The organism is Pseudomonas sp. PS02288, from assembly GCF_029959715.1.
GTDB classification, from domain to species: domain Bacteria; phylum Pseudomonadota; class Gammaproteobacteria; order Pseudomonadales; family Pseudomonadaceae; genus Pseudomonas_O; species Pseudomonas_O kuykendallii.
In genome coordinates, this window is sequence record NZ_JASCPA010000041.1 from 1 (window position 1) to 46,000 (window position 46,000).

General features: G+C 65.9%; 43 protein-coding genes and 5 pseudogenes. 25 read left to right on the forward strand and 23 right to left on the reverse strand.

Annotated features, from left to right (window positions below; all coding sequences use genetic code 11):
* Nucleotides 1-150: 150 nt before the first annotated feature.
* From nifT to nifH, 4 genes are all read right to left on the reverse strand, one after another.
* Nucleotides 151-378, reverse strand: a complete 228-nt coding sequence (nifT, locus tag QMX85_RS15845; protein ID WP_282342434.1) for a putative nitrogen fixation protein NifT — start codon at nucleotides 376-378, stop codon at nucleotides 151-153.
* 140 nt (nucleotides 379-518) lie between these two features.
* Entirely contained in the window at nucleotides 519-2,090 is a 1,572-nt protein-coding gene (gene nifK, locus QMX85_RS15850; protein ID WP_282342436.1) for a nitrogenase molybdenum-iron protein subunit beta, read from the reverse strand.
* A gap of 127 nt (nucleotides 2,091-2,217) precedes the next feature.
* Nucleotides 2,218-3,687, reverse strand: a complete 1,470-nt coding sequence (nifD, locus tag QMX85_RS15855; RefSeq protein ID WP_090231402.1) for a nitrogenase molybdenum-iron protein alpha chain — start codon at nucleotides 3,685-3,687, stop codon at nucleotides 2,218-2,220.
* A gap of 108 nt (nucleotides 3,688-3,795) precedes the next feature.
* The gene (gene nifH / locus QMX85_RS15860; RefSeq protein WP_090231401.1) at nucleotides 3,796-4,680 is read right to left on the reverse strand and encodes a nitrogenase iron protein; all 885 of its coding nucleotides are present in this window, start codon (nucleotides 4,678-4,680) and stop codon (nucleotides 3,796-3,798) included.
* Between the two features lie 273 nt (nucleotides 4,681-4,953).
* Between nifH and QMX85_RS15865 the strand changes: the two genes are divergently transcribed.
* The 5 genes from QMX85_RS15865 (at nucleotide 4,954) to QMX85_RS15885 (ending at nucleotide 8,210) form a co-directional block, all read left to right on the forward strand.
* A complete protein-coding gene (locus QMX85_RS15865; RefSeq protein WP_090231400.1) occupies nucleotides 4,954-5,331 on the forward strand; it encodes a hypothetical protein in 378 nt (125 codons plus the stop codon).
* Nucleotides 5,332-5,334: 3 nt separating this feature from the next.
* The gene (modD, locus tag QMX85_RS15870; RefSeq protein WP_282342439.1) at nucleotides 5,335-6,174 is read left to right on the forward strand and encodes a ModD protein; all 840 of its coding nucleotides are present in this window, start codon (nucleotides 5,335-5,337) and stop codon (nucleotides 6,172-6,174) included.
* Between the two features lie 143 nt (nucleotides 6,175-6,317).
* Complete coding sequence (locus QMX85_RS15875) at nucleotides 6,318-7,196, forward strand: SIR2 family protein (protein ID WP_282342440.1); 879 nt, start codon at nucleotides 6,318-6,320, stop codon at nucleotides 7,194-7,196.
* Complete coding sequence (locus tag QMX85_RS15880) at nucleotides 7,193-7,615, forward strand: hemerythrin family protein (protein WP_282342441.1); 423 nt, start codon at nucleotides 7,193-7,195, stop codon at nucleotides 7,613-7,615. The genes QMX85_RS15875 and QMX85_RS15880 overlap by 4 nt, the downstream gene beginning before the upstream one ends.
* Nucleotides 7,616-7,652: 37 nt before the next feature.
* Nucleotides 7,653-8,210, forward strand: a complete 558-nt coding sequence (locus QMX85_RS15885; RefSeq protein WP_282342443.1) for a nitrogen fixation protein NifQ — start codon at nucleotides 7,653-7,655, stop codon at nucleotides 8,208-8,210.
* Between the two features lie 203 nt (nucleotides 8,211-8,413).
* Here the strand turns inward: QMX85_RS15885 and QMX85_RS15890 are convergent, their stop codons facing one another.
* Genes QMX85_RS15890 through nifB form a run of 3 tightly spaced genes read right to left on the reverse strand, consistent with a single transcriptional unit; the run spans nucleotide 8,414 to nucleotide 10,643 of the window.
* The gene (locus QMX85_RS15890) at nucleotides 8,414-8,818 is read right to left on the reverse strand and encodes an ArsC/Spx/MgsR family protein (protein ID WP_282342445.1); all 405 of its coding nucleotides are present in this window, start codon (nucleotides 8,816-8,818) and stop codon (nucleotides 8,414-8,416) included.
* Nucleotides 8,815-9,096, reverse strand: coding sequence for a 4Fe-4S binding protein (locus tag QMX85_RS15895; RefSeq protein ID WP_090231395.1), 282 nt, complete (start codon nucleotides 9,094-9,096; stop codon nucleotides 8,815-8,817). Before QMX85_RS15895 ends, QMX85_RS15890 begins: the two co-directional genes overlap by 4 nt.
* Nucleotides 9,097-9,155: 59 nt before the next feature.
* Nucleotides 9,156-10,643, reverse strand: a complete 1,488-nt coding sequence (nifB, locus tag QMX85_RS15900) for a nitrogenase cofactor biosynthesis protein NifB (protein WP_282342448.1) — start codon at nucleotides 10,641-10,643, stop codon at nucleotides 9,156-9,158.
* A gap of 343 nt (nucleotides 10,644-10,986) precedes the next feature.
* On the opposite strand from nifB, the gene QMX85_RS15905 reads away from it, so the two are divergent.
* A complete protein-coding gene (locus tag QMX85_RS15905) occupies nucleotides 10,987-11,691 on the forward strand; it encodes a Crp/Fnr family transcriptional regulator (RefSeq protein ID WP_282342450.1) in 705 nt (234 codons plus the stop codon).
* An 82-nt stretch (nucleotides 11,692-11,773) separates the two neighbouring features.
* Nucleotides 11,774-12,079, forward strand: a complete 306-nt coding sequence (gene cowN / locus QMX85_RS15910; protein WP_090231392.1) for a N(2)-fixation sustaining protein CowN — start codon at nucleotides 11,774-11,776, stop codon at nucleotides 12,077-12,079.
* A gap of 69 nt (nucleotides 12,080-12,148) precedes the next feature.
* Here cowN and nifA read toward each other — a convergent pair whose 3' ends face one another.
* Both nifA and nifL read right to left on the reverse strand, forming a co-directional pair.
* Nucleotides 12,149-13,696, reverse strand: a complete 1,548-nt coding sequence (gene nifA, locus QMX85_RS15915) for a nif-specific transcriptional activator NifA (protein ID WP_090231391.1) — start codon at nucleotides 13,694-13,696, stop codon at nucleotides 12,149-12,151.
* A complete protein-coding gene (gene nifL, locus QMX85_RS15920) occupies nucleotides 13,689-15,233 on the reverse strand; it encodes a nitrogen fixation negative regulator NifL (RefSeq protein WP_282342454.1) in 1,545 nt (514 codons plus the stop codon). Before nifL ends, nifA begins: the two co-directional genes overlap by 8 nt.
* A gap of 285 nt (nucleotides 15,234-15,518) precedes the next feature.
* Between nifL and rsxA the strand changes: the two genes are divergently transcribed.
* The 7 genes and pseudogenes from rsxA (at nucleotide 15,519) to QMX85_RS15955 (ending at nucleotide 20,784) form a co-directional block, all read left to right on the forward strand.
* Nucleotides 15,519-16,100 carry an electron transport complex subunit RsxA gene (rsxA, locus tag QMX85_RS15925; RefSeq protein ID WP_273233644.1) on the forward strand — a complete coding sequence of 194 codons (582 nt, stop codon included), beginning with the start codon at nucleotides 15,519-15,521 and terminating at the stop codon, nucleotides 16,098-16,100.
* 11 nt (nucleotides 16,101-16,111) lie between these two features.
* A complete protein-coding gene (locus tag QMX85_RS15930; RefSeq protein ID WP_273233645.1) occupies nucleotides 16,112-16,648 on the forward strand; it encodes an RnfABCDGE type electron transport complex subunit B in 537 nt (178 codons plus the stop codon).
* Between the two features lie 2 nt (nucleotides 16,649-16,650).
* Nucleotides 16,651-18,090: an electron transport complex subunit RsxC gene (gene rsxC / locus QMX85_RS15935; RefSeq protein ID WP_282342457.1), complete on the forward strand. Its 1,440-nt coding sequence runs from the start codon at nucleotides 16,651-16,653 to the stop codon at nucleotides 18,088-18,090.
* Entirely contained in the window at nucleotides 18,087-19,163 is a 1,077-nt protein-coding gene (locus tag QMX85_RS15940; protein ID WP_282342459.1) for an RnfABCDGE type electron transport complex subunit D, read from the forward strand. Before rsxC ends, QMX85_RS15940 begins: the two co-directional genes overlap by 4 nt.
* A 41-nt stretch (nucleotides 19,164-19,204) precedes the next feature.
* Nucleotides 19,205-19,726: pseudogene (locus tag QMX85_RS15945) on the forward strand (RnfABCDGE type electron transport complex subunit G); the annotation flags it as partial.
* A 16-nt stretch (nucleotides 19,727-19,742) separates the two neighbouring features.
* Nucleotides 19,743-20,481, forward strand: a pseudogene (locus QMX85_RS15950) (electron transport complex subunit E).
* Nucleotides 20,482-20,499: 18 nt separating this feature from the next.
* A complete protein-coding gene (locus QMX85_RS15955) occupies nucleotides 20,500-20,784 on the forward strand; it encodes an RnfH family protein (RefSeq protein WP_090231383.1) in 285 nt (94 codons plus the stop codon).
* 123 nt (nucleotides 20,785-20,907) lie between these two features.
* Here QMX85_RS15955 and glyS read toward each other — a convergent pair whose 3' ends face one another.
* A complete protein-coding gene (gene glyS, locus QMX85_RS15960) occupies nucleotides 20,908-22,962 on the reverse strand; it encodes a glycine--tRNA ligase subunit beta (protein ID WP_282342462.1) in 2,055 nt (684 codons plus the stop codon).
* Nucleotides 22,962-23,909 (reverse strand): glycine--tRNA ligase subunit alpha, encoded by a 948-nt coding sequence (glyQ, locus tag QMX85_RS15965; RefSeq protein ID WP_282342464.1) that lies wholly within the window; start codon nucleotides 23,907-23,909, stop codon nucleotides 22,962-22,964. The genes glyS and glyQ overlap by 1 nt, the downstream gene beginning before the upstream one ends.
* A gap of 177 nt (nucleotides 23,910-24,086) precedes the next feature.
* On the opposite strand from glyQ, the gene QMX85_RS15970 reads away from it, so the two are divergent.
* The 4 genes from QMX85_RS15970 to QMX85_RS15985 all read left to right on the forward strand — a co-directional run bounded on the left by QMX85_RS15970 (nucleotide 24,087) and on the right by QMX85_RS15985 (nucleotide 26,712).
* The gene (locus QMX85_RS15970; protein ID WP_273233651.1) at nucleotides 24,087-24,641 is read left to right on the forward strand and encodes a DNA-3-methyladenine glycosylase I; all 555 of its coding nucleotides are present in this window, start codon (nucleotides 24,087-24,089) and stop codon (nucleotides 24,639-24,641) included.
* 70 nt (nucleotides 24,642-24,711) lie between these two features.
* Nucleotides 24,712-25,599, forward strand: a complete 888-nt coding sequence (locus QMX85_RS15975) for a lysophospholipid acyltransferase (protein WP_282342466.1) — start codon at nucleotides 24,712-24,714, stop codon at nucleotides 25,597-25,599.
* Nucleotides 25,600-25,669: 70 nt separating this feature from the next.
* Nucleotides 25,670-25,945, forward strand: a complete 276-nt coding sequence (locus tag QMX85_RS15980; protein WP_282342468.1) for a PilZ domain-containing protein — start codon at nucleotides 25,670-25,672, stop codon at nucleotides 25,943-25,945.
* Nucleotides 25,946-26,058: 113 nt separating this feature from the next.
* The gene (locus QMX85_RS15985) at nucleotides 26,059-26,712 is read left to right on the forward strand and encodes a 7-cyano-7-deazaguanine/7-aminomethyl-7-deazaguanine transporter (RefSeq protein ID WP_282342470.1); all 654 of its coding nucleotides are present in this window, start codon (nucleotides 26,059-26,061) and stop codon (nucleotides 26,710-26,712) included.
* 12 nt (nucleotides 26,713-26,724) lie between these two features.
* On the opposite strand, the gene QMX85_RS15990 is transcribed toward QMX85_RS15985, so the two are convergent.
* Genes QMX85_RS15990 through def form a run of 5 tightly spaced genes read right to left on the reverse strand, consistent with a single transcriptional unit; the run spans nucleotide 26,725 to nucleotide 31,234 of the window.
* Nucleotides 26,725-27,036 carry a tetratricopeptide repeat protein gene (locus tag QMX85_RS15990; RefSeq protein ID WP_282342472.1) on the reverse strand — a complete coding sequence of 104 codons (312 nt, stop codon included), beginning with the start codon at nucleotides 27,034-27,036 and terminating at the stop codon, nucleotides 26,725-26,727.
* Between the two features lie 15 nt (nucleotides 27,037-27,051).
* The gene (gene trkA / locus QMX85_RS15995) at nucleotides 27,052-28,425 is read right to left on the reverse strand and encodes a Trk system potassium transporter TrkA (RefSeq protein WP_282342474.1); all 1,374 of its coding nucleotides are present in this window, start codon (nucleotides 28,423-28,425) and stop codon (nucleotides 27,052-27,054) included.
* Nucleotides 28,422-29,744, reverse strand: coding sequence for a 16S rRNA (cytosine(967)-C(5))-methyltransferase RsmB (rsmB, locus tag QMX85_RS16000; RefSeq protein ID WP_282342476.1), 1,323 nt, complete (start codon nucleotides 29,742-29,744; stop codon nucleotides 28,422-28,424). The genes trkA and rsmB overlap by 4 nt, the downstream gene beginning before the upstream one ends.
* Entirely contained in the window at nucleotides 29,741-30,673 is a 933-nt protein-coding gene (gene fmt, locus QMX85_RS16005) for a methionyl-tRNA formyltransferase (protein WP_282342478.1), read from the reverse strand. The genes rsmB and fmt overlap by 4 nt, the downstream gene beginning before the upstream one ends.
* Nucleotides 30,674-30,727: 54 nt before the next feature.
* The gene (gene def / locus QMX85_RS16010; RefSeq protein WP_090231372.1) at nucleotides 30,728-31,234 is read right to left on the reverse strand and encodes a peptide deformylase; all 507 of its coding nucleotides are present in this window, start codon (nucleotides 31,232-31,234) and stop codon (nucleotides 30,728-30,730) included.
* 140 nt (nucleotides 31,235-31,374) lie between these two features.
* Here def and QMX85_RS16015 point away from each other — a divergent pair, with 140 nt between their 5' ends.
* The 3 genes from QMX85_RS16015 (at nucleotide 31,375) to QMX85_RS16025 (ending at nucleotide 34,194) form a co-directional block, all read left to right on the forward strand.
* Nucleotides 31,375-32,403: a LysM peptidoglycan-binding domain-containing protein gene (locus tag QMX85_RS16015; RefSeq protein WP_282342481.1), complete on the forward strand. Its 1,029-nt coding sequence runs from the start codon at nucleotides 31,375-31,377 to the stop codon at nucleotides 32,401-32,403.
* A gap of 81 nt (nucleotides 32,404-32,484) precedes the next feature.
* Complete coding sequence (dprA, locus tag QMX85_RS16020) at nucleotides 32,485-33,576, forward strand: DNA-processing protein DprA (protein WP_282342483.1); 1,092 nt, start codon at nucleotides 32,485-32,487, stop codon at nucleotides 33,574-33,576.
* Nucleotides 33,577-33,636: 60 nt separating this feature from the next.
* Entirely contained in the window at nucleotides 33,637-34,194 is a 558-nt protein-coding gene (locus tag QMX85_RS16025; RefSeq protein ID WP_282342484.1) for a Sua5/YciO/YrdC/YwlC family protein, read from the forward strand.
* Between the two features lie 9 nt (nucleotides 34,195-34,203).
* Here the strand turns inward: QMX85_RS16025 and QMX85_RS16030 are convergent, their stop codons facing one another.
* On the reverse strand, nucleotides 34,204-35,184 hold the full coding sequence (locus QMX85_RS16030; protein ID WP_282342485.1) for an NADPH:quinone reductase: 981 nt from the start codon (nucleotides 35,182-35,184) through the stop codon (nucleotides 34,204-34,206).
* 184 nt (nucleotides 35,185-35,368) lie between these two features.
* Here QMX85_RS16030 and hemF point away from each other — a divergent pair, with 184 nt between their 5' ends.
* Together hemF and aroE are read left to right on the forward strand one after the other, a co-directional pair.
* Nucleotides 35,369-36,286 carry an oxygen-dependent coproporphyrinogen oxidase gene (gene hemF / locus QMX85_RS16035; protein WP_282342487.1) on the forward strand — a complete coding sequence of 306 codons (918 nt, stop codon included), beginning with the start codon at nucleotides 35,369-35,371 and terminating at the stop codon, nucleotides 36,284-36,286.
* A 43-nt stretch (nucleotides 36,287-36,329) separates the two neighbouring features.
* Complete coding sequence (aroE, locus tag QMX85_RS16040; protein ID WP_282342488.1) at nucleotides 36,330-37,154, forward strand: shikimate dehydrogenase; 825 nt, start codon at nucleotides 36,330-36,332, stop codon at nucleotides 37,152-37,154.
* On the opposite strand, the gene QMX85_RS16045 is transcribed toward aroE, so the two are convergent.
* Nucleotides 37,151-37,552 (reverse strand): GFA family protein, encoded by a 402-nt coding sequence (locus QMX85_RS16045; protein ID WP_282342489.1) that lies wholly within the window; start codon nucleotides 37,550-37,552, stop codon nucleotides 37,151-37,153. The genes aroE and QMX85_RS16045 overlap by 4 nt on opposite strands.
* Nucleotides 37,553-37,597: 45 nt before the next feature.
* Here QMX85_RS16045 and QMX85_RS16050 point away from each other — a divergent pair.
* A pseudogene (locus tag QMX85_RS16050) lies at nucleotides 37,598-38,541 on the forward strand (AEC family transporter).
* Between the two features lie 57 nt (nucleotides 38,542-38,598).
* Here the strand turns inward: QMX85_RS16050 and QMX85_RS16055 are convergent.
* The gene (locus tag QMX85_RS16055; protein WP_282342490.1) at nucleotides 38,599-39,606 is read right to left on the reverse strand and encodes an AraC family transcriptional regulator; all 1,008 of its coding nucleotides are present in this window, start codon (nucleotides 39,604-39,606) and stop codon (nucleotides 38,599-38,601) included.
* Between the two features lie 110 nt (nucleotides 39,607-39,716).
* Between QMX85_RS16055 and QMX85_RS16060 the strand changes: the two are divergent.
* Nucleotides 39,717-40,765 (forward strand): annotated as a pseudogene (locus tag QMX85_RS16060) (fatty acid desaturase).
* 70 nt (nucleotides 40,766-40,835) lie between these two features.
* On the opposite strand, the gene pncB reads toward QMX85_RS16060, so the two are convergent.
* The 4 genes and pseudogenes from pncB to QMX85_RS16080 all read right to left on the reverse strand — a co-directional run.
* Nucleotides 40,836-42,041 carry a nicotinate phosphoribosyltransferase gene (gene pncB, locus QMX85_RS16065; RefSeq protein ID WP_282342491.1) on the reverse strand — a complete coding sequence of 402 codons (1,206 nt, stop codon included), beginning with the start codon at nucleotides 42,039-42,041 and terminating at the stop codon, nucleotides 40,836-40,838.
* 90 nt (nucleotides 42,042-42,131) lie between these two features.
* Entirely contained in the window at nucleotides 42,132-42,650 is a 519-nt protein-coding gene (locus QMX85_RS16070) for a hypothetical protein (protein WP_282342493.1), read from the reverse strand.
* Nucleotide 42,651: 1 nt separating this feature from the next.
* Nucleotides 42,652-45,390 carry a hypothetical protein gene (locus QMX85_RS16075; RefSeq protein ID WP_282342495.1) on the reverse strand — a complete coding sequence of 913 codons (2,739 nt, stop codon included), beginning with the start codon at nucleotides 45,388-45,390 and terminating at the stop codon, nucleotides 42,652-42,654.
* 32 nt (nucleotides 45,391-45,422) lie between these two features.
* Nucleotides 45,423-46,000 (reverse strand): annotated as a pseudogene (locus tag QMX85_RS16080) (type VI secretion system tip protein VgrG); the annotation flags it as partial.

Below are 46,000 nucleotides of genomic sequence, written 5' to 3' on the forward strand. Positions count from 1 at the left end.
CGACGCCAGGGCGATGCGCAGAGCGGCGGCCTTGCTGATGCTGGACATGGCGAACTCTCCTTCGGGCGTGCGGCGCAGAATAGGGTGCGCCGCAACCCCGGCATGCCGACCCGAATCAATCTTTGTCGCGTCGGCGCGTCGGTTTACGGTTCAGTCTTCCGCGCCGCCAAGCCGGCGGGCGCGGAACGACATGGGCAATTTCGGCGTCCGCTCGAGCGGATCGATGAAGTAGCTCTGGCCGTTGGCCAGGTGCAGCTCGCCGCCCCATTTTTTCGGGCCGGTGAATTCCAGCGAGACGATCCTTTCTTCCAGGTCCTTCTTCGGCAGGTAGAAGAGCAGGCTGCCGCCGTTGTCCTGGCTGATCATGATGTTGGCCATCTGCGTTTCCTTGCTGAATGAAAATCGCCGGCGCCTTTCCGACATCGCCTCGCGACGGCCCGAACAGGCAACCGCCAGCGATGACGGGCACAAAAAAAGCGACGCGGTAAGGGGACCCACGTCGCATAAGGAGCTCGGTATCAGCGCACCAAGTCGAAGTTGAAGTCGGTGACGCCCATTTGCATGGTGTCGGCATCGAGCTTCTCGAGGACCGCGTTGACCAGGGTGGTCAGCATGGTCATCGCGCCTTCGTAACCCAGGGTGGTGGCACGGTGCAGGTGGTGGCGGTCGAAGATCGGGAAGCCGATGCGGATCAGCGGAACTTCGGCGTCCTTGCCCTTCTGCAGGGTGTCGCGCTGGATGAACTTGCCGTAGGAGTTGCCGATCATGAAATCGGGCTTCTCGGTGAACACCAGCGAGCGCAGGTGCCAGAGGTCATGGCTGTGGAACAGCTGGGTGGAGTGGTTCACCGGCGCCGAGGCTTCGAGCATCTTGTTCATTGCCTTGAGCCAGCGCTTGCCACCGTTGTTGCACAGTACGTGAACCGGCTCCGCGCCCAGTTCCAGAAGGAACTTGGTCATGCCCATGGTGAAGTCCGGGTCGCCCCACAGCGAGAAGCGCTTGCCGTGCAGCCAGGTGTGCGAGTCGGTCATCATGTCGACCAGGCGGCCGCGCTCGGTGGTCAGCGATTCGGAGATCGGCTTGCCGCTGATCTTCGATACCGCCATCAGGAACTCGTCGGTCCACTCCAGGCCCATCGGAATGTTGAGCTTGGGTATTTCGTGCTTCCAGGTGTCCGTGACCAGCTTGCGGGTTTTTTCCATCTGCAGCGGTTGCAGGAAGATGGTGGTCAGGGCGTTCGGCGCGTCCTTCACTTCATCCTGGGTGGTGCCGCCGGCGTACATGCGGAATTCCCCGTCGGCCGGGGTATCCAGCACTTCGGACGGATCGGAGAGCAGGCTGTAGTCGACGCCCATCTCGCTCATCATGCGTTTCATCACGCGGAAGTTGCCCAGGTAGGTCTCGAAGCCCGGCACCAGGTTGATCTTGCCGTTGCTGCCGACGACCTTGCCTTCCATGTGGTTGAGGGTGAAGTAGCGGGCGATGCCTTCGAACATGTTGTCCCAGCCGGTCACGTGGGAGCCGACGAAGGACGGGGTGTGCGCGTAGGGTGTGGCGAAGTCCTGGTCGATGTAGCCTTCCTTCTTGGCGTTGTTGATGAACGCGTTGAGGTCGTCACCGATGACTTCGGCCATGCAGGTGGTGGAGACGGCGATCATGTCCGGCTTGTACAGCGCCTTGCAGTTCTCCAGGCCGTCGTACATGTTCTTCTGCCCGCCGAACACCGCCGCGTCTTCGGTCATGGAGTCGGACACGCAGGACAGCGGCTCCTTGAAGTGGCGGTTGAAGTAGGTGCGGAAGTAGGCGACGCAGCCTTGCGAGCCGTGCACGTAGGGCATGGTCTTCTCGAAGCCGATCGAGCAGAGCACCGCGCCCAGCGGCTGGCAGGCCTTGGCCGGGTTGATGGTCAGGGCTTCGCGCTGGAAGTTGAGTTCCTTGTATTCGACGCTGGTGGTCCAGAGGAAGGTCTCGTCGACCTTGGCCTGGCCGTGGCTGTTCTCGAAGTTGGCCTTCTTGTCACCCAGCGACTGCTTGTATTCGTCCTTGCGGAACAGCGGGTAGCTGGGCTTGATGTCGTCTGCGTTTTGCATGCTGCTCTCCTCGCCGCATCGCCAATCTGCGAATCACGGCTAGAAATAATGCGGTGGGGAACGGCCGGCGGCCGCCCCGCTGAAACCCGACGCCGCACCCGCGGCGTCGGGCAGACGCGTATCGCGGTCAGGCGATGGCGCGCTGCTCTTCCTCGACGGGCTTGAGCCACGGCGGGGTGAGGTTCTTCCAGCAGGGGTTGTTCAGGGTCATGTCCATGTCGCGGGCGAAGATGGCGAAGCCGTCATAGCCGTGGTACGGACCGGAGTAGTCCCAGGAGTGCATCTGGCGGAAAGGCACGCCCATCTTCTGGAAGATGTACTTCTCCTTGACGCCCGAACCGATCATGTCCGGCTTCACGCGTTTGACGAATTCCTCGAATTCGAAACCGGTGACATCGTCATAGAGCAGCGTCGCGTTGCCCATTTCCGGAACGGTACGGTCGTAGTCGTCGTTGTGACCGAACTCGTAACCGGTGCCGACCACGTCCATGCCCAGGTCCTCGTAGGAACCGATCACGTGGCGCGGGCGCAGGCCGCCGACGTAGAGCATCACGCGCTTGCCTTCCAGGCGCGGGCGGTACTTGGCGATCACCGCGTCGACCAGCGGCTGGTACTTGGCGATGACGCGCTCGGCGCCTTCCTTGATGTGGTCGTCGAAGAACGCGGCGATGGCCCGCAGGCTCTCGGCGATCTTGGTCGGGCCGAAGAAGTTGTACTCGACCCATGGGATCCCGTACTTCTCTTCCATGTGCCGCGAGATGTAGTTCATCGAACGGTAGCAGTGCAGTAGGTTGAGCTTGGCTTTCGGGGTGTTTTCCATTTCCGCCAGGGTGCCGTCGCCAGACCACTGGGCGATCACCCGCAGACCCATCTCTTCAAGCAGGATGCGCGAGGACCAGGCGTCGCCGCCGATGTTGTAGTCACCGATGATGGTGACGTCATAGGGGCTCGACTCGAAGGCGGTACCGCCGCCCTCGCGCTCGAACACCCAGTCGCGGATCGCGTCGTTGGCGATGTGGTGACCGAGGGATTGCGAAACCCCGCGGAAGCCTTCGCAACGCACCGGGACGATCGGTTTGGAAAGCTCCGCCGCGCCCTTCTTCGACACCGCTTCGATGTCGTCGCCGATCAGGCCGATCGGGCATTCCGACTGCACGCTGATGCCACGTGCCAGCGGGAACAGGCCGTCGATCTCGTTGATCAGCTTGGCCAGCTTCTTGTCACCGCCGAAGACGATGTCCTTCTCCTGGAAATCCGAGGTGAAGTTCATGTCGCCGAAGGTGTCCACGCCGGTGTGGCCGACGTAGTAGTTGCGGCGACCGGCGCGCGAATACTGGCCGCAGCCGACCGGGCCGTGGGAAATGTGGATCATGTCCTTGATCGGACCCCAGACCACGCCCTTGGAGCCGGCGTAGGCGCAACCACGGATGGTCATCACCCCGGGCAGCGACTTGCGGTTGGACGTGACGCATTTGGTGGTCTTTTCCTGGTCGTTGACGGCCAGGTGCTTGGCGCGGTCTTTCTGCGCCTTCTCCGGATAAACCTCCAGCACCTCTTGGATGAGGGCGGCGGCTTCTTCCTTGCTGAGCGTTGCCATGTTGATCTCCTGCGCCGGCCCACTAATCCGTGGAACCAGCCATAGGTAATGACGGCTTGTTGCCTACGAACGTCCCGCGGGCCTCGCGACCGCGCGGGGGTTCACGCATCAGGCGCTGGCGGCTTCTTCGTGTGCGGCCTTGCCGATGATGCTTTCGTCTTCCTCGTCGAGGATGCCGAACTCCATCAGCAGGGATTCCAGCTCGTCCATGGTGATGGGCGTCGGAATCACGAAGTTGCGGTTGTTGACGATCTTGTTCGCCAGCTGGCGGTACTCGTCGGCCTGCTTGGCCGTCGGGTCGTACTCGACTACGGTCATGCGGCGGATCTCGGCGCGCTGTACGACGTTGTCGCGCGGCACGAAGTGGATCATCTGGGTGCCCAGCTGACGGGCCAGTTCCATGATCAGTTCGTCTTCGCGGGCGGTGTTGCGGCTGTTGCAGATCAGGCCTGCCAGACGCACGCTGCCGGAGTTGGCGTACTTCACGATGCCCTTGGCGATGTTGTTGGCCGCGTACATGGCCATCATTTCGCCGGAGCAGACGATGTAGATCTCCTGCGCCTTGTTCTCGCGGATCGGCATGGCGAAGCCACCGCAGACCACGTCGCCGAGTACGTCGTAGAACACGAAGTCGAGGTCTTCCTCGTAGGCGCCTTCCTCTTCGAGGAAGTTGATCGCGGTGATCACACCGCGGCCAGCGCAGCCAACGCCCGGCTCAGGGCCGCCCGACTCGACGCACTTGATGTCGCGATAGCCGACCTTGAGCACGTCTTCGAGCTCGAGGTCTTCCACGCTGCCGGCTTCGGCGGCCATTTCCATGATCGAGTTCTGGGCCTTGGCGTGCAGGATCAGACGGGTGGAGTCCGCCTTCGGATCGCAGCCGACGATCATCACCTTCTGACCGGCTTCGGCCAGGGCGGAGACGAGGTTCTGGGTGGTGGTGGACTTGCCGATACCACCCTTGCCGTAAATGGCGCATTGACGCAGAGCCATGCTGGTTTCTCCTTGTTGCGTGGAATTGACGAAGCGAAATTCGCCCTCGCAATTCCCTAGCGCAAGGCCTGTGCCAGCTTTTGCCTGGTAGTTAACTCATTGAAATAAATCAAGATAATAAAAAGTTGCAGATCGTTGTAGCGGTGTCGGAGGCGACAACGACAAAGCCATTGTCGGAGTGGCGACAAGCCTGAACGACCTTGTATCGGTGTCGCTATACCCACTTTTCAAGTAAGGGTATAAGGAGGCGATTCGCTCACAGGAGGAGCCGTCATGAAGATCGCCTTCGCTACCCAGGATTACGCTCGGATCGCCAAGCACGCCGGCCAGGCACGCCATTGGCTGGTGTTCGACACCGAGTTCGCCGAGCGCCCGGCGCAACGCATCGAGCTGCAGCGCGAGCAGACCTTCCACCACCTGGCCGACGGCGCCGCCCATCCCCTCGACGGGGTCGAGCTGATCGTCGCCGCCAGCGCCGGCGACGGTTTCGTCCGCCATCTGCGCAAACGTCGGCAGGAGGTACTGCTCACCGAACAGGGCGACCCGCACCTGGCCTTCCAGCGGCTGCTGCGCGGCGAAACGCTGCCCGCGCCCGGCTTCGACCCGGCGCGCGTGTTGTGCAAGATCCACGACCTGTTCTCGAGGCATTGAGCGATGAGCGTATCCGTACTCGATGACGGGCAGCTTCACCAACTGCTTCGCGACGACGTGCCCTCCGGCGACCTGACCACCAATAGCCTCGGCATCGGCGGCCTCGCCGCGCGCCTCGACTGCTCGGCACGCCAGGCCATGACGCTGTGCGGCGTCGAGGAGGCCGCGCGGCTGTTCCAGTTGCTCGGCGCGCGGGTGGACATGCATGCATCCAGCGGCCAGGCGCTGGCCGCCGGCACGCCGATCCTCTCCGTCGAAGGCCGCGCCGGCGCGCTGCACCAGGGCTGGAAGACCGCGCAGGTGCTGATGGAGTGGGCCAGCGGCGTGGCCACTGCCAGCGCCGCCCTGGTGGCCGCCGCCGCGTCGTTGCCGGTGGCCTGCACGCGCAAGAGCGCGCCGGGCACCAAGGCGCTGGCCATCAAGGCGGTTCGCGCGGGCGGCGCGACGCTGCACCGGCTCGGCCTGTCGGAAACCCTCCTGCTGTTCGCCGAGCACCGGCTGTTCCTCGACCAGGCGCCGGGCGACACCCTGGCCAGGCTGCGTCGTCGCGAACCGGAAAAGAAGATCGTGGTGGAGGTCGGCGATCTCGGCGAGGCCTTGCGCTGGGCCGAGGCGGATGTCCTGCAGCTGGAGAAATTCACCCCGGCGGCGCTGGCGGCGGTGCGCCGGGCGCTGGAGGACTGGCCGTCGCGGCCGCTGCTCGCGGCGGCTGGAGGCATCCATGCCGGCAACGCGGCGGAGTACGTCGCTGCCGGGGCCGATCTGCTGGTCACCTCATCGCCGTTCTCGGCGCCGCCCAAGGACGTACAGGTACGTTTCGGCCGGCCGCTCGCCACTGTGTAGCAAGTGCGACATCAGGGCCGCACTGTGCGTCGCAGACCGTACCAAAGGACCCTGGTGTTCACAGGAAATCTTTATGATTCAATGGGTTGAAGAGTTGGCGCCGGGTTTGCAATGGATCGTTAAAACCCGGTGAGGAACCCGCCATGCCCCCCGAGCTCCCCGTAGAACTGATCGCCGCGCGCCGTGCCGGCACCCTGGTGCCGATGCTTGGTCCGGCCGCGCTGGATGGCGTGGTCGACGCCCAGGGCCAGGCCATTCCGGCCGACAGCGAGAGCCTGATCCTGGCGCTTAATAACGGCCAGCCGATGGCCAAGAAGCTGATGTACGAGTTTCCCCGCGCCGCAATGAACGTCGAGCTCAAGCGCGGCCGCAGCGCGCTGGTGCGCTTCTTCGACGCCACCTACCGCGACCATGCCTGGAGCGCCTCGGCGCTGCACGGGCGGATCGCCGAGCTCGAACCGCCCTACGTGGTCGATTTCAACCGCGACACCCAGCTACAGGATTTCTGGGCCACCCGGCCGCACCTGCTGGTGGTCGGCATCGCCCGGCTGAGCGGCGAATTCGCCCGCTACCGGCTGTTCCAGCACGATGGCGAGGGTTACCGCGCGGTCGCCGAGGACACCCTCGATAGCAACCTGCCGGTGTTGTTCAAACCGGTCGGGGCGGCGCGCCCGGAATCCCTCTACGTCGCCTCGGACGCCGACTACGTCGACTACCTCACCGAACTGATGGGCGGCTTCGGCATGCCGGCGTTTCTCAAGCAGCGCCGCCTGGGCATGCAGTACCTGCTGATCGGCCTGCGCCTGAACCGCGACACTGAACGCATGCTGCTCTCCGACATCGTCTGGGGCGCTGGCGAACCCGCCGGCTGGGCCTGCATGCCGGAGTGTTCGGCCAAGGAGCGGCGTTTTCTCGAACGCGCCGGCTTCGTCGTTCTCGACCTTGCCCCAGAGCAAGTCCTGAACGGTTTGAGTCCGCATCATGAACCCCTCGTCCGCCATCCCGCCGGAGCACATCCATGAGCCACGCTTCCTACCCGCTGCACCTGCACTACATGGGCCTTCCGGCTCTGGACAATTCGCGCCAGGCCTTCTTCGGCCTGCTCGGCGCCCTGCCCTTCGCCGAACGCGAAAACACCGCGCCGCAGGTGATCGAGCGGATCATCGAGCGGGCCCGTGAACACTTCGCCCTGGAAGAACGCTTCATGCAGGCGACCGCCTACGGCGAGCAACGCGAGCACTGCGAAGAGCACCAGGAAACCCTGGACATGCTGCAACGCATGCAGGCGAGTTTCGGCCAGGCCAACGGCCGGCGCAGCCGCGAAGCGCTCTACCAGCGCGTGCTGCGCAACCTCGACGAACACATCCAGAGTCTGGACGCCTGCCTGGCGCTGCACCTGCAGCGTCCGCAAAGCTGGGAAGCGCAACAGCAGGTCGCCTGAAGGCAGTCCATTCCGTCGCGTTCCCCGGAGGTCGCCCATGAGCGCACTGCACCTGAGCCGCCCCTTGCTGAATGCCGAGCAGGTCTGGCTGGCGAGTAGCCACGGCCTACCCAACGACCGCTGGCTGGCGCGCATGCTAGCCAGCCAGCGATTCGGACACAGCGCCCTGCCGGACGGTCTGGGCCTCGCGCCCCCGGACTTCGAGGTTCTGTTGCAGCGGCATTTCCCCGGCCTGGGGCAGGCCCCGGGCGCTGCGCTGCCGGCAGCCAGTCACCGGCGCGACGATTGCCAGGCGCTGGAGCAATTGCTGTTGAGCCACCGTGCCGGCAACGATCCCAGCGAAACCTGGATGGCCAGCATCCTCGCCCACGGCTGCCTGGGGGGCGATCACCTCTGGTACGACCTCGGGCTCTGGTCGCGCGACGACCTCAGCGCGCTGCTGGCGAGCAACTTCCCTGCCCTGGCCGAGCAGAACCGCTTCAACATGAAGTGGAAGAAATTCCTCTACCGCCTGCTCTGCGCCGGACGTTACTGCCGCTCGCCGAGCTGCCAGGGCTGCATCGAGTTCAGCGAGTGCTTCGGCCCGGAAAGCTGAGCGGTCCATCGACCAGGTCATGGCCCGCTTGCGGGCCATAGGGTGGGCCGGGTGCAACCCGCGATCATCGTGCGGCAACGCGGATTCATCGGCGCTACGCGATGTGCCGATCGGGTCCGGTTCCTGATCATTTCAGAGCAATGACGGCCGCGTAGGGTGGGCTTCAGCCCACCGTTTGCCCGGCCCGCCGCACGGCTGGCATCTCAGCCGTGCTTGCCGCAGGCGCAGCCTTCCAGGCCGCTGCCGATGCTTCCCGCCGGCAGCTCCAGCAAGCTGTCCACTTGTGCGGCTTCGAAACCCACCAGGAAGCGTTCGCCGCGTTGCAGCAGCGGCCTGCGGGCCAGCAGTGGTTCGCTGAGCAGCAGCTCCAGGGCTTCTTCGGCGCCGAGTTCCTGCGGGCGGATCTCGCCGGAGGCGACCCTCGGGGCGGTCGGGTTGAACCATTCGGCCACCGGCAGCGGACCGAGGAATCGCAGCAGGCGTTCGGCCGTCCAGGCCTCGGCGCGCAGGTCGTGGACCTCGACCGGTACGTGCAGCGCGGCGAGTTGCTCCAGCTGACGCTGATTGCCTTTGCAGCCGGGCTTGCCATAGAAATGCAGGGTGGTCATCGGATGTCCTGGGGGATTGAGGAAGGAAGCTCGCCGGCCGACAGCAGGATGCCGGTCAGTGAGCCGGGTGGATTCAGCGCATCGCCCAGCTCGTCGAGGATCGCGCCCTCGATCGGACAGATGCTCGCGCACTGGGCTTCGTCGTGGTCGCCGACGCATTCGGTGCACTTGTCCGCATCGATGAGGAAGTGTGGCTGGGCCTGGTAGATCGCATCGTTCGGACAGACCGGAACGCAGGCCCAGCAGTTGACGCAGCTATCGATTATTTCCAGGGCCATCGGGGTTCTCCTCGGTGAACGGCGGCCCCTGTTCCGGGGCCTCTTGGATCGGTGGCGGGTCAGGCGCTCTGCCGCTGCTGGGCGACGTCATCGGTCAGCTTGCCGGCCTCCAGCAGCTCCTGGTAAAGCGCCAGCACGGCTTCCTCGATGGGCTCCAGGGCGTGTTCGCCGTTGGGCTGGATGCCGGCGTTCTCCAGCGCGCTCCAGGGCTCGTAGCCGACCTTGGCGCAGAGCACCGCGCGGCAGCCTTCCAGTGCGTCGATGATCTTCGCCAGCGCGCTTTCACCTTGGCCGCAGCTGCTGTCGCCTTCGCAGTAGGGCGTTTCCACCCGGCGGTGGCCGATGAAACGCACGCCGGCGGGGGACGCTTCGTAGATCAGGAACTCGCGGGCGTGGCCGAAGTGTTCGTTGACCAGGCCGCCGCCCTTGGTGGCCACCGCCATCAGCGCGGTCGGCCCGGACGCTTGCAGGATGGGCACCGGCGCGGGTCCGTGCTGGCGGCGTTGGGCGAGCTCCTCGGCGATATCGGCGTGAACCCGGGCGCGGGTTTCCATCGCCGCGGCGTAGTCGATTTCCATGGCGTCGATCTTTTCCAGGGTGAACTCCGCGCCACGGTCTTCGCCGAGCAGGCCGACCGCATCGGCACGGCACTGGCGGCAGTGGCGCATCATGTTCATGTCGCCGGCGCAGGCATCCTGCAGCGCCTGCAATTCGGCGTGGCTCGGTTCGCGCTGTCCGGTGAGGCCGTAGAAGGTGCCGTGCTCGGCTTCGGCGATCAGCGGCATCACGTTGTGCAGGAAGGCGCCCTTCTCCTTGACGATGCGCGAGACCTCCTTGAGGTGCTCGTCGTTGACGCCGGGGATCAGCACCGAATTGACCTTCACCAGGATGCCGCGCTCCACCAGCATCTCCAGCCCGCGCTGCTGCTGCTCGATGAGGATGCGCGCGGCTTCGATGCCGCGGATGCGGCGGTTCTGCCAGAAGATCCATGGATAGATCTTCGCGCCCACCTCGGGGTCGACGCAGTTGATGGTGATGGTGACGTGGTCGATGTTGTGCTTGCTCAGCTCCTCGACGCTCTCCGGCAGGCTCAGGCCATTGGTCGAGACGCAGAGTTTGATGTCCGGGGTTTGCTCGCTGAGCATGCGGAAGGTGTCGAAGGTGCGCTGCGGGTTGGCCAGCGGGTCACCCGGCCCGGCGATGCCGAGCACGCTCATCTGCGGAATCGCCGCGGCGACCGCCTTGACCTTCTTCACCGCCTGTTCCGGGCTGAGCACCTCCGACACCACGCCGGGGCGCGATTCGTTGGCGCAGTCGTACTTGCGGTTGCAGTAGTGGCACTGGATGTTGCAGGCCGGCGCCACCGCGACGTGCATGCGCGCGAAGTAGTGGTGGGCGTCCTCCGAGTAGCACGGGTGGTTGAACACCTTGTCGCGTATCGCCTCCGGCAGATGACCGAGCTGGTCATCGCTGGAACCGCACGAGTTGGCCGCGCAGCCGCCCGAAGGAGACGCCGGTGGGTCGTTGAACAGAACGGGCAGGTCCATGGACGCTTCCTCCGGGTGAGATGAAGCTCGGAGTGCAAGCGCTGTGCCGTTGCCTCTGTCGAACGACAACCCATTGTTTTCAAACGAATCTCGAAAAACGCGCTGGCGCTTTCGGCGATCTGTGTGAACAACGCCCCACGTGCGATGGGAGGAATGTGAGGTTTGCGACAGGCCTGCGCCTTCGCGGCGTCGGGCCTGTCGCCGGGCCCGCGGGCAGAGGCCGCCCAGGCGCCGGCTGGCGGGCCCGCTGCGGCGGTTGGTCGCGAAGGCTGGCGACGGCAAGCTCCTTGCTGGGGATGCTGGGTGGTCGCCTCGCGCGACACTGCCGAACCGGAGCCCGCCGATGAACGATCACCAGTCCCAACGCCTGCTCGATGCCCTCTCCGAACCCTCGCGCGCCGCGCTGCTGGAAGGCTTCCGCGTGCGCCGCCTGGTGCAGGGCGAGATTCTTGGCGGCCCGCAGGAGATCCGCGACAGCGTGTTCATCCTGCGCAGCGGGCGGATTCGCGTGTTCCTCACGTTCGAGGACAAGGAGCAGACGCTGACCTTCCTCGAGCCCGGCGACATCTACAGCACCCACAGCCGCGCCTACCTGCAGGCGATCAGCGAGTGCGACGTGCTGGTGACCGAGACGCGGACCATGCTCGGCAAGCTGGCGGCGCTGCCCGAAGCCGCGCCGGTGGTGATCCGTGTGCTGGCGCAGTCGCTGGGCAACGCCATGCAGATCATCGAGGACCTGGCCTTTCGCGATGTCGAGGGGCGCCTGGCGCGCTTTCTCGACGGCATGCTGCTGCGCAAGGGCGAACTGGTCGACGCGCGCAGCTGGCGCCTGCCGCTGGCGCTGAACACCGAGGACATCGCCCAGTTGCTCGGCACCACCCGGCAGACGCTGTCGTCGCTGATCGCCCGGCTGACCCGCGAGGGCATCCTCGAGCGCGACGGCGGCGGCACCTTCCTCATCCACCGCGCCGACCTGCTGCGCGAACGCAGCGGCTGGCGCTACAGCAGCTGGCGCGCGCAGGACAAGAACGCACTGTCGGCTGGCTGACAGACCGCGCCGCGTCGGCTTCCTAGGATGGCCTTCCAGCGACCGCTCTCCCGCGAGGGAGGGCCCCATTTCCGGAGGCAGCATGAACACCAGCGGCACCACGACCACCTACCGCAGCATCGCCGGTGAGGGCGACCTGCCCTACATCGATTGCGACCACTGCATCCGCCTGATCTACGCGCGCATCCAGCACCACATCGCCGAAGACGACGGCAACTGCGTGCTGTGCCGCTATTTCCGCGAAAAGCTCGGCGACCGCGACGGCTCCGAGGACGATGCCCGGCTGCTGCTGCACGCGCAGGTGAACATCATCCACGAGCTGTTCGAGCGGCGTCAGGACGACGAGGCGCAGACCCTGCTGTACCGGGTCGAGGACGATTGCTGCTGAGAAGTGCGAGCCTGCCGGCGATCCGCACACGGCGATCGCCAGCAGGCGCTGCGCCGCCCGCCAGGCGGGTTACAGCTGCTTCACGCGGATGTTCAGCGTTTGGATGCGGTAGGCGATCTGTCGCGGCGTCATGCCCAGCAGGCGCGCGGCCTTGGCCTGCACCCAGCCGGCCTGTTCGAGGGCGGCGATCACCTTCTCACGTTCGTCGAGGCTGTCGTCGTCCAGCGCCACGGGCTCGCTGCGGCCGACGTTGATCTGCTCGTTGATCCCGGTGAGCAGCACCTGGTCGCGGTCGATCAGGCCGTCGCTGGACATCACCGCGGCGCGCTCCAGGCTGTTCTCCAGTTCGCGCACGTTGCCCGGCCAGTCGTGGTGCATCAGCACCCGGCGGGCGGCGTCGGTGAGTTCCAGCTCGCGGCCCTGCAGGCGGGAGATTTTCTGGATGAGGAACTGGGCGATGTCCGGGATATCCTCCATGCGCTCGCGCAGCGGCGGCATGACGATCGGCATCACGTTCAGCCGGTAGTACAAATCCTCGCGGAACTTGCCCTTCGCCACGTCGCTTTCCAGGTCGCGGTGGGTCGCGGCGATCACCCGCACGTCGACCTTCAGCGTGCGGGTGCCGCCGACGCGTTCCAGTTCGCCTTCCTGCAACACGCGCAGCAGCTTGGCCTGGAACGCCGCGGACACTTCGCCGATCTCGTCGAGGAACAGGGTGCCGCCGTTGGCCTGCTCGAAGCGGCCCTGGCGCTGGGTCATGGCGCCGGTGAAGGCGCCCTTCTCATGGCCGAACAGCTCGGACTCCAGCAGGTTCTCCGGCAGCGCCGCGCAGTTCAGCTTGATCATCGGCCCGCGTGCGCGCGGCGAGTTGTAGTGGATGGCGTTGGCGATCAGCTCCTTGCCGGTGCCGGTCTCGCCGCGGATCAGCACCGTGGTGTTCCATTTGGATACCTGGCGCACTTGGTCGAACACGTGCCGCATGGCGAAGGAGTGGCCGATGATGTTGTCGAAGCCGTACTGCGCGCGCACCGTTCGGCGCAGCTGGTCGCGCTCGTCCTTGAGCGCCTGCTTCTCGGTTTCCACTTCCCAGGCCAGGCGCACGCTCTGGCCGATCAGGTTGGCGACCATCTCGAGGAAGCGCCCGCGTTCCTCAAGCAACTGCAGGTGCACGGTGTTCGGTTGCGCGGCGAACACGCCGATGATTTCCCGGCTGCTGCGGATCGGCATGCCGATGAACGCGCGTTGCGGATCGTAGATGCCCAGCCGCGAGAGAAAGCGCGGGTCGTCGCCCAGGCGCGGCAAGACCAGTCCGGCGCCCTCGACGAAGACGCTGCCGACGATGCCCTCGCCGGTCTGGTAGCGCACCCCGCCGACGGTCAGCTCCGGCATGCCCTGCACGGCGTACACCAGCAGGCCGTCCTCGCCGGGCGGGGCGAGGCAGACCATGCCGCGCTCCAGGCCGCCGCGTTCGTGCAGCACCTGCAGCACCGAGCTGAGGGTTTCCTTCAGGTTGAGCGAATGAGAGAGCACGCGGCTGACCAGAAACAGGGTTTCCAGCTCGCCGGCGAGGATCGCCTGTAGGGTGCCTTGGTCGAGACGTTCGTTGAACTCAGACATAGGGGATCTGCACCCTTACCTGGCAGCCCTGGCCGGTCGCGGAGTCGATCTCGATCAGGCCCTCGTGGCGCATCACCACGTCCTGGGCCATGGTCAGGCCCATGCCGATGTGCGGCTGGCCGCGCGTCTTGGTGGTGAAGAACGGCTCGAACACGCGGCTCTGCAGCTCGGCGGCGATGCCCGCGCCGCTGTCTTCGATCAGCACTTCGACATGGTCCTCGCGGGCCAGCGTCGTCACGCTGATCTCGCGGGTGCCCTGGCGCCTGGCGTCGATGCCCTCGATGGCGTTGTCCAGCAACTGCTTGAAGAGCATGGTCAGCGAGGTCGGCAGGCCGTTGACGTTGGGCAGCAGCGACTCCGGGCGCCACTCCACGACGATGCCCAGGCCGAGCAGACGCGGGGTGAGGATCCACAGCACGTTCTGCAGGATGGCGTTGAGGTTGACCGGCTGCAGCGGCTCCTGGGCCAGCGCCGGAATGCTCGCGTTCAGGTTGTCCAGGGTCATGCCGCCGACGCGCAGCACGTCATCGAACATCTTCTTCAGCGCCTGCTGGTCGAGCTGCGGCTGGCGTTCCAGCAGCTTGGCCGCGGCGGCGATCATGTTCAGCGGCCCGCCGAGCTGGTAGATCGCCCCGGACAGCGTCTCACGCACGCTGCGCACGCGTTCCTGCTCGGTGAGCAGGGCCCGCAGGCCGCTGGCGCGGATGTGGTCCTGCTGGCGCTTGAGCTCGCTGATGTCCTGCACCACCAGCAGCATGTAGCGGTAGCCGCGGTTCTCGTAGAAGGCTTCGGCGCTGGTGTCCTGCTCGTCGATGAGCGAGCCGGCGCAGCTGAACCACAGCGGCTCGCGGTCCTGCCGGTCGATGCGCACTTCCAGCGGGGCGAAGCCGCTGGCCAGCGCGTTGACCCGGTCGAACGCCGGTACCTCGCGCTCGAGCGCGGAAAGCAGCAGTTGCGCCGGGTCCGGCGCGAGGTCGCCGATCAGCTTCTTGTAGGTCTGGTTGCTGAGCAGCACGCGCTCGCGCGAGTCGAGCAGTACCATCGCCACCTGCGCGGCGTCCACCACCGATTCGATCAGGGTCTTCTGGTTGCGCACCTGGCGTTCCAGGCGGTGCATCTCGGTGACGTCGCGGTGCATGCCCAGGTAATGGGTGATGTTCTGCTCCTCGTCGAGCACCGGGGTTATGGTCAGGTCGGCGAGGTAGCGCGAGCCGTCCTTGCGCCGGTTCACCAGCAGGCCGTTCCACGGCTTCTGCCGCAGCAGCTGCGCCCACATGCTCTCGTAGACGATCGGCGGGGTGACGCGGTAGGAGAGGATCGACTCGTTGCGGCCGATCACCTCCGGCAGGGTGTAGCCGGTGACGCGCTGGAACGCCGGGTTCGCATAAACGATGTGGGCATGGGCGTCGGTGATGGAGATCGCCAGCGCCGACTGTTCGACCGCCTGGCGGAACACCTGGGGCGGAAGCTGATCGTAATCGCCCGGTTCGCTCGGGACGGAGGACGAGTCGGAGTTCAGAGAGGTCGATCTGGACATGCGGGCGTGCTCGCTCACAGAGAGGACCCCGGATAAGGAGCAATAACCGTTCCATTGATAGGGATATGCGCCAGTCCCCAATGCCGCAGCGGCGTGGCGCGCGGCCGGGTCCACATACAGACGCCCGGGGCTGTGTGCCATACCCGACAAAGCCCCACCCTTCGGGCCAAGCCTGACAGCTCCGCGATGCCCTCCGATTGGGCGCAGGCCCCGAATGACGTGGGCTTGCCGCACTTTTTTCGACTGGCACGGCGCTTGCGCTGGGACAGCCAAGGAGGTGCCCCCATGTCTGACTATCTGCTACTGCTGCTCTCGACCGCCCTGGTCAACAACGTGATCCTGGTGAAGTTTCTCGGCCTCTGCCCGTTCATGGGGGTGTCGAGCAAGATCGACAGCGCCCTCGGCATGGGTATGGCGACCACCTTCGTGCTCACCCTCGCCGCCGCCTGCTGCTGGCTGGTCGAGAACCTCATGCTGGCGCCGCTGGGGCTGCAGTTCCTGCGCATTCTCGCGTTCATCCTGATCATCGCCACGCTCGTGCAGTTCACCGAGATGCTGGTGCGCAAGGTCAGCCCCGGCCTGTACCAGGTGCTCGGCATCTACCTGCCGCTGATCACAACCAACTGCGCGGTGCTCGGTATTCCGCTGGTCAGCGCATCGAGCAAGGCCGGCTTCGCCGTCTCACTGCTCGACGGCTTCGGCTCCTCGCTCGGCTTCACCCTGGTAATGGTGCTGTTCGCCGGCCTGCGCGAGCGTCTGGCGCTGGCCGACACCCCCGCGCTGTTCCGCGGCTCGCCGATCGCCTTCGTCTGCGCCGGCCTGCTGGCCGTGGCGTTCATGGGCTTCGCCGGCCTCGGCGGACTTTAAGGAGCACCTCCATGCTGATGACCGTAATGCCGCTGACCGCCCTCGGCCTGGCCCTGGGCTTCCTGCTCGGCGGTGCCGACCGCCTGCTGCGCGTGCCGCGCGATGAACTCGAGGAAGAGCTGCTGAAGATGCTTCCCGGCAGCCAGTGCGGCCAGTGCGGCTACATCGGCTGTGCCGGCGCCGCACAGGCGTTGGCCAAGGGCGAGGCTCCGCTGACCCTGTGCCCGCCCGGTGGTCGCGCGGTGGCCCAGGCGCTGGCCGAGCGCCTCGGCGTGGAGATGAACCTCGCCGACATGCCCGATGACGTGCCGCGCGTGGCGCAGGTGCTCGAGCACCTGTGCATCGGCTGCACCCGCTGCTTCAAGGTCTGCCCGACCGATGCGGTGATGGGCGCCGCCAAGCAACTGCACCAGGTGTTCGGCGACGCTTGCACCGCCTGCGGCAAATGCCAGGCGATCTGCCCCACCGAGGCGATACAGCTGACCCCGGTGGCCCCGAGCCTGCTGACCTGGGGCTGGGAACGGCCCCTGGCGACCCGAGAGGTATGAGGATGAAATGGAATCGTTGGCGCGGCGGGGTCCATCCGGCCGGTCGCAAGGAAGAGTCCAGCGCGCAGCCGATCCGTCGACTTCCGCTGCCCGAACTGTTGTTCATCCCGCTGCAGCAGCACGTCGGCGAGATGGCCATGCCGGTGGTTGGCGTCGGCCAGCGCGTGCTCAAGGGTCAACTGCTGGCCGCCGGCCAGGGCAACATCTCCGCGCCGCTGCATGCGCCGACGTCCGGGCTGGTGCGCGCGCTCGGCGAATACCCGGCGCCGCACCCGTCCGGGTTGCCGCTGCCGACGCTGGTGCTGGAAGTCGACGGCGACGACCGCTGGGTCGACCTGGAGGTCGCCGCCGATCCCTTCGCCCTGGCGCCGGAAGACGTCTGCCGGCGGGTGGGCGAGGCCGGTATCGTCGGCCTCGGCGGAGCGACCTTTCCTTCCGCGGTGAAGCTGGAGCTGAGCCTGCGCCGCGGCATCGATACGCTGGTGATCAACGGCGGCGAGTGCGAGCCCTACCTGACCAGCGACGACCTGCTGATGCGCGAGCGCGCCGCCGAGGTGATCACCGGCGCGCGGCTGATCCGTCATGCCGTGCAGGCGCGCCAGGTGCTGCTGGGTGTTGAGGACAACAAGCCCGAAGCCCTCGCCGCGCTGCGCCTGGCCGCGCTCGGTACTGAAGTCGAGGTGCAGTCGGTGCCCAGCCGCTACCCGATGGGTTCGGACAAGCAACTGGTGAAATGGCTGACCGGCCGCGAAATCCCCGCTGGCGGCCGCGCCGCCGACGCCGGCGTGCTGGTGCACAACGTCGCCACCGCCTACAGCGTCGCGCGCGCCCTGGTCCACGGGCAACCGCTGGTGTCGCGCATCGTCACCCTGGCCGGCGGCGCGATGGCCCACCCGGGCAACTGGGAAGTGCCCTTCGGCACCCTCATCAGCCGCCTGATCGAAGGCGCCGGTGGCTATCTGCAAACCCCGGCACGCCTGGTCATGGGCGGGCCGATGATGGGCATGCAACTGCCGCGTGCCGACGTGCCGGTGGTCAAGGGCTGCAGCGGCGTGCTGGCACTTTCCGCGGCGGAAGTCGCCGAGCGGGCGCCGGAGCCCTGCGTGCGCTGCGCTAACTGCGTACGCGGCTGCCCGCAGGGGCTGATGCCGCTGGAGATGGCCGCCTACATCCGCAACGGCGACCTCAAGGGCGCGCAGGCCCTGGGCCTGAAGGACTGCATCGGTTGTGGCGCCTGCTCGTACATCTGCCCGTCGAACATCCCCCTGACCCACTACTTCAACTACGCGCGCAACGAGCTGGCCACGATGGCCCGCCAGCAACGCAAGCTGGACGCCACGCGCCGGCTCGCCGAGCAGCGCGAGGCCCGCTTCGCCCGCGAACAGGCGCGGCTGGCGGCGCGTCGCGCGGCGGCCATGGCGCAGACGGAGAAAAGCCAATGAGCGAGACCAGCGTGGTCCACGGGCCACACGCCCACGCCGGGCCCAGCCTGCGGCGGATGATGCTCGAGGTGATCCTCGCGTTGCTCCCCGCGACCCTCTACGGCTTTAGCCAGTACGGCTGGCCGGCACTCTTCCTGTTCCTCACCTGCATCCTCTGCGGGCTGCTCATCGAGGCGCTCTGCCTGCGCCTGCAGAAACGCCCGCTGCGCGCCCTCGGCGACGGTTCGGCGCTGCTCAGCTGCTGGCTGCTGGCACTTTCGTTGCCGCCGTGGGCGCCCTGGTGGGTGGCGCTGGTCGGTGCGCTGCTGGCGATCGGGCTGGTCAAGCAGCTGTTCGGCGGGCTGGGGCAGAACCTGTTCAACCCGGCGATGGCGGCACGCGTGATCCTGCTGATTGCCTTCCCCGTGGAGATGACCCGCTGGGTGCAGCCGCTCGCGCTGGGCAGCCTGCCGGCGCCGGGTATCATCGAGTCTCTGCAGATCACCTTCGGTGGGGCGCAGACCGATGCCTACGCTTCGGCCACCCTGCTCGGCCACGTGAAGACCGAGCTGAGCCGCGGTAGCGCATTGAGCGCGGCGCTGGCGGACATCTACCGACCGCTGCAGGCGCTGCTCGGCGAGCGCGCCGGCAGCATGGGCGAGGGTTCCGCCCTACTGCTGGCGCTCGGCGGCTGCTTCCTGCTGGCGCGCCGGGTGATCACCTGGCAGGCGCCCGTGGGGCTGACCCTCGGCCTCGCCCTGCCGGCGCTGGCGATGTACCTGATCGATCCGCTGCGCTATGCCAGCCCGCTCTATCACCTGCTCTCCGGCGGCTTCATGCTGACCCTCTGGTTCATCGTCACAGACCCGGTGACCTGCCCGGCGTCTGCCGCCGGGCGGCTGCTCTTCGGCCTGCTGTGCGGCGTGCTGATCTACCTGATCCGCACCTACGGCAGCTATCCCGAGGCGGTGGCCTTCGCCCTGCTGCTGATGAACGCGGCGACCCCGCTGATCGACCGTTACCTGCGTCCGCGCATCTATGGCCGCACTCGCCAGGGTGCCGCCCTGCAACCATTCAACCGGAGGGCGCCATGAACTGGCAGCGTCTGCACGGCTACCTCAGCTACCAGAGCCTGATGCTCGGCGCCGTGGTCCTGGTCACCTGCGCCGCCCTCGGCTGGGCGGCGCAGCGCACGCACGACCCGATCCTCGCCGCCGAGGCCCAGGACCTGCGCAACAACCTGTCCCGCGTGCTGCCGCACGGCAGCTACGACAACGACCTGCTGCAGACCCGCGCGCAGGTCGACGGCCCGGAAGGGCCGCTCGACGTCTACCGCGCCACGCTGCAGGGCAAGCCGGTGGCGGCGATCTTCGCCGTGCACGGGCGTGGCTATGCCGGTGACATCGAGGTGCTGCTGGCCATTTCGCCGGAAGGCGCGCTGCTCGGCGCACGGGTGCTCAAGCATAAGGAAACCCCGGGGCTGGGCGACAAGATCGACGTCGAGAAGAACCCCTGGATCACCCGCTTCCAGGGTCTCTCGCTGGGCAATCCGCCCGTGGAGCGCTGGGCGGTGAAGAAGGACGGCGGCGACTTCGACCAGTTCGCCGGCGCCACCATCACCCCGCGCGCGGTGGTCAAGGAAATCCGTGAGGGCCTGGAGTTCTTCGCCAGCCATCGCCAGCAACTGTTAGGCGAAACCCTCGCCGCCGGAGAATCGCAATGAGCAACTACCTGCGCATCGCCCAGGACGGACTGTGGAGCAACAACATCGTGTTCGCCCAGGTGCTCGGCATGTGTCCGACCATGGCGGTCACCGGCTCGGCGACCAACGGCCTGGGCATGGGCCTGTGCACGACGCTCGTGCTGGTCTGCGCCAACCTGCTGGTTTCGATGATTCGCCAGGCGGTGACCGAGGCCATCCGCATCCCGGTGTTCATCGTCATCATCGCCACCCTGGTGACGCTGCTGGACATGATGATGAACGCCTGGGCCCACGCGCTGTACCAGGTGCTTGGTCTGTACATCGCGCTGATCGTCGCCAACTGCGCGGTGCTTGGACGCTCGGAGGCCTTCGCCTCGAAGAACGGCGTGGTCGTCTCGACCCTCGACGGCCTGTTCATGGGGCTGGGCTTCACTTTCGCGCTGACCCTGATCGGCGCGATCCGCGAGCTGATCGGCAACGGCACGCTGTTCGCCGACGCGCACCTGCTGCTCGGCTCGTCGTTCGCCTTCCTCGAGACCCAGGTGATCCCCGACTACAAGGGCTTCCTGCTGATGATCCTGCCGCCGGGCGCGTTCTTCGCGCTGGGCTTCCTGCTCGCGCTCAAACGCTGGATCGACCAGCGCCAGCAGGCACGCCAGGGCATCCAGGCCGTACCCGCCGCCGCGCTCGGCGGCGGTGGCTGCCACTGACTTTCAGGGAGCAATAACATGCAGATCGTCGTTGCTTATGCCGAGGCCAACAACCAGGCCTGGCTGGAACTGGACGTGCCGGAGGACTGCTGCGTGCGCGACGCCATCGAGCGTTCGGGGGTGCTCAAGCGCTTCCCGGCGCTGGACCTGGCGAAGAGCAAGGTCGGCATCTACGGCAAGCTGGTGAAGCTGGAGGCCCCGCTGCAGCCGGGCGACCGCGTGGAGATCTACCGCGCCATCCTGGTCGATCCCAAGCTGGTGCCGCGGCGCAAGATGGATGATGACGACGACGATGACGATTGAGGCCGGCGGGACGGGTGTAGCCCTCCCCTGAACCGCGTTCGGCACCGCGTGCCGTAGCAGCCGGCGTTTCCGCCGGCTTCGGCGCGCAGCAGGGGTCAGCCGCGTGGCGGCATCCCCCATTCCTCACCCCAGCAGCGAAATGTCCGCCACGCCGAGGAACAGCCCGCGCAACTGCGCCAGCAGCGCGTAGCGGTTGGCGCGTACCGAGGCGTCTTCGGCGTTCACCAGCACCGCTTCGAAGAACGCATCCACCGGCTGGCGCAGCGCGGCCAGGCGCGCCAGCGCCTCGCTGTACTGCCGCGCCGCCGCCATCGGCCGGACCGCCTGGTCGGCCTGCTGCATCGCGGCATACAGGGAGAACTCGGCGGGGTTGTCGAAGTAGTGCGCCTGGACGCCGGCCGGCAGCGTGCCGTCGAACTTGCCCAGCAGGTTCGACACGCGCTTGTTGGCGGCGGCCAGGGCAGCGGCTTCCGGCAGGCGGCGGAACAGCTGCACCGCTTGCACGCGCTGGTCGAAGTCCAGCGGCGAGCCCGGCTGCAGCGCGCGTACCGCCTGGTAGGCGGCGACGTCCACGCCTTCGTCTTCGTAGCGCGCACGCAGGCGGTCGAAGACGAAATCCAGCACTTGGGTGGCCAGGCCGTTGGCTTTCACCTGGCCGCCGAACTGGCGGATGGCGAAGGCCACGGTCTCGTTCAGGTCCAGGTCCAGGCCCTTCTCGATGAGAATGCGCAACACGCCGAGGGCGGCGCGACGCAGGGCGTAGGGGTCCTTGCTGCCGGTGGGCAGCATGCCGATGCCGAAGATGCCGACCAGGGTGTCGAGCTTGTCGGCCACCGCTACGGCGGCGCCGGTCAGGGTGGTCGGCAGCTCGGCGCCGGCGCCGCGCGGCATGTACTGCTCGTTCAGCGCGAGCGCCACGTCTTCCGGCTCGCCGCCGTTGAGCGCGTAGTAGTAGCCGGCGATGCCCTGCATCTCGGGGAACTCGCCGACCATCTCGGTGGCCAGGTCGCACTTGCTCAGCAGGCCGGCACGCGCGGCGTTGCGCGCATCGCCGCCGACCCGTTCGGCGATGAACGCCGCCAGTTTCGAGACGCGAACGGCCTTGTCGTAGACGGTGCCGAGCTGGGCCTGGAAGACCACCTTCTTCAGCCGCTCGTTGAAGCTTTCCAGCGGCTGCTTCTTGTCCTGCTTGAAGAAGAACTCGGCATCGGTGAGGCGCGGACGCACCACCTTCTCGTTGCCGGAGACGATCTGCGCCGCGTCCAGGCTGTCGATGTTGGCCACCGTGATGAAGCGCGGCAGCAGCTTGCCGTGGGCGTCCAGCAGGCAGAAGTACTTCTGGTTGTCCTGCATGGTGGAGATCAGCGCTTCCTGGGGCACGGCGAGGAAGCGTTCCTCGAACGAGCAGACCAGCGGCACCGGCCATTCGACCAGCGAGGCGACCTCGTCGAGCAGCGCCGGCGGAACGATCGCGCTGCCCTGCTCGGCCGCGGCCAGTTCGCTGACGCGGGCGGCGATCAGCGCGCGGCGCTCGGCGAAGTCGGCGATCACGTGGGCGCCGCGCAGGGTTTCGGCGTAGGCGGCCGGGCTGGCAATGCTCACCGCGTCGGGGTGGTGGAAGCGGTGCCCGCGGCTCTCGCGGCCGGCGGTCTGGGCGAGGATCTCGCAGTCGATCACGTCATCGCCGAAGAGCATCACCAGCCATTGCGTCGGGCGTACGAACTCTTCCTTGCGCGCCGCCCAGCGCATGCGCTTGGGAATCGGCAGGTCGTTCAGCGAGGTCTCGACGATGCCCGGCAGCAGGCCGATGGCGGGCTGGCCGGGGATGCTGCGGCTGAACTTCAGCTTGGCGCCGCTGCGGTCGACCTCGGCGAGGTCGACGCCGCATTTCTTGGCGAAGCCCAGCGCCGCGGCGGTGGGGTTGCCTTCGGCGTCGAAGGCAGCCTGGATCGGCGGGCCGTCGAGGTTGACGCTGCGGTCCGGCTGCTGGCTGTCCAACTGCTCGACCAGCACCGCGAGACGCCGTGGCGCGGCGTAGACGCGCGCGGAAGCGTAGCCGAGGCCGGCGGCCTTGAGGCCTTTTTCGATGCCGGCGAGAAAGGCATCGCCGAGGCTTTTCAGCGCTTTCGGCGGCAGCTCTTCGGTGCCCAGTTCAACCAGGAAATCCTTGGTGGTCATTATTCGGCCTCCTTCAGCTTGGCCAGTACTTCGTCACGCAATTCAGGAGTGGCCATCGGGAAGCCGAGGCGCGCGCGGGCCTGCAGGTAGCTCTGCGCCACGGCGCGGGCGAGTGCGCGAACACGCAGGATGTACTGCTGGCGCGCGGTCACCGAGATGGCGCGGCGGGCGTCGAGCAGGTTGAAGGTGTGCGAGGCCTTGAGGACCATCTCGTAGGTCGGCAGCGGCAGCTCCAGCTCGATCAGGCGGTTGGCCTCGGACTCGTAGAAATCGAACAGCTCGAACAGCTTGTCGACGTTGGCGTGCTCGAAGTTGTAGGTGGACTGCTCCACCTCGTTCTGGTGGAACACGTCGCCGTAGGTCACGGTGCCGAACGGGCCGTCGGTCCAGATCAGGTCGTAGACCGAGTCGACGCCCTGCAGGTACATGGCCAGGCGCTCCAGGCCGTAGGTGATCTCGCCGGTCACCGGGTAGCACTCGATGCCGCCGACCTGTTGGAAGTAGGTGAACTGGGTGACTTCCATGCCGTTCAGCCAGATTTCCCAGCCGAGACCCCAGGCGCCGAGGGTCGGCGATTCCCAGTTGTCCTCGACGAAACGGATGTCGTGCACCAGCGGATCGAGGCCGATGCGCTTCAGCGAGCCGAGGTAAAGCTCCTGAAAGTTTTCCGGATTGGGTTTGAGCACCACCTGGAACTGGTAGTAGTGCTGCAAGCGGTTGGGGTTCTCGCCATAGCGGCCGTCAGCCGGACGCCGGGAGGGCTGCACGTAGGCGGCGTTCCAGGTTTCCGGGCCGATGGCGCGCAGGAACGTGGCGGTGTGGAAGGTGCCGGCGCCCACTTCCATGTCGTAGGGCTGCATCACCACGCAGCCCTGCTCGGCCCAGTACTGCTGGAGGACGAGAATCAGATCCTGGAAGGTGCGCACGGAGGGCTTGGTCTGGCTCAAGAAAGATCACCCGTTGAGGCTGCGACGAAAAACCGGGGAGTATACCGAAGCCGCGGCCATCCCGCAGGGCGCGCAGCCCGACGTCGGTCCTCGAAGCGCGAATCGCTGCTCGATACCTGTTTTTTTAACCAGTGTCTTGGCTATAGTGTCCAGCCCTTCCCCCTGAGGTCCACGCCCATGCCGCGCTGCTTCTGGTGCACCGACGATCCCCTCTACATCGCCTACCACGACGAGGAATGGGGTGTGCCGCAGCGCGATCCGCAGCGGCTGTTCGAGATGCTGCTGCTCGAAGGTTTCCAGGCGGGACTGTCGTGGATAACCGTGCTGAAGAAGCGCGAGCGCTACCGTGAGGTGCTGTTCGGTTTCGATGCCGAGCGCCTGGCGCGGATGACCGACGAGGAGATCGAGGAGCGCATGCAGGACCCCGGCATCATCCGCAACCGGCTCAAACTGCAGGCCGCGCGCCGGAATGCGCAGGCCTGGCTGAAGCTTGAGGACCCGGTGACGCTGCTCTGGTCGTTCGTTGGCGGCCAACCGAGGATCAACCGCTTCGACGGGCGCGGCGACGTGCCGGCGGTGACCGCGCAAGCCGAAGCGATGAGCAAGGCGCTCAGGAAACTCGGCTTCACCTTCGTCGGTCCGACCATCTGCTATGCGTACATGCAGGCCACCGGAATGGTGATGGACCACACCCTCGAATGCGATCGTCATAGCGCTCTGTCAATGAACTGATACCTCCGTAGCGCTGAAAGGCGTGGGCGAGACGGGTACAATGCGGGCCTTTTGAACATCGGAGTCCCCCGTGGAGAAGCTCAAAGGCGCCCTGGTCGTCGGCTTCCTGCGCCTGTTCGCGCTGCTGCCCTGGCGCGTGGTGCAGGGGCTCGGTGCGTTCATCGGCTGGCTGATGTGGCGGCTGCCCACCGATACGCGCGAAGTGGCGCGGATCAACCTGAGCAAGTGCTTCCCGGAACTGGATGCCGATGCGCTGGAAAAACTCCTGCGCCGAAGCCTGATCGACATCGGCAAGACCCTCACCGAAAGCGCCTGCGCGTGGATCTGGCCGGCGGGCAAGTCGCTGGCGCTGGTGCGTGAAGTCCAGGGGCTCGAGGTGTTGCAGCAGGCACTCGCCTCGGGCAAGGGCGTGGTCGGCATCACCAGCCACCTGGGCAACTGGGAAGTGCTCAACCATTTCTACTGCGCACAGTGCAAACCGATCATCTTCTACCGCCCGCCGAAGCTCAAGGCGGTCGACGATCTGCTGCAACGCCAGCGCGTGCAGATGGGCAACCGCGTTGCGCCATCGACCCGCGAAGGCATCCTCAGCGTGATCAAGGAAGTCCGCCGCGGCGGCGCCGTAGGGATTCCCGCCGACCCCGAGCCGTCGCTTTCCGCCGGCTTCTTCGTGCCCTTCCTCGGCACGCGGGCGCTGACCAGCAAGTTCGTCCCCGGCATGCTCGACCACAAGAAATCCCTGGGCGTGTTCCTCCACGCGCTGCGCCTGGAAGACGGCTCCGGTTATCGGGTAATCATCGAAGCGGCGCCGGAGGCCATGTACGGCGAGGACGTCGAGGCGGCAGTGGCGTCAATGAGCGAGACCATCGGCAACTATGTGCGCACCTACCCCAGCCAGTACATGTGGACGATGAAGCGTTTCAAGAAGCGCCCCGAAGGGGAGGCCCGCTGGTACTGAAGTGCCCTGCGGGCTGGGCGTGAGGGGCGAACTACGGTATTAAGTGGCCACCATGCCGAGGAAGCTGCTCATGTCTAATCAGCGTCGCCATCCGCGCATCCCGATGAAGTGCAGAATCAAGGTCAGCCATGAAAGCTTCGGTGAACTCATCGCGCAGACCCGCGACCTCTCCGATGGCGGCGTCTTCATCCTTCACCCGCAACTGGTTGGTCTCGCCACCGGCACGCTGATCAGCGGCCAGGTGCAGGACCTGCCGATCGAGGCGCCGGTGCTGAGGATGCAGGTGATGCGCGCGGACGGCGAAGGCGTCGGGGTGCGCTTCATCGTCGACGAAGAGGCCGGCTAGGCCACCGCTCGCCGGCCTGCCGACGAAAACGCTTACCAGCACGCGACACTGCGGCTAGAATGCCGGCCGCTGAAATGGGTTCCCTCACCCCATCACTCCAAAAAGGACGCAAGATGCCGACGTTTTCCTCATCGGCCCGCCGCGCGACGCTGGCCGGTCTGATCGCTTTCCACATCCTCATCATCATCGCCAGCAACTACCTGGTGCAGCTGCCGATCTCGCTGTTCGGCTGGCATACCACCTGGGGCGCGTTCAGCTTCCCGTTCATCTTCCTGGCCACCGACCTCACCGTGCGTCTGCTCGGCAAGGAACCGGCGCGGCGGGTGATCGCCAAGGTGATGCTGCCGGCGCTGATCGCCTCCTACATCGTCTCGGTGCTGTTCCACGATGGCGCCTTCGGCGGCTTCGCCGCGCTGGGCGAGTTCAACCTGTTCGTCTTCCGCATCGCCCTGGCCAGCTTCCTCGCCTACGCCTTCGGCCAGTTGCTCGACATCCAGGTGTTCGACCGCCTGCGGCGCATGCGCCAGTGGTGGATCGCGCCGACCGCCTCGACCATCCTCGGCAACCTGCTGGACACCTTCGTGTTCTTCTCCATCGCCTTCTGGCACAGCAGCGACCCGTTCATGGCGGCGAACTGGGTGGAGATCGCCAGCGTCGACTACGCGATCAAGCTGACGGTCAGCCTGATCCTCTTCGTGCCGCTCTACGGGATTCTGCTGAACTGGATCGTGCGCCAGCTGCCGCGCAGCCCGGCGCTGTCGTCCTGATCCACTAGCGCCTCAGCGCTGCTTGTCCAGCTTGCGCAGGAACACCGTCATCTCCTTCTCCGCCTGCTTGTCGCCGCGCGCCTGCGCGGCTTGCAGGCCCTGGCCCCAGGCCTCGCGTGCGGCCGCCGGATTGCCGGCCTGCAACAGCGCCTTGCCGAGCAGCTTCCAGGCCGCGGAATAGGTGGCATCAAGCTCGACACAGCGGCGCAGGTGCCCGGCGGCGCGCGGGAAGTCGCCGGCGTCCAGGTAGCCCTTGCCGAGGCCGAAGCGCAGCAGCGAATTGTCGACGCCCCTGGCAAGCATCCTTTCCAGCGACTCGAGCATGCGCGCCTCCGCGGATCAGAAGAACGTCAGGCCGGCCTGGAACAGGCGCTCGACGTCACGGATGTGCTTCTTGTCGACGAGGAACAGGATCACGTGGTCGCCGGACTCGATCAGCGTGTCGTCGTGGGCGATCAGTACCTGTTCGTCACGCACCACGGCGCCGATGGTGGTCCCCGACGGCAGGGCGATTTCCTCGACCATCCGCCCGACCACCTTGCTCGACCGCGAGTCGCCGTGGGCGACGATCTCGATCGCTTCGGCGGCGCCGCGCCGCAGCGAGTGGGCACTGACGATGTCGCCGCGCCGCACGTGGGACAGCAGCGAACCGATGGTCGCCAGCTGCGGGCTGATCGCCACGTCGATTTCGCCCCCTTGGATCAGGTCGACGTAGGCCGGGTTGTTGATGATGCTCATCACCTTGCGCGCACCCAGGCGCTTGGCCAGCAGCGAGGACATGATGTTGGCTTCGTCATCGTTGGTCAGGGCGAGGAAGATGTCGGCGTCGGCGATGTTCTCCTCCAGCAGCAGGTCGCGGTCCGAGGCGCTGCCCTGCAGCACGATGGTGCTGTCCAGGGAGTCCGACAGGTGCCGGCAGCGCGCCGGGTTCATCTCGATCACCTTCACCTGGTAGCGGCTCTCGATGGCTTCGGCCAGGCGTTCGCCGATCTGCCCGCCACCGGCGATCACCACGCGCTTGTAGTCACTTTCCAGCCGGCGCATCTCGCTCATCACCGCGCGGATGTGCCCGGTCGCGGCGATGAAGAACACCTCGTCGTCCGCCTCGATCACCGTGTCGCCCTGTGGCGTGATCGGCCGGTTGCGGCGGAAGATCGCCGCCACGCGGGTGTCGACGTTGGGCATGTGCTCGCGCAGCTGGCGCAGCTGCTGGCCGACCAGCGGCCCGCCGTAGTAGGCGCGCACCGCCACCAGCTGCGCCTTGCCGTCGGCGAAGTCGATCACCTGCAGCGCGCCGGGGTACTCGATAAGGCGCTTGATGTAGTTGGTCACCACCTGCTCGGGGCTGATCAGCACATCCACCGGGATGGCGTCGTTGTCGAACAGTCCGGAGCGTGTCAGGTAGGCCGATTCGCGCACCCGGGCGATCTTGGTCGGGGTGTGGAACAGGGTGAAGGCGACCTGGCAGGCGACCATGTTGGTCTCGTCGCTGTTGGTTACCGCCACCAGCATGTCGGCGTCGTCGGCGCCGGCCTGGCGCAACACGGTGGGGAACGAGCCGCGGCCCTGGACGGTGCGGATGTCGAGGCGGTCGCCGAGGGCGCGCAGGCGCTCGCCGTCGGTGTCGACCACGGTGATGTCGTTGGCTTCGCTGGCGAGGTGCTCGGCAAGGGTGCCGCCGACCTGGCCAGCGCCGAGGATGATGATTTTCAACCGTTCTCCTTGCTCGCCGGCGTCGCGGCGATCTTCACCAGCTTGGCATAGTAGAAACCGTCATGGCCGTCTTCCTGCGGCAGCAACTGGCGGCCGTGCGGCTGTTCGATGCCGAAGCTCCCGGCGATTGCCAGTTCGCGCGCGCCGGGCTGGCGGGCGAGGAAGGCGCCGATCACCTCGCTGTTCTCCGTCGGCAGCACCGAGCAGGTGGCGTAGAGCAGCACGCCGCCGACGTCGAGGGTCGGCCACAGCGCGTCCAGCAGCTCGCCCTGCAGCGCGGCCAGCGCCGGGATGTCCGCCGGCTGGCGGGTCAGCTTGATGTCCGGGTGGCGGCGGATGACGCCGGTGGCCGAGCACGGCGCGTCGAGCAGGATGCGCTGGAACGGCCGGCCGTCCCACCAGTCGCCGGTGGCGCGGCCGTCGGCGGCGATCAGGCGTGCATTCAGGCCCAGGCGGGCGAGGTTTTCGCGCACCCGCACCAGGCGTTTTTCTTCCAGGTCGACGCCGAGCACGTCGAGCGTCGGCTCGGCTTCCAGCAGGTGGCAGGTCTTGCCGCCCGGCGCGCAGCAGGCGTCGAACACGTGCTGGCCGGGCGCCAGGTCGAGCAGGCCGGCGGCCAGCTGCGCGGCTTCGTCCTGCACGCTGACGCGGCCCTCGGCGAAGCCTGGCAGGGTCTTCACGTCGCGCGCTTCGAGCAGGCGCACGCCGTCGCGGCTGAACTCACAGGGCGCGGCGGCGATGCCGGCGGCCTGCAGTTCGGCGAAGTAGGCATCGCGCGCGCCGTGCTGGCGGTTGACCCGCAGGATCAACGGCGGATGGGCGTTGTTCGCCGCGCAGATGGCCTGCCAGTGCTCGGGCCAGAACCCCTTCAGGGCCTTCTGCAACCAGCGTGGATGTGCGCTGTGCAGCACCGGATCGCGCTCCAGGCTGGCGATCAGCGCATCGCCGTCGCGCTGGGCGTTGCGCAGCACGGCGTTGAGCAGGCCCTTGAGCGACGACTTCTTCAGGCCGTCGGCGCAGGCGACGGTCTCGCCGATCGCGGCGTGCGGCGGGATGCGCGTATGGAACAGCTGGTAGAGGCCGATCAGCAGCAGCGCCTCGACATCGCGGTCGGCGGCCTTGAACGGTTTCTGCAGCAGCTTCTCGGCGAGCAGCGCCAGTCGCGGTTGCCAGCGCGCGGTGCCGAAGGCAAGGTCCTGGGCCAGGCCGCGGTCGCGGGCGTCCACCCGCTCCAGCAGCGGTGGCAGGCTGCTGCCCAGCGAGGCCTTGCCGGAAAGCACCGCCGCCAGGGCCCGCGCGGCGGCCAGGCGCGGGTTCATTGGCCGAGCACCGTGCCGGGCAGGAAGCGTTCGCGGCGGCTGTTGTAATGGTCGGCGAAGTCCAGCGGTTTTCCGCCAGGCAGTTGCAGGCGGGTGAGCAGCAGCGCGCCCTCCCCGCAGGCGACGCTCAGGCCGTCACGGCTGGCCGTGAGAATCTCGCCGGGCCGACCCTGGCCTTCCCCAAGCCGCGCCGCGAGCACCTTCAAGGGTTCGCCGGCGAGGGTCGAATGGCACACCGGCCAGGGATTGAAGGCGCGCACCTGGCGCTCCAGCTCGACGGCCGGACGCGTCCAGTCGAGGCGCGCCTCGTCCTTGTCCAGCTTGCGCGCGTAGGTGGCCAGCGCGTCGTCCTGGATCTCGTCGACCAGGCTTCCCGCGGCGAGCCCGTCGACCGCCTGCAGCAGCGCCTGTGCGCCCAGCTCCGCGAGGCGGTCGTGCAGGCTGCCACCGGTGTCTTCGGCGGCGATCGGCGTGCGCACCTTGAGCAACATCGGCCCGGTATCCAGGCCGGCCTCCATGCGCATCACGGTCACGCCGCTTTCACTGTCGCCGGCTTCCACCGCGCGCTGGATCGGTGCCGCGCCGCGCCAGCGCGGCAGCAGCGAGGCGTGGCTGTTGACGCAGCCCAGGCGCGGGATGTCGAGCACGACCTGCGGCAGGATCAGCCCGTAGGCGACCACCAGCAGCAGGTCCGGCTGCAGCGCCGCCAGTTCGGCCTGGGCAGCGGGGTCGCGCAAGGTCGCCGGTTGCAGCACCGGGATCCCGTGCTGCGTGGCGAGCTGCTTCACCGGGCTGGGCATCAGCTTCTGCCCGCGTCCGGCCGGGCGGTCCGGCTGGGTGTAGACGGCGACGATCGGCTGCCCGGCGTCGAGCAGAACCTGCAGGTGGCGGGCGGCGAATTCCGGCGTACCGGCGAAAACGATGCGCAAAAGAGGAGCTCCAGAATGCAAAAAGGCTTGCCGGAGCAAGCCTTGGAAACCTGATCAAGCCTGCTGGCGGTGCTGTTTTTCCAGCTTCTTCTTGATCCGGTCGCGCTTGAGGTTGGACAGGTAGTCGACGAACAGCTTGCCGTTGAGGTGATCGCATTCGTGCTGGATGCAGATCGCCAGCAGGCCTTCGGCGAGCAGTTCGAAGGGCTGGCCGTCGCGGTCCAGCGCCTTGATCCGGACCTGCTGCGGGCGGTCGACGTTCTCGTAGAAACCGGGCACCGACAGGCAACCCTCCTGGTACTGACCCATTTCGTCGGTCAGCACTTCGAACTCCGGGTTGATGAATACCCGTGGCTCGGTTTTGTCTTCGGACAGGTCCATCACCACGATGCGCTGGTGCACGTTGACCTGGGTGGCGGCCAGTCCTATCCCGGGTGCGTCGTACATGGTCTCGAACATGTCGTCGATCAGCTGGCGCGTGGAATCGTCGACGCTGACCACCGGTTTGGCGATGGTGCGCAGGCGCGGATCGGGAAATTCGAGGATATTCAGTATCGCCATATGCGTTTGTGATGCACTTGTGGAATAAATTCAAATAGCGCTGCTAAGATGATGAGCAGCTTTGAAAAACGCCTGAAAAGCCCGCACGGGGCGGCTTCCAAGCGTTTCACGTGAATGGACATGATAAAGGGATTCACCGCATGAGGAAATCACTGTTCGCCCTGGTGCTACTCGCCTTCGGCGGTCTGGCTCAGGCAGCCGTGCAGCTCAAGGAAGGTCATCCGGATCGCTATACGGTGGTCAGCGGCGACACCCTCTGGGATATTTCCGGCAAGTTTCTACGTGAACCCTGGAAGTGGCCGGAAATCTGGCACGCCAACCCGCAAATCGAAAACCCCCACCTGATCTACCCCGGCGATGTCCTCACCCTCTTCTATGTCGACGGCCAGCCGCGCCTGCAACTTGAGCGCGGCGCCTCGCGCGGAACCATCAAGCTGTCGCCGCAGGTACGCAGCACGCCGATGGCCGAAGCCATCCCGACCATCCCGCTGAACGCCATCAACAGCTTCCTCCTGAGCAACCGCATCGTCGATACGCCCGAGGAGTTCCTCCGCGCGCCCTACATCGTCGCCGGCAATGCCGAACGCGTCGTCAGTGGCAGCGGTGACCGCGTCTATGCCCGCGGCACCTTCGAGGACGACCAGCCGGCCTACGGCATCTTCCGCCAGGGCCGCACCTACAAGGATCCGAAAACCGGGGAGTTCCTCGGCATCAACGCCGACGACATCGGCACCGCCGAAATGGTCGCCCAGGAAGGCGACGTTGCGACCGTGATGCTGACCCGCTCGACACAGGAAGTGCGCCTCGGTGATCGCCTGTTCCCCACCGAGGAACGCGCGATCAACTCCTCCTTCATGCCCGGTGAGCCGGCCCGGACGATCGAGGATGGCGTGATTCTCGACGTGCCGCGCGGCGTCAACCAGATCGGTCAGTTCGACGTGGTGACCATCAACAAGGGCCGCCGCGATGGCCTGGCCGAAGGCAACGTGCTCGCGGTGTACAAGACCGGCGAAACCGTGCGCGACCGCGTCACCGGCGAATCGGTGAAGATTCCCGACGAGCGCGCCGGCCTGATGATGGTCTTTCGCACCTACGAGAAGCTCAGTTACGGGCTGGTGCTGGCCGCCAGCCGGCAGTTGTCGGTGCTGGACAAGGTCAAGAACCCCTGACCACCCCGAAGCCCCGCACTGCGGGGCTTCTGCTATCTGGCGCCGGCCGCTGGCCGGCGCGTCGATCAAGGATGATCGCCGATGAGCCTTTCCCCCGCGGAACTCGAAGCCCGTCTTCGCCTGCACTGCCTGCCCGAACTGGGGCCACGGCGCTTCGCCCGACTGATGCAGGCCTTCGCTGGCGCTTCCGCTGCCCTCAGCGCGCCAGCCGCCGCCTGGCGCGCGCTCGGGCTGCCGGCCGGTTGTGCGGAGCCGCGACGCAGCCAGGACATTCGTGAACGCGCCGCGGCGGCGCTGGCCTGGCTGGAACAGCCGAACCACCATCTGCTGATGTGGGATGACCCGCGCTATCCGGCGTTGCTCGCCGAGCTGCCGGACGCCCCGCCGCTGCTGTTCGTCGCCGGCGACGTAAACCTGCTGGAGCGTCCGCAGCTGGCCATCGTCGGCAGCCGGCGCGCCTCCAGGCCCGGTCTGGATACCGCGCAAAGCTTCGCGCGCAGCCTGGCACGTGGCGGCTTCGTGATCACCAGCGGGCTGGCCCTGGGTATCGACGGCGCCGCGCACCTGGGCGCTCTGGAGGCGGGCGGCGCCACCGTGGCGGTGCTGGGCACCGGCCTGCAGTGCATCTACCCGCAGCGGCACAAGGCGCTGGCCGAACGCATCGCCCGCGAGGGCGGCGCGCTGGTGTCCGAGCTGCCGCTGGACAGCCCGCCGCAGGCGAGCAACTTTCCGCGGCGCAACCGGATCATCAGCGGACTGTCCGTCGGTGTGCTGGTGGTCGAGGCGAGCCCCTCCAGCGGTTCGCTGATCACCGCGCGGCTGGCCGCCGAGCAGGGCCGCGAGGTCTATGCGATCCCTGGCTCGATCCATCATCCCGGCGCGCGCGGTTGCCACCAGCTGATCCGCGACGGCGCGCTGCTGGTGGAGAGCGTCGAGCACATCCTCGAAGCCCTGCGCGGCTGGCAGGTCGTTTCGCCCACCGCGTCCGTCGCCGAGCCCCCAGCGCCGACGCATCCACTGCTGGAGCTCCTGTTCGCCGCGCCTTACAGCAGCGAGGCATTGGCCGAGGCCAGTGGCTGGCCGTTGCCGAAGGTGCTCGCCGCACTCACCGATCTCGAACTGGACGGCCGCGTCGCCAGCGAAGCCGGTCGCTGGCTCGGCGTGCGGCGCTAGCGCTTCCAGCGCCGCCTCGCTTGGGTACACTGCGCAGGTTTTTGCGACGGGAGACGAGCGATGGTCAGCAGCTGGAAAGTGCAACAGGCGGCACGGGTGGTCCGCAATGGCGGGGTGATCGCCTATCCGACCGAGGCGGTCTGGGGACTGGGCTGCGATCCCTGGTGCAGCGAGGCGGTGTACCGGCTGTTGGCGCTCAAGGAGCGCCCCGTGGAGAAGGGGTTGATCCTGGTCGCCGACACCATTCGCCAGTTCGACTTCCTTCTCGACGACCTGCCCGAGGCGTGGCTGGCGCGGCTGGCGAGCACCTGGCCCGGCCCGAATACCTGGCTGGTGCCGCACCAGAACCGCCTGCCGGAATGGATCACCGGCGAACACGACAGCGTTGCGCTGCGCGTCAGCGACCATTCGCTGGTCGGCGAACTCTGCGCCCTCACCGGCCCGCTGGTGTCCACGTCGGCGAACCCTTCCGGGCGTCCCGCCGCGCGCAGTCGCCTGCGTGTCGAGCAGTACTTTCCGAAGCAGCTGGACCACGTCCTCGGCGGCTATCTGGGCGGACGCAAGAACCCCAGCCTGATCCGCGACCTGCGCACCGGCAAGGTGGTGCGCGAGGCCTGACGGCGGCGGTCAGTCCGGCAGCAGTACCGTAGAGCCGGTGGTGCGGCCGGCGGCCAGTTCGGTCTGCGCGCGGGCCGCGTCGCTCAACGCCATGCGCTGGGCGACGTCCACCGTGATCGCGCCGGTGGCGATCATCTCGAACAGCTCGTCGGCCATTGTCTGCAGGTTCTCGGCGCTGTTCGCATAGCTCCCCAGCGTCGGCCGGGTGACGTACAGCGAACCCTTCTGCGCGAGGATGCCGAGGTTCACGCCGCTGACCGCGCCGGAGGAATTGCCGAAGCTGACCATCAGACCGCGTGGCGCCACGCAGTCGAGGGAAATCCCCCAGGTGTCCTTGCCCACCGAGTCGTAGACCACCGGGCATTTCACCCCGTCGGTCAGTTCCAGCACGCGCTGGCGGATGTCATCCCGGGTCCGGTCGATGGTCGCCCAGGCGCCCAGGGCCTTGGCCTGCTCGGCCTTCTGCGCCGAGCCGACCACGCCGATCAGCTTCGCTCCCAGCGACCTGGCCCACTGGCAGGCGATGGAGCCGACCCCGCCGGCCGCCGCGTGGAACAGCACGATGTCGCCGCGTTTGACCGGATAGGTCTGGCGCAGCAGGTATTGCACGGTGAGGCCTTTGAGGATCACCGCCGCAGCCTGCTCGAAACTGATGCTCTCCGGCAGCCGGACCACGTTGGCGGCGGGCAATACGTGCAGTTCGCTGTAGGCGCCCAGCGGTCCGGTGGCGTAGGCGACGCGCTCGCCGACCTTGAGGTGGGTCACCCCGGCGCCTACCGCCTCGATCTCGCCGGCGCCTTCGGTGCCGAGGCTGGAGGGCAGCGCAGGCGGTGCATACAGGCCGTCGCGGTAGTAGTTGTCGATGAAATTGAGGCCGATCGCGCGGTTGCGCACGCGGACTTCGTTCGGGCCGGGTTGGGCGGGTTCGTAGTCGACGTATTCGAGCACTTCGGGACCGCCGTGGCGGCTGAACTGGATGCGCTTGGCCATGTGTGCAACTCCTCGGTGATGGGGCGCCGACGCCTGTTGGCGTCGCGGCGAAAGGCCTTTATCCAACCGCCTCGGGCCGACAGCGTCAACTGCGGTAGGCCTCGGGCGAATGCTATGCTGGCGCCCTTTTCCGCCCGCCGGCCGCCGCCGCGCGGGCCTTGGCCGCTGTGTGCAGGGTGATTTCGTGAACGACAAGACCGGGGCCGTGAAGGCCTATCTGCTCGACCTTCAGGACCGTATCTGCGCCGCGCTGGAGGCCGAGGACGGTCGCGCGCGCTTCGCCGAGGATGCCTGGGAGCGTCCGGCGGGCGGCGGTGGCCGCACGCGGGTCATCGGCGACGGCGCGCTGATCGAGAAAGGCGGGGTCAACTTTTCCCACGTGTTCGGCAACGGCCTGCCGCCGTCGGCCAGCGCGCACCGGCCGGAGCTCGCCGGGCGCGGCTTCCAGGCGCTCGGCGTGTCGCTGGTGATCCATCCGGAGAACCCGCACGTACCGACTTCCCACGCCAACGTGCGGTTCTTCAGCGCCGAGAAGGAAGGCGAGGAATCGGTCTGGTGGTTCGGTGGCGGCTTCGACCTGACACCCTTCTACGCCGTCGAGGAAGACTGCGTGCATTGGCACGAAGTGGCCCGCGCCGCCTGCGCGCCGTTCGGCGCCGATGTCTATCCGCGCTACAAGAAGTGGTGCGACAGCTACTTCCACCTCAAGCACCGTGGCGAGCCGCGCGGCATCGGCGGGCTGTTCTTCGACGACCTCAATGCCTGGGATTTCGATACCAGCTTCGCTTTCATGCGCGCGGTGGGCGACGCCTACCTCGAGGCTTACCTGCCGATCATCCAGCGCCGCAAGGCGACCCCGTTCAGCGAGCAGCAGCGCGAGTTCCAGGCCTTCCGCCGCGGGCGCTACGTCGAATTCAACCTGGTCTACGACCGCGGCACGCTGTTCGGCCTGCAATCCGGCGGGCGCACCGAGTCGATACTCATGTCGCTGCCGCCGCAGGTGCGCTGGGGCTACGACTGGAAGCCCGAGCCGGGCAGCGAAGAGGCCCGGCTGACCGAATATTTCCTCACCGACCGCGACTGGCTGGGCCTGCTGCCCTGAGCCCGCCGCGCCGCAGACCCACACCCTTCGAGGAGCCGCTTCCATGGACCGTTACTGCGTCTTCGGCAACCCCATCGGCCACAGTAAGTCGCCGTTGATCCACCGCCTATTCGCCGAACAGACCGGCCAGGCCCTCAGCTACGAGGCACTGCTGGCGCCGCTGGACGACTTCGCCGGGTTCGCCCGCCGTTTCTTCGCCGAGGGCCTGGGCGGCAACGTCACGGTGCCGTTCAAGGAGCAGGCCTTCCAGCTCGCCGACCAGCTCAGCGCGAGGGCGCAACGCGCCGGGGCGGTGAACACGCTGAAGAAGCTCGCCGACGGTCGCTTGCTGGGCGACAACACCGATGGCGCCGGGCTGCTGCGCGACCTCGCGGTGAACGCAGGCTTCTCGCTGAGCGGAAAGCGCATCCTCCTGCTGGGCGCGGGCGGTGCGGTGCGCGGCGTGCTGGAGCCCTTCCTCGGCGAACGGCCGAAGGCACTGGTGGTGGCCAACCGCAGCGTGGCGAAGGCCGAGGCGCTGGCCGCGGCGTTCGCCGACCTCGGGCCAATCATGGCCAGCGGCTTCGACTGGCTGGACGCGCCGGTCGACCTGATCGTCAACGGCACCTCGGCGAGTCTGACCGGCGAGGTGCCGCCGATCGCGGCCAGCCTGATCGAGCCCGGCCACACGCTGTGCTACGACATGATGTATTCCCGCCAGCCGACGGCGTTCTGTCAGTGGGCCGTGGAGCACGGCGCGCGCGCGGCGCTGGATGGGCTGGGCATGCTGGTGGAGCAGGCGGCCGAGGCTTTCCTGCTGTGGCGCGGCGTGCGCCCGGACAGCGCGCCGGTGCTGACGGAGCTGCGCCGGCAGCTGGCGGCCGGCTAGAGCGCTTCTTCGTCCTCGCTGGGCAAGTGCGGGTCGAGCGTCAGCCAGGGCAGTCGGGTGGTCACCCAGATGTGCCGGTCGGCCGGCGCCCGCTGCGGTTCGTCCAGGGTGGCGATGGTCACGTCCAGGGTCTGCGGGCTGAGGCGGGTGAACAGCGCCAGCTGGGCGCCGCAGGTGCCGCAGAAGTAGCGGGTGCAGGTGTCGGACGACGCGTACTGCGCCGGCGTGCCCTGCAGCCACTCGAATGTGTCGAGCGGCACGCCGATCCATGTCGTGACCAGGCCGCCGCTGGTGCGCCGACAGATTGAACAGTGGCAGTGGGCGATATCGCGCAGCGGCGCGGCGAAGCGGTAGCGCAGCGCGCCGCAGTGGCAGCCGCCCTGGTGACTCTCCCGCATGAATTCCTCCTCGGCCATTGACCGACCGCCGCGTGGCTCGCCAGGATTGGCCTCCACTACCACCGGGGGTTCCCGTGACTGATCTGCTGTTGGCCCTGTGGCCATTGTTCGCTCTGATTATCGGCGGTTTCCTTCTGCGGCGTAGCGGCTTTCCCAGCGAAGCCTTCTGGCCCGGTGCCGAGCGGATCAACTACTTCCTGCTGTTCCCCGCCCTGCTCTTCGGCAACCTCGCCAGCGCGCCGCTGGACAACCCGGCGTTGCCGCGCCTGGCCGCGGCGGTGCTGATCGGACTGGGCGTCGCCTGGCTCGGGCTGCTGCTGATGCGTCGCCTGCGCGGCTGGCCGGCGGCACGCTTCGGCGCTTTCGCCCAAGGCGTGCTGCGTTTCAACACCTACCTCGGGCTGGCCGTGGTCGGCAGCCTGTTCGGCAAGCCGGGGCTGACCCTGGCGGCCTTGATGCTGGCGCTGATGGTGCCAGCAGTGAATGTGATGTCGGTATGGGCGCTGACCGCCGAGCGTGGCGTCAGCCTGCGCTCGCTGGCCCTGCCGATCCTGAAGAATCCGCTGATTCTCGCCTGTCTGGGTGGCGCCGCGGTCAACCTCTGCGGCGTCGGCCTGCCCGGCGGCAGCGAGCGTCTGCTGAGCATGCTCGGTGCCGCCAGCCTGCCGCTCGGCCTGCTCTGCGTGGGCGCGGCGCTGCGCCCGCAGGAGCTCGCCGGGGAAGTCCCGGCGCTGGGCTGGAACTGCGCCGTACGCCTGTTGGCCATGCCGCTGCTGGCGTTCGGCGTAGCGCGTCTGAGCGGTCTGCCGACGCTGGAAAGCAGCGTGCTGATCCTGTTCTTCGCCCTGCCCACCGCGCCGACGTCCTATGTGCTGACTACCCAGCTGGGCGGCGACGGCCACCTGATGGCGGGCATCATCACCCTGCAGACGCTGCTCGCCGCCGGCTCGCTGCTGCTGGTGCTGGCGGGTATCCGGGGGCTGGTCTGATCGCGGTGCGCGTGGCTCTCGCCAGGATGCGCCACGTGCGGCGCCCCCCTGGCGAGGCTAGCGTCCCGCCTCCCGGTACTGGCTGGGAGTCTTCCCGGTCCAGCGCTTGAAGGCGCGGCTGAAGCTGCTGGTGTCGGCGAAGCCGAGCAGGTAGGCGATTTCCCCCAGCGCGTTGCGTGGGTCGTCGAGGTAGCGCAGGGCCAGCGCACGGCGGGTCTCGGCCAGCAGCGCCTCGTAGCCGACGCCCTCCTCCGCCAGATGCCGCTGCAGGCTGCGCAGGCTCAGGTGCAACGAGCTGGCGATGGCTTCGGCCGAGGGTTCGCCGTCCGGCAGGCGCGCCTCCAGCGCCGCGCGCACCTGACGTGTCCAGGTCGGCGCCTGCAGCTGTTCGAGGGTCTTCTGTAGCACGGTTTCGTTGTGTGCGGCCAGCTCGGGGTTGCCGTCGTCCAGCGGTCGCTCGAGATCGATGCGGGCGAATTCGAGGCGATTCTCCGCCGCGCCGAAATGCATCGGCGCGCGGAACACCTCCTGCCACGGACGGCTGTCGGCGGGCTCGGCGCGGCTCAGGTGCACCGCCTGCGGCGCGTAGTCCCGGCCGAGACGGTTGCGGCAGGTGCGCACGTAGATCGCGGCGAAGGCGTCCATTGCCTCGGCCGCCGGTTCGGGGCTGCCCGGCGGTACGCGGAAACGGAATTCGTAGTGCCCGTCGCGCTCGCGCAGGTCCAGCTCCATCGCATCGCTGACCACCCGGTGATAGCGCACGATGCGCTCGAACACCTCGCGCAGGGTCGTGCTGGCGATCAGCGCGTAGCCCAGCGCGTGGAAGGTGGTCGGGCTGACGTAGCTGGAAATCTTCAGGCCCAGCGCCGGATCGCCGCTGGCCGCTACCGCCAGGTGCCAGAGCCGCGTGGTGGCGGACAGTGGATAGCGCGCGTTGGGGTCATCCATCAACGCCGGGTCGAGACCCGCTTCCCGGCAGAGCGCGGCGCTGTCCAGCCCGAGCGCGTCGAGTTGCTTGCGCAGCGCGCGGGTCCAGCTGGCCAGGGTGGTGGGTTCGGCAGTCATGCAGGTTGGCGTGTCCGGTCAACAGGTTGGCGTCCAGGGTCGGGCGATCCGCGTCAGCATGTCGCAGAGTAGCGACGTGCCTCAACAGACGATAACAAAAGGACACGCCAATGAACCCCACTGCCCTGACCGATCAGCAGCGCTCTGCGCACATCCGTGAAGCGGTGATGGCGCGCGGCGTCGAACTGCGCCGGCGCTACCCTGTCCTCAACCATCAGGATGCGCTGGGCGCCGGCATCCTCGCCTTCGCCCTCGCCGGGATGATCGGCTCGGCGCTGCTCTACCTGAATGGCGCGATTGCCTGGTGGGCCTGCCTGCTGGCGAATGCCTTCTTCGCCTCGCTGACCCATGAGCTCGAACACGACCTGATCCATTCGATGTACTTCCGCAAGCAGCGCGTGCCGCACAACCTGATGCTGGCGCTGGTCTGGATGGCGCGGCCCAGCACCATCAACCCGTGGATTCGCCGCCACCTGCACCTCAACCATCACAAGGTCTCCGGTACAGAGACCGACATGGAGGAGCGCGCCATCACCAACGGCGAGCCCTGGGGTATCGCCCGTCTGTTGATGGTCGGCGACAACGTGATGTCCTCGCTCATCCGCATGCTGCGCGCCAAAACCTGGGCGCACAAACGCAGCATCCTGGCGCGCACGCTCAGGGTCTATGCGCCGCTGGCGCTGCTCAACTGGGGCACCTGGTACCTGTTTCTCGGCTTCCACGCCATCGATGGCGCGAGCGGCCTGCTCGGCGCACCGGTGGCCTGGTCGGCGACCACGCTGGAGGTGATGAACATCGTCGATATCGCGGTGGTGGTGCTGGTCGGCCCCAACGTGCTGCGCACCTGCACTTCGTCAGCTCCAACATGCACTACTACGGCGACGTCGAGCCGGGCAACGTGATCCAGCAGACCCAGGTACTCAACCTCTGGTGGATGTGGCCGCTGCAGGCGTTCTGCTTCAACTTCGGCAGCACCCACGCGATCCATCATTTCGTGGTGAAGGAGCCCTTCTACATTCGCCAGATGACCGCGCCGCTGGCCCATCGGGTAATGCGCGATGCCGGTGTACGCTTCAACGACTTCGGCACCTTTGCCCGGGCCAACCGGTGGCACAAGCAGGAGGAAACCGCCGCCCAGGGCGCGCCGGCGACCTCCTGACGTCTCCGTCAGGCATGAACGAAACGGCCCGGAATCACCGGGCCGTTTTGTTTCAGCTGGCGCCGTTGGATCAGCGCCCGCCGTCGACGCGGAACACATGGCGCAGGTAGGCGAGGAAGCTCTCGTCCTTGCACTGGCTCTTGCCTGGCGTGTCGGAAATCTTCGCCACCGGTTCGCCGTTGCAGCTGATCATCTTCAACACGATGTTCATCGGTTCCACGCCGGGGATGTCACAGGTGAGGTTGGTGCCGATGCCGAAACTGACATTGATTCGTTCGTGCAACTGGCGATACAGCGACAGCGCGGCGGGGAAGGTCAGCCCGTCGCTGAAGATCAGCGTTTTGGTCTGCGGGTCGATGCCCAGCCTGAGGTAGTGCGCGATGGCCTTCTCCGCCCACGCCAACGGGTCCCCGGAGTCATGCCGCAGGCCGTCGAAGAGCTTGGCGAAGTACAGGTCGAAGTCGTGCAGGAAGGCATCCATGGTGATGCAGTCGGTCAAAGCGATACCCAACTGGCCGCGGTACTCCTGCACCCAGGTCTGCAGCGCGGCGGCCTGGCTGTCGATCAGCCGCGGGCCGAGCTGCTGGTGCGCCATCAGCCATTCGTGGGCCATGGTGCCGATCGGCTTGAGGTCGTATTCGCGGGCCAGATGCACGTTGCTGGTGCCCACGAACCGCCCGGGGAAATCGCGCTTGAGGATATGCACCACCTCTTCCTGGGTGCGGTAGGAAAAGCGCCGCCGCGTGCCGAAGTCGGCGAGCTGGAAGCCGCTGAGCTCATCGTCGCTGGCTTCCTTGCGCAGCCAGTCGAGCTTGCGATAGAGCTGCTCGCTGACCTGCTCCAGCAACGCGCCCGGATAACGCGCCCGATTGCGCACCTCGCTGATGATCGCCAGCAGCGGAATCTCGAACAGGATCACATGCAGCCAGGGTCCGCGCAGACGAACGAAAACCTGGCCATTCTCCACGCCGGTCTGCACATAGCGCATGTTGAAGCGAAACAGGCTGAGGAAGCGGATGAAGTCCGCCTTCATGAAGGGAATCCGCTCGAGAAACCCGATCTGATCGGCCGTCGCCGAGGTATCGGCGAGCTGCTCAATCTGCTGACGGATCTCGCTCAGATAGGGGCGCAGGTCTTCATCATTGCGACAACGAAACTCCCACTCCACCTCCGCATTCGGGTAGTTGTGCAGCACCGCCTGCATCTGCGTGAGCTTGTAGAAGTCGGTGTCCAGCGTGTTCTGCACGATCCGCTCAGCGAATACGCTTTCGCGCATGGGTGGCTCCTGATGACGTTTGGGACAGGGTCGTGGGGCATCTTGTCCTAATACGGCATGAGGTGTAAGGCTTGATTGATGCTTTTGTGCCTAGAGGTTTTTCTTGATATAGGCTTTAACGTCGCTGGCAGTCTTCAATTTAAATGTTGACTCTACGCCTTCTATATATCCCTCCATGCCTGTCATGTGGGAGTCTGAGCTTATAATCCTGTTGCTTACCAGCGAATTATTATTTTTTTTGTATGCATAGACTTGATAGAGAATCCCGTACGTGCCTAAGCCGCGACTATTGATTTCCCAAGAAACTATGACAAGGAGATTGTTTTCCTTTTTAATTGGAAAGAAAAAGGCTGATTCGATATGTGGGTCAGAGCCTGATGTTTCGTATTTGTCTATTACAAGTCCATTATCATGTGCTCCGGTGTTTTCTAGTATCAAATACAATGGGTAGTTAGTTTCTTGGGATTTTGAGAAGTATATATTGCTATTTTCGATTATTGGATTTCTAAAAGGGCCGTGAACTATGCTTTTGTCCTGCTTGTATGTATTTTGCCCGTAAGATATCTGCGAAAGTATCAGAAAAAACATTAGGTATATGTATGGCCTCATACTATGATAGCTCTTGCGGTACGTTGATTATTTTTGCTATTGCATTGAATCTAGTTTTCCTATCGGCGTATCCATTTTGGCCGCCGTTCACAATTTGAGTTACTTCCGATACCGTTCCAGATTTTGCTACGTCCGACAGCGACCGACCGGAACCATTTTTTTTAGTGAACCAATATACAAAAGCTGACTCCACGGCATAGCTTTTAGACGAGATTATTAAATCTGGATTATCTATAAAGTTGACAGTATCATCAGGGTTGTTTTGATTGTGGATCCGCTGAAAGTTCTCGTAGGCGTCTTTTCCGGTTATCTGTATTATTCCTCGCCCGCGGTATTTGTAACCTTCACCACTTGATTCATCTCCATTTCCCATCCTATTAGCGTAGACATAGTTTCCAAGATTTTCGGCGTTAAATGAATAGGTGCTTTCCTCTGTCCAAAGCTTTTCCCTTAGTCTTCCAAAATTGCATTCGTCTGTATCGGCGTTGTAGGTGATTTGCCCGAAATGTTGCTTGCAGCCGAATGTCTTTCGCATGTTTTTTGGGCTGAATACAAGGTTTTCAGATACTGTCTTCAGATGGCTCTCATGTGAGATTTGGGAAAGGAAGTGGGCTATTTCTTTAGAAGAAATTAAATTATAGATTCTGGCGTATTTGTTCAAGAACGGTAGAATTTCCTCATGCAACTCGTTTGACCCGCTAGGGTTCGCCGCCCTCAACATGGCTAGAGTTATTATGGCTTCTATTTCTATTCTTTGTACTATTGTTTCTATCGGATGGAAATGCCACGTTGTTCGGCTTTTGAAGAGATTTGCTTCTTCCCAGTAAGATAGCCTCTTGATTCTGGATTTCTCAATCATCCAGTTAGCTTGAGTTTCTTCACCAACTATTGAGTCTAGAGAGCTCCACTTGTCATCACACCACAACCACTCACTTTCATAATTACAGATAAGCCGCGAGATAGCTTGTAAATTCGAACGCTTCCTTAGTGCCGCCTGTATTTCTGTGATGCTCAATTTGTTGTCACGAGCACTTCCATCGGTCCCATCGATGATCTCGTAAAGGCGAGTCTTAAGCTTGCCTTCGTCGGCGGTAGTGATCTGGCTCTGCAATCGGGATTGTTCCGACTCCTGCAGCAGATTTTTCGTGTCGAGATGGCACGCCAGGTGATCGGCGTTACAGGCGTTATCTTCAACACACTCGAACCCCTCCCACTCCCACGGACTGTGTCGGGTGGTGATCAGGTCCTGTTCGGCCAGCCAGCCGCTGATGGGGTTGCCGTCGTTGTCGGCCAGGATGTTATCCAGGCGCCACCAGTGGGTGACCGGGCCGGGGTTGGTGGCTGTATTGAGGCTGATCTTGTGGCTGGGCGGCAGGCGTTCCAGCGTACTGATCGGAATGATCAGGTCTACCCCGATGGTTGTGCCGGCATCGGTGATCGAGGGTGGGTGGTTGGCGTCGATGCCTTCGCGGTGCGGGATCAGCTTGCTCGCGCCCTTGTGAATCTTCAGTTGGGTTTTCTGTTCCGCAGGCAGCGCGCTGGCCAGGGCTCGGCTTTGGGCGATGAAGGCGGGGACGTCGTCGCAGCTGAACAGCTCCAGGTGCAGCAGCGATTGCGGGGCACCGTCGTTATGGTTCTGGTAGTGGCCCGGATGGCCGATCAGTTCGCCGGCTTTGATGGGGTAGGTTGGGTCCAGCAGGTGAACCACTCCGCAGATGGGCGTGGCCTGCGTCGCCTGTAGCGAGTCGAAATGCACGTAGCCGTGGATGTTCCGGACGCTGTTGTCGGCCAGTGGCGGAAGCGCCGTGCCTTCGATAATGGCTTTGATCTTGCGGTAGGGTGTGGTTCCCGGCTCCAGCGAGACGCGGGTGCCCTCGGGAAGCAGGCCGGTTTTCGCGTCGCTGGCATTTCCGCGACCGGTCTTGCGGACGTTCAGGCCACGCTGTGGCGCCAGGTTAGGCTCATGGTCGTTGGCGTGTTCGCCGACCAGAAAGACATTGGGCGCGGGCGTCGATTCCATTTCTCCAGTGAAGACCCAGCCGCTACCACAGGCTGCCAGCGAAGGAAGCGCGGCACCTTCGATCACGTTGAGAAGGCGACGCCATTTCGGCGATCCCGGGTGGGCGTCACCTACTTCTACCCGGGTGCCCTTGGGCAACAGGGCCGTGACGGGGCCGTTACCCGGCGTGGCGCGCACGCGCAGTCCGAGTGTGGGGTCGGTGGCCTTGGCGGGCTTAACGGTGTAGAGCGTTTCACTTATGAAGGAGGGCGGGTTGGGTGCCCCTTCCAGCCCGTAGTGATCCCAGTCGAGCAGGTGCATGTAGAGGCTGAACAGGGTCAGCGAGGGGGCCGGGCTCGAGGTTGCTGCGGTCGGCTGGGAAGCGTTGGCCGGCGTGGGCTGCGGCACTTCGAGGCGGTGCCGCACCAGCACGAAGCCGGTGGAGTAGGGCTTGGGCCCCGACTCGTACTCGGAGACCGGGTAGCGCTCGTCGATACGGTAGGCGATGACTTCGCCATCGGCGATGCAATACACCGAGGATTGGTCGAGCAGCCCCGCGGTGCCCTGGTCGAAGTGCACGCCGCCGTGCCAGAGGCCGTTCGTTCCCAGCGGATAATGGCCGCCCAGCGCATTGGCCAGGGCCTGCTGGTAGAGCCAGACATCTTCGGTCGGCTCGGCGCCAGGGGCGGTCCGGGGCTTGAAGGGGTAACTCCAGTTGGTGATCTTCTGTTGTTCGGTCATGGTACCTGTCTCATCCTTGAGTCGCGCTACCTTCAACTGCTGAAATTCAGCATCCGCCGTGGCTTAGGCGGCTCTTCGAGGCTGTTCTTCAGCCCTTCGTCGAGGAGGTTTCCGGCGCTGTCCCTGTCTGCCGCGCCCGGCAGGATTGGCGGCTTGAGGCCAATTCCCGTGCCATGGCCCGGCGAGCCGCCGGCGTTGATCCTGACCAGCGAGCCGTTGAGGGTAACGCCGCCCGGATCGAGCTTGATGAAGGCGCCTCCGGCATTCAGGGTCAGCTCGGTGCCGGCTTCGATGACCATCTTCTGGCCGGCTTTCAGATGTATCTCGTTTCCGGCGTCGATCAGTTGCGCCAGGCCAACTTTCAGGTGCTGACTCCCCCCAATCCCCAGGTGGTCATCGGCCCTGACCTCCACCCGTCGGTCGGCGTGGGTGGTGCGGTGTTCCTCGGCCTTGAGCTCGGTGTAGCTGTTGGCTTCCACTGTATCGTGGCGTTCGTGGCCGATGCGGATCCTCTGGTCGTGCTCGATGTTTTCGTCCCAGTCGCGCTGGGCGTGCAGATAGATCTGTTCCTGACCCTTGCGGTCTTCGATGCGCAGTTCGTTGTAGCCGG

Bases quoted from the DNA above. Each gene is read 5' to 3' on its own strand.
- nifT (WP_282342434.1), bottom strand. From the start codon at position 378: ATGGCCAACATCATGATCAGCCAGGACAACGGCGGCAGCCTGCTCTTC.
- nifK (WP_282342436.1), bottom strand. From the start codon at position 2,090: ATGCAAAACGCAGACGACATCAAGCCCAGCTACCCGCTGTTCCGCAAG.
- nifD (WP_090231402.1), bottom strand. From the start codon at position 3,687: ATGGCAACGCTCAGCAAGGAAGAAGCCGCCGCCCTCATCCAAGAGGTG.
- nifH (WP_090231401.1), bottom strand. From the start codon at position 4,680: ATGGCTCTGCGTCAATGCGCCATTTACGGCAAGGGTGGTATCGGCAAG.
- QMX85_RS15865 (WP_090231400.1), top strand. From the start codon at position 4,954: ATGAAGATCGCCTTCGCTACCCAGGATTACGCTCGGATCGCCAAGCAC.
- modD (WP_282342439.1), top strand. From the start codon at position 5,335: ATGAGCGTATCCGTACTCGATGACGGGCAGCTTCACCAACTGCTTCGC.
- QMX85_RS15875 (WP_282342440.1), top strand. From the start codon at position 6,318: ATGCCCCCCGAGCTCCCCGTAGAACTGATCGCCGCGCGCCGTGCCGGC.
- QMX85_RS15880 (WP_282342441.1), top strand. From the start codon at position 7,193: ATGAGCCACGCTTCCTACCCGCTGCACCTGCACTACATGGGCCTTCCG.
- QMX85_RS15885 (WP_282342443.1), top strand. From the start codon at position 7,653: ATGAGCGCACTGCACCTGAGCCGCCCCTTGCTGAATGCCGAGCAGGTC.
- QMX85_RS15890 (WP_282342445.1), bottom strand. From the start codon at position 8,818: ATGACCACCCTGCATTTCTATGGCAAGCCCGGCTGCAAAGGCAATCAG.
- QMX85_RS15895 (WP_090231395.1), bottom strand. From the start codon at position 9,096: ATGGCCCTGGAAATAATCGATAGCTGCGTCAACTGCTGGGCCTGCGTT.
- nifB (WP_282342448.1), bottom strand. From the start codon at position 10,643: ATGGACCTGCCCGTTCTGTTCAACGACCCACCGGCGTCTCCTTCGGGC.
- QMX85_RS15905 (WP_282342450.1), top strand. From the start codon at position 10,987: ATGAACGATCACCAGTCCCAACGCCTGCTCGATGCCCTCTCCGAACCC.
- cowN (WP_090231392.1), top strand. From the start codon at position 11,774: ATGAACACCAGCGGCACCACGACCACCTACCGCAGCATCGCCGGTGAG.
- nifA (WP_090231391.1), bottom strand. From the start codon at position 13,696: ATGTCTGAGTTCAACGAACGTCTCGACCAAGGCACCCTACAGGCGATC.
- nifL (WP_282342454.1), bottom strand. From the start codon at position 15,233: ATGTCCAGATCGACCTCTCTGAACTCCGACTCGTCCTCCGTCCCGAGC.
- rsxA (WP_273233644.1), top strand. From the start codon at position 15,519: ATGTCTGACTATCTGCTACTGCTGCTCTCGACCGCCCTGGTCAACAAC.
- QMX85_RS15930 (WP_273233645.1), top strand. From the start codon at position 16,112: ATGCTGATGACCGTAATGCCGCTGACCGCCCTCGGCCTGGCCCTGGGC.
- rsxC (WP_282342457.1), top strand. From the start codon at position 16,651: ATGAAATGGAATCGTTGGCGCGGCGGGGTCCATCCGGCCGGTCGCAAG.
- QMX85_RS15940 (WP_282342459.1), top strand. From the start codon at position 18,087: ATGAGCGAGACCAGCGTGGTCCACGGGCCACACGCCCACGCCGGGCCC.
- QMX85_RS15955 (WP_090231383.1), top strand. From the start codon at position 20,500: ATGCAGATCGTCGTTGCTTATGCCGAGGCCAACAACCAGGCCTGGCTG.
- glyS (WP_282342462.1), bottom strand. From the start codon at position 22,962: ATGACCACCAAGGATTTCCTGGTTGAACTGGGCACCGAAGAGCTGCCG.
- QMX85_RS15970 (WP_273233651.1), top strand. From the start codon at position 24,087: ATGCCGCGCTGCTTCTGGTGCACCGACGATCCCCTCTACATCGCCTAC.
- QMX85_RS15980 (WP_282342468.1), top strand. From the start codon at position 25,670: ATGTCTAATCAGCGTCGCCATCCGCGCATCCCGATGAAGTGCAGAATC.
- QMX85_RS15985 (WP_282342470.1), top strand. From the start codon at position 26,059: ATGCCGACGTTTTCCTCATCGGCCCGCCGCGCGACGCTGGCCGGTCTG.
- QMX85_RS15990 (WP_282342472.1), bottom strand. From the start codon at position 27,036: ATGCTCGAGTCGCTGGAAAGGATGCTTGCCAGGGGCGTCGACAATTCG.
- rsmB (WP_282342476.1), bottom strand. From the start codon at position 29,744: ATGAACCCGCGCCTGGCCGCCGCGCGGGCCCTGGCGGCGGTGCTTTCC.
- def (WP_090231372.1), bottom strand. From the start codon at position 31,234: ATGGCGATACTGAATATCCTCGAATTTCCCGATCCGCGCCTGCGCACC.
- QMX85_RS16015 (WP_282342481.1), top strand. From the start codon at position 31,375: ATGAGGAAATCACTGTTCGCCCTGGTGCTACTCGCCTTCGGCGGTCTG.
- dprA (WP_282342483.1), top strand. From the start codon at position 32,485: ATGAGCCTTTCCCCCGCGGAACTCGAAGCCCGTCTTCGCCTGCACTGC.
- QMX85_RS16025 (WP_282342484.1), top strand. From the start codon at position 33,637: ATGGTCAGCAGCTGGAAAGTGCAACAGGCGGCACGGGTGGTCCGCAAT.
- QMX85_RS16030 (WP_282342485.1), bottom strand. From the start codon at position 35,184: ATGGCCAAGCGCATCCAGTTCAGCCGCCACGGCGGTCCCGAAGTGCTC.
- aroE (WP_282342488.1), top strand. From the start codon at position 36,330: ATGGACCGTTACTGCGTCTTCGGCAACCCCATCGGCCACAGTAAGTCG.
- QMX85_RS16045 (WP_282342489.1), bottom strand. From the start codon at position 37,552: ATGCGGGAGAGTCACCAGGGCGGCTGCCACTGCGGCGCGCTGCGCTAC.
- QMX85_RS16055 (WP_282342490.1), bottom strand. From the start codon at position 39,606: ATGACTGCCGAACCCACCACCCTGGCCAGCTGGACCCGCGCGCTGCGC.
- pncB (WP_282342491.1), bottom strand. From the start codon at position 42,041: ATGCGCGAAAGCGTATTCGCTGAGCGGATCGTGCAGAACACGCTGGAC.
- QMX85_RS16070 (WP_282342493.1), bottom strand. From the start codon at position 42,650: ATGAGGCCATACATATACCTAATGTTTTTTCTGATACTTTCGCAGATA.
- QMX85_RS16075 (WP_282342495.1), bottom strand. From the start codon at position 45,390: ATGACCGAACAACAGAAGATCACCAACTGGAGTTACCCCTTCAAGCCC.